Source organism: Corynebacterium sp. BD556, assembly GCF_038452275.1.
Classification (GTDB): Bacteria; Actinomycetota; Actinomycetes; order Mycobacteriales; family Mycobacteriaceae; genus Corynebacterium; species Corynebacterium mayonis.
Genome location: NZ_CP141643.1, coordinates 1,549,990 through 1,607,660, shown reverse-complemented (window position 1 = coordinate 1,607,660; position 57,671 = coordinate 1,549,990). Strand labels below are relative to the sequence as shown.

Genomic DNA, 57,671 nt, shown 5'->3' with positions numbered 1-57,671 from the left:
GTCTCCAGACGCTACGAACACGGCTCCATGAGGGTGTCAGGAAGTTTGTGTGTGAGGCTCTGATACAGAAGGAGTTTCACCGATAATGACAACGGTGACAACGAAGAAAAACCATGACCAGGACAAGATCAACGAGATCAGCGAGAAGCTGATGGAAAATCCTGAGCTCGCCAAGCTGATTGGCGAGTTGTCGACGTCCACCGGTGACGCCAGTGACCTGGTCAAAGGTCTGTTGCAGGCGTCGATTAACGCTGGTCTGCAGGCGGAAATGGATGCCCATTTGGGCTACCGTCATTCCGACCGGAAGATGAAGGCCCAGGTTGAACCAACACAGGGTGGTAACCACCGCAACGGGTCGTACACCAAGACGGTTAACTCTGGTTACGGCACGTTGGAAGTGACTGTACCCAGGGATCGTTGCGGCACGTTTACGCCCCAGATGGTGCCCAAGGGCGCACGCCGGCTGACAGAGCTCGATGACATGATCATCTCGCTGTACGCCGGTGGGATGACAGTGCGTGATATTCAGCACCATCTTGGGTCCACCCTGGGGGTGGATATGAGCCCGGATACGATCAGCACCATTACCGATGCAGTCTTAGACGAGGTCATGATCTGGCAGAACCGTCAGCTCGACGAGTTTTACCCAGTAATCTTCCTTGATGCGCTACGCGTGAAGATCCGCGATGGCCACCGTGTAGTCAACAAGGCGTGCTACATGGCGGTGGGCATCGACATCGACGGTATCAAGCGCATCCTGGGTTTGTGGATTGCTGATAATGAAGGCGCCGCCTTGTGGGCATCGGTGTGCGCAGATCTGGCCAACCGTGGCGTCCAGGATGTCTTCATCGTCTGCTGTGATGGGCTTAAAGGCTTAGCGGAAGCCGTGGAGGCGACCTGGCCGAATTCGATGGTGCAGACCTGCATCGTGCACCTGATCCGGGCGGCGAACCGGTGGGTGTCCTATCAGGACCGAAAAGCTGTCTCCAGCGCGTTACGTGCGATCTACACGGCCGCAAACGAAGATACCGCCCGTGCCAGCTTAGATGCGTTCGAAACCTCTGAGCTTGGCCAGAAATACCCGCAGTCGGTGAAGGTGTGGCGTGATGCGTGGGAACGGTTCGTGCCGTTTTTGCAGTTCCCGCCAGCAGCGCGCAAGGTGTTGTACACCACGAATTCGATCGAGTCACTTAACGCTGAGCTGCGCAAAGCTACCCGGAATCGGGGCCAGTTCCCGAACGATACAGCGGCTGTGAAGACGCTTTGGCTGATGATTTGCAACATCGAAGACAAACGCGCTGCCAAACGCGCGAAGCAAGCCAAGCGCGCCGTTGAGTGCAACGGGTATGTTGAAGGAGCAAAGGCCAATGGCTGGAAGCAAGCCATCAACCAACTAGCTGTGGCATACCCCAACCGATTCGCGGAGTACTTGTAAACCAAACCCCCGCACACAAACTATCGGACACTCTCGGCTCCATCATCGTGACCTCAAACCTAGCGTTTTCCCAATGGGCGCAATGCTTCGGCGACATCACAGTAGCCACCGCCATGGTCGACCGCATCGTCCACCACGCCAAAATCTTTCAACACCGAGGAGTAAGCCACCGCATCAAAGGACGCGAAATACCCGCACCAACAACCCCCTCACCAACCCCACATCAGGCACAATAACAACGACCACACTGGGCTACATTTCAAAGAGCGCCAGTGGGCTACATTTCGAAGAGCGCTCACACCTTTGGGGGTGGCAGCACGGCTTTCTTCTGCGCAGGGTTATGTTGCCCATCCTGTGCTTTGGTGTGATCCTTTCGGGTTAAAACAATATAGTCAAGTCGCTAATCCGGCGTTGCAGGCGCGTATCGACGCATTGACTTCGAATCAAAAAGGACAAGTTGGGGAGGATATCGCCCAGGAGATGTTCGAAGGGCGATACCTCCGGGATCATCCTCGTGGTGATAAATACGAAGTTAACGGGAGGACATACATCCCCGATTTGACACTGACCTCAAATCAGATCGTGGAAGTGAAGTTTGTCAAGAAATTGGATCTAAGAAGGCAGATCCGGGATGGTCTGGCACACGCAGGGCCCGGAAACTATATCCTGGTTACAGCGCCAAATACGCACCTCTCGCGGGGCGTGCGTAAGCTGATTGAATCCGGTCAGATAATCCACAAAACAATGCCGGAATCCCTAATTGAGCGTATGGTGCCTTAAAACCTAAAAGTCTGGTTGTCGAGGGATATGGAAGTGAGTAAGTGATATGCCGGTACCGAATCCTTTTGAGCCGATTTTCGACTCTGAGCAGTTTTTGACTGAGCGGTTTATTGAGTTGATTCCGGGGTTTAGGGAGGAGCAGGACAAGGACAATTATGTTGACTATGCTGTGGCGGCAGTGGAGATGACGGATCGGAAGATGAGAAGGGACATCATTGCTGCGTTGCGTCCCTATGCGGAGCAGTTGCATTGGGGTCCGATTAGCAGGGGGGCCTTTGGGATGTTGAATCAGCTCGGGGCGAAGGATCTGGATGTCACGGCGGTGGTCGACGAGTTTGAAAAGTATAAGGAGTACCCAGCCAACAAAACAAAAACTTTGTTTAGCGGAAGAACTGGTTCCTTGCAGCGGAATGTGCATCCGCGTAATTTTGAGCAGTTCAATCGTTTTTTGAAGATGCAGTCCTCGAGGCGGCCGGATCCTTTATTGAAATCTCAGCAGGGCCTGATTTGGGATGGGGTGGGCACAAGTAAGAAGTTTCGGGAGCATCCTGGGTTTGCGTGGCTGGTGCACAGTAGATTTGCTGGTACAGCACCGGAGGTGGATAAGGCCTTGGAGCGCATCGCTAAAGCTCAAGGCTTGGAGTAGTGTGTCCTTTTTTGGTTATGGAGGACCGGATCTGCCTTCGGCAAACTGTGGGTACCAAGCTGCATAGCTCCAGTTCTAAGGATTAGCCTCTATTGTTTTCCGTGTTTTTGAACTTGTTTTCTTGCATGGAAGTAGGGTTATGTTTTGGGTGTAAGGCTTCGGTGATGTCACGGTAGTCATTGCTATGGTCGGCTGCGTGGTGTACCTCGTGAGGATCTTTTAGCGTCTTGTGAGTTTCTTTTAGCGTTGCGGTGTTGGCTACTGCTTTGAAGGGCGAGAAAGTGTTCGTGGCAACACTTGTCGGACCAACCCACATATGAGGCGCAATATCTATGACATTGGGGAACTTGTTGGCCAAGTTGCGTTTTCCCCCAGCAGCTCTAGTGCTTCTGTGGAAGATGATCCCGCCCAGTGGTCGCAGCAGCGCGTTGACGCTGAGTTTTATGCCCTTATGGCAGATTTGGCGGGTGCGCCGCAGGAGATCATCGACCCGTGTACAGGTGAAGTGCTTGGGTGTGCTGTCCACACGTTGTATGGTCAACGTCGCTGGAGAGGTACGCACAGTACGCCGCTTTTATTTGCTGGACAGTATGTTGACCAGGAATCGGGGTGGGCGTATAACAGGTTCCGGTTTTATGATCCGAAAGCCGGTATTTACAATGCGCAGGATCCTTTTGTCAGCGCTCTTTGAAAAGTAGCCCAAAACGCTCCTCGAAAAGTAGCCCACCCGGAAAAGATTGGATGGGTGATTTCATTGGAGGAATGGGCGCAGATCCGATACCTGCGTGGGCAGGGTCTGTCATTGAGGAAGATCGCGGCCGAAGTGGGCTGTGCGAAGAAGACGGTGGAGAAGGCTTTGGCTTCAGATTCGCCGCCTTGTTACAAGCCACGGGATGCCAAAGGCACGAGTTTCGATCCGTTTGAACCGCAGGTCAGGGAACTTCTCACGGAAACACCGCAGCTTAATGCCAAGGTGTTGGCTCAGCGAGTGGGCTGGACAGGCTCGGATTCATGGTTTCGCAAACACGTTGCCAGGATCCGGACTGAGTATATGCCCGCCGACCCAGTCGATACCCTTACTCACGCCCCGGGGCGTGAGATCCAATGTGATCTCACTTTTGCACCGGGTGGACTACCTGATGCTGATGGGGTCTACCGCGCGTTGCCGGTGTTGGTGATGGCAGCCTCGCATTCTCGTTTCGCTGCGGCGTGTGTGCTTCCCTCGCGCACGACTGATGACTTGATCGCCGGGATGTGGCAGTGGGTCTGAACCCCGGAAAGTGGACACGGAGTTTTAATCAGATGCGGTTTTGAGTATAGCTGTTTCGGAAGATTCAAAGGCGTTCGGCGAACGATAGCCGCACCTCGAGTGCAGGCGTTTGGTGTTGTAGCGACTGCACCATTGGAACACGTCCCGGCGACACACCAGCTGACTGGCGAAAACAGGTGCATCTTGAAGGACTTCCCGTTTCAACGTGGCGTTGAACGACTCCGCCAGAGAATTATCCGCGCTGGTACCAATTGCTCCCATCGATTGGGTAACACCGAGACGTTCACATAGTCTTCGGTACCGATCAGAGGTGTATACACTGCCATGATCGGAGTGGAAAATCGCTCCGTCAAGCCCGCCACGGATCCCGTAAGCCATCATCAAAGCCTCTTCAACTAACTCCGTACGCATGTGGACGGCGATCGCGAAACCGGTCAACTGCCGCGAGTAGCAGTCGATGACCGTCGCCAGGTACATATTCGACCCATCTGCAATCGGGAGGTAGGTGATATCGCCGACGTAGACCGTGTTTGGTTTCTCCGCGGTGAAACGGCGTGCGAGCAGATCCGGAAACGTCGGAGCGCGTTTCGCAGACACCGTGGTCTTTACGCGGCGTTTCTTGGTGTAGCCGAACAATTCCATCTGGCGCATCAGCCTGGCGGTGCGCTTGTGATTGAGGCGATCATCGCTGGTCGGATCCGAGTTGATGGCCGCTGTGATGCGTTTCGCCCCGTAACAGCCGTTCTCAGCTGTGAACACGGCCTTGATCCTCGCTCCCAGCGCCGCGTCAGCGACGAGGCGTCGCCGGCGGGCAGGAGCAGCAGATTTCCACTTGTAGTAGGAGGACCGGTTGATCTTCAGGACCTCACATAACCGCTTGACCTCGTAGAAGTCTCGGTGGTCATCAACGAACTGAAAGCGGTTCACCAGTTCGTCTCTTCCGCGAAATATTTGGCCGCCTTGCGCAGGATCTCTCGTTCTTCCCGTAGCGTGGCGTTTTCGCGTTCCAGCATGCGGATGCGTTCGGCATCGGAGAGTCCTTGAGCAGGAGTACGTTCGCTGTTGGCTGCGGCGATCGGGCTGGCGACTTTTTCACCGTTGGCGTTGGTTTTGGTGCCGGTGCCGAAGGCGTCGAGCCAGGTGCGCAGGGAGTTGCGGTTGACCCCGAGATCGGAGGCGATCGCGTTGATCGTGGCTCCAGGGGTCGACTCGTACAACGTCACTGCGTCACGCTTGAACTGCTCGGTGTAGGTCTTGCGTGGCATGGTGGAAAGGTACCTCACTTCCCCAGCGAAATGCTGGTTTCAGCGTGTCCACCACCAAGGGGTCAGGTCCAGTTGATAACACGTGATTTCCAAGCGGTACCAGATCGGCTCGTGTGGGATCACGAGTCCGGGATTGGCAAGGCGAAGCTGTGCGAGCCTGTTGCCGCATTCGGCGGGGCGCTGTGCTGCAGAATCGTTCAGACCCCACCGCGGGACCCGGAATCTAAAGGCATCGTCGAGCGCACCAACGGGTACATGAAGCGTTCCTTCTTCCCCGGGCGCCGGTTCAGCGACCCGGTGGATGTGCAAGCCCAACTTGATGAGTGGTTCACCACAATCGCCAACGCACGCGTTCACACCACGTTGAAGGCCACACCGGCGGACTTGTTTGCAGCTGATCAGCGGGCGATGCGCCCCTTGCCACCGTATCCGCCGGTGTTCGGTGTCAGGCCCGCGGTGCGCCTGCCGCGAAACTACTACGTCACCGTTGACACCAACCAGTACAGCGTGGATCCGACATTCATTGACCGACTAGTCACTGTGCGCAGCACGCTTGATGAAATCGCCGTGACCGGGCCACACGGTGAACCCGCCGCGGTGCACCCACGCCACTGGGGCCAGCACAAGGTCATCACCGACCCCGCCCACGCCCAAACTGCCCGCGCCATGCGCCGCGACCTAGCTACGGCGGGCGAGAGATTCCAGCCAGATACCGCTGTTGACATCGCTGACCTATCCATCTACGACCACATCGCCTAACACGGCCTCAACGCCCCACAAACTTCAAGGAGAGCTCTTTCCTATGACCCGCACCAGCGCCCACGACACCGCGGCGGCAATTAGTCACCTCGCACGGGAGTTGAAAGCCCCACGCATCGACAACGTCTACTCAACCATCGCCAATCAAGCACGTAGCCAATCCTGGACATTCGAGGAGTACCTCGCCGCCGTGCTATCCGTCGAAGCGACCGCCCGCGCAGAATCCGGAGCATCATTACGCGTCAAACGCGCCGGCTTTCCGGCCGTGAAAACCATCGCCGACTTCGACTTCACCGCACAACCCAGTATTGACCGCACTGAAATCGCACGCCTTGAAACCGGGGCCTGGGTCGCCACAGCTGAAAACGTCGTCCTGCTCGGCCCACCCGGAACCGGCAAAACCCACCTCGCCACCGCACTTGGCATCACAGCAGCGCAGCAAGGCTATCGCGTCCTCTTCGACACCGCCGCCGGGTGGGTAAACACCCTCACCGAAGCCCACAACACCGGCAAACTCGAAACGCTGCTGAAACGATTAAACCGCTACCACCTGCTCATCATCGACGAACTCGGCTACATTCCCGTCGAAGCTGACGCGGCGAACCTGTTTTTTCAACTCGTCTCCAGACGCTACGAACACGGCTCCATCATCGTGACCTCAAACCTAGCGTTTTCCCAATGGGCGCAATGCTTCGGCGACATCACAGTAGCCACCGCCATGGTCGACCGCATCGTCCACCACGCCAAAATCTTTCAACACCGAGGAGTAAGCCACCGCATCAAAGGACGCGAAATACCCGCACCAACAACCCCCTCACCAACCCCACATCAGGCACAATAACAACGACCACACTGGGCTACATTTCAAAGAGCGCCAGTGGGCTACATTTCGAAGAGCGCTCACACCTTTGGGGGTGGCAGCACGGCTTTCTTCTGCGCAGGGTTATGTTGCCCATCCTGTGCTTTGGTGTGATCCTTTCGGGTTAAAACAATATAGTCAAGTCGCTAATCCGGCGTTGCAGGCGCGTATCGACGCATTGACTTCGAATCAAAAAGGACAAGTTGGGGAGGATATCGCCCAGGAGATGTTCGAAGGGCGATACCTCCGGGATCATCCTCGTGGTGATAAATACGAAGTTAACGGGAGGACATACATCCCCGATTTGACACTGACCTCAAATCAGATCGTGGAAGTGAAGTTTGTCAAGAAATTGGATCTAAGAAGGCAGATCCGGGATGGTCTGGCACACGCAGGGCCCGGAAACTATATCCTGGTTACAGCGCCAAATACGCACCTCTCGCGGAGCGTGCGTAAGCTGATTGAATCCGGTCAGATAATCCACAAAACAATGCCGGAATCCCTAATTGAGCGTATGGTGCCTTAAAACTTAAAAGTCTGGTTGTCGAGGGATATGGAAGTGAGTAAGTGGTATGCCGGTACCGAAGGGTCTGAACCCCGGAAAGTGGACACGGAGTTTTAATCAGATGCGGTTTTGAGTATAGCTGTTTCGGAAGATTCAAAGGCGTTCGGCGAACGATAGCCGCACCTCGAGTGCAGGCGTTTGGTGTTGTAGCGACTGCACCATTGGAACACGTCCCGGCGACACACCAGCTGACTGGCGAAAACAGGTGTATCTTGAAGGACTTCCCGTTTCAACGTGGCGTTGAACGACTCCGCCAGAGAATTATCCGCGCTGGTACCAATTGCTCCCATCGATTGGGTAACACCGAGACGTTCACATAGTCTTCGGTACCGATCAGAGGTGTATACACTGCCATGATCGGAGTGGAAAATCGCTCCGTCAAGCCCGCCACGGATCCCGTAAGCCATCATCAAAGCCTCTTCAACTAACTCCGTACGCATGTGGACGGCGATCGCGAAACCGGTCAACTGCCGCGAGTAGCAGTCGATGACCGTCGCCAGGTACATATTCGACCCATCTGCAATCGGGAGGTAGGTGATATCGCCGACGTAGACCGTGTTTGGTTTCTCCGCGGTGAAACGGCGTGCGAGCAGATCCGGAAACGTCGGAGCGCGTTTCGCAGACACCGTGGTCTTTACGCGGCGTTTCTTGGTGTAGCCGAACAATTCCATCTGGCGCATCAGCCTGGCGGTGCGCTTGTGATTGAGGCGATCATCGCTGGTCGGATCCGAGTTGATGGCCGCTGTGATGCGTTTCGCCCCGTAACAGCCGTTCTCAGCTGTGAACACGGCCTTGATCCTCGCTCCCAGCGCCGCGTCAGCGACGAGGCGTCGCCGGCGGGCAGGAGCAGCAGATTTCCACTTGTAGTAGGAGGACCGGTTGATCTTCAGGACCTCACATAACCGCTTGACCTCGTAGAAGTCTCGGTGGTCATCAACGAACTGAAAGCGGTTCACCAGTTCGTCTCTTCCGCGAAATATTTGGCCGCCTTGCGCAGGATCTCTCGTTCTTCCCGTAGCGTGGCGTTTTCGCGTTCCAGCATGCGGATGCGTTCGGCATCGGAGAGTCCTTGAGCAGGAGTACGTTCGCTGTTGGCTGCGGCGATCGGGCTGGCGACTTTTTCACCGTTGGCGTTGGTTTTGGTGCCGGTGCCGAAGGCGTCGAGCCAGGTGCGCAGGGAGTTGCGGTTGACCCCGAGATCGGAGGCGATCGCGTTGATCGTGGCTCCAGGGGTCGACTCGTACAACGTCACTGCGTCACGCTTGAACTGCTCGGTGTAGGTCTTGCGTGGCATGGTGGAAAGGTACCTCACTTCCCCAGCGAAATGCTGGTTTCAGCGTGTCCACCACCAAGGGGTCAGGTCCGAATCCTTTTGAGTCGGTTTTAGAGTCTGGGCAGTTTTTGACTGAGCGGTTTATTGAGTTGATTCCGGGGTTTAGGGAGGAGCAGGACAAGGACAATTATGTCAACTTTGCTGTGGCGGCAGTGAGGATGACGGATCGGAAGATGAGAAGGGACATCATTGCTGCGTTGCGTCCCTACGCGGAGCAGTTGCATTGGGGTCCGATTAGCAGGGGGGTCTTTGGGATGTTGCTTCAGCTCGGGGCGAAGGATCTGGATGTCACGGCGGTGGTCGACGATTTTGAAAAGTATAAGGAGTACCCAGCCAACAAAACACTAAATTTGTTTAGCGGAAGAACTGCTTACTTGCAGCAGAGTGTGCATCCGCGTAATTTTGAGCAGTTCAATCGTTTTTTGAAGATGCAGTCCTCGAGGCGGCCGGATCCTTTATTGAAATCTCAGCAGGGCCTGATTTGGGATGGGGTGGGCACAAGTAAGAAGTTTCGGGAGCATCCTGGGTTTGCGTGGTTGGTGCACAGTAGATTTGCTGGTACATCACCGGCGGTGGATAAGGCCTTGGAGCGCATCGCTAAAGCTCAAGGCTTGGAGTAGTGTGTCCTTTTTTGGTTATGGAGGACCGGATCTGCCTTCGGCAAACTGTGGGTACCAAGCTGCATAGCTCCAGTTCTAAGGATTAGCCCCTAGTATTTTCCGTGTTTTTGAACTGTTTTCTTGCATGGAAGTAGGGTCATGTTTTGGGTGTAAGGCTTCGGCGATGTCACGGTAGTCATTGCTCTGGTCGGCTGCGTGGTTTACCTCGTGAGGATCTTTTAGCGTCTTGTGAGTTTCTTTTAGCGTTGCGGTGTTGGCTACTGCTTTGAAGGGCGAGAAAGTGCTCGCGGCAACACTTGTCGGACCAACCCACATATGAGGCGCAATATCTATGACATTGGGGAACTTGTTGGCCTAGTTGCGTTTTTCCCAGCAGTGCATTGATGCTGAGCTTTAGGCCCTTTATGCCCTTATGGCAGATTTGGCGGGTGCGCCGCAGGAGATCATCGACCCGCGAACAGGTGAAGTGCTTGGGTGTGCTGTTTATGCGTTGTATGGTCAACGTCGCTGGTGAGGTAGGTGAAGTGCCCCGGGTTTTGTTCCTAGGCATGTGCCTTGATTTCCATTATGTCCTGAGCTGAGCTTTTGGAGAGTGTCCGATAGTTTGTGTGCGGGGGTTTGGTTTACAAGTACTCCGCGAATCGGTTGGGGTATGCCACAGCTAGTTGGTTGATGGCTTGCTTCCAGCCATTGGCCTTTGCTCCTTCAACATACCCGTTGCACTCAACGGCGCGCTTGGCTTGCTTCGCGCGTTTGGCAGCGCGTTTGTCTTCGATGTTGCAAATCATCAGCCAAAGCGTCTTCACAGCCGCTGTATCGTTCGGGAACTGGCCCCGATTCCGGGTAGCTTTGCGCAGCTCAGCGTTAAGTGACTCGATCGAATTTGTGGTGTATAACACCTTGCGCGCTGCTGGCGGGAACTGCAAAAACGGCACGAACCGTTCCCACGCATCACGCCACACCTTCACCGACTGCGGGTATTTCTGGCCAAGCTCAGAGGTTTCGAACGCATCTAAGCTGGCACGGGCGGTATCTTCGTTTGCGGCCGTGTAGATCGCACGTAACGCGCTGGAGACAGCTTTTCGGTCCTGATAGGACACCCACCGGTTCGCCGCCCGGATCAGGTGCACGATGCAGGTCTGCACCATCGAATTCGGCCAGGTCGCCTCCACGGCTTCCGCTAAGCCTTTAAGCCCATCACAGCAGACGATGAAGACATCCTGGACGCCACGGTTGGCCAGATCTGCGCACACCGATGCCCACAAGGCGGCGCCTTCATTATCAGCAATCCACAAGCCCAGGATGCGCTTGATACCGTCGATGTCGATGCCCACCGCCATGTAGCACGCCTTGTTGACTACACGGTGGCCATCGCGGATCTTCACGCGTAGCGCATCAAGGAAGATTACTGGGTAAAACTCGTCGAGCTGACGGTTCTGCCAGATCATGACCTCGTCTAAGACTGCATCGGTAATGGTGCTGATCGTATCCGGGCTCATATCCACCCCCAGGGTGGACCCAAGATGGTGCTGAATATCACGCACTGTCATCCCACCGGCGTACAGCGAGATGATTATGTCATCGAGCTCTGTCAGCCGGCGTGCGCCCTTGGGCACCATCTGGGGAGTAAACGTGCCGCAACGATCCCTGGACCTGACCCCTTGGTGGTGGACACGCTGAAACCAGCATTTCGCTGGGGAAGTGAGGTACCTTTCCACCATGCCACGCAAGACCTACACCGAGCAGTTCAAGCGTGACGCAGTGACGTTGTACGAGTCGACCCCTGGAGCCACGATCAACGCGATCGCCTCCGATCTCGGGGTCAACCGCAACTCCCTGCGCACCTGGCTCGACGCCTTCGGCACCGGCACCAAAACCAACGCCAACGGTGAAAAAGTCGCCAGCCCGATCGCCGCAGCCAACAGCGAACGTACTCCTGCTCAAGGACTCTCCGATGCCGAACGCATCCGCATGCTGGAACGCGAAAACGCCACGCTACGGGAAGAACGAGAGATCCTGCGCAAGGCGGCCAAATATTTCGCGGAAGAGACGAACTGGTGAACCGCTTTCAGTTCGTTGATGACCACCGAGACTTCTACGAGGTCAAGCGGTTATGTGAGGTCCTGAAGATCAACCGGTCCTCCTACTACAAGTGGAAATCTGCTGCTCCTGCCCGCCGGCGACGCCTCGTCGCTGACGCGGCGCTGGGAGCGAGGATCAAGGCCGTGTTCACAGCTGAGAACGGCTGTTACGGGGCGAAACGCATCACAGCGGCCATCAACTCGGATCCGACCAGCGATGATCGCCTCAATCACAAGCGCACCGCCAGGCTGATGCGCCAGATGGAATTGTTCGGCTACACCAAGAAACGCCGCGTAAAGACCACGGTGTCTGCGAAACGCGCTCCGACGTTTCCGGATCTGCTCGCACGCCGTTTCACCGCGGAGAAACCAAACATGGTCTACGTCGGCGATATCACCTACCTCCCGATTGCAGATGGGTCGAATATGTACCTGGCGACGGTCATCGACTGCTACTCGCGGCAGTTGACCGGTTTCGCGATCGCCGTCCACATGCGTACGGAGTTAGTTGAAGAGGCTTTGATGATGGCTTACGGGATCCGTGGCGGGCTTGACGGAGCGATTTTCCACTCCGATCATGGCAGTGTATACACCTCTGATCGGTACCGAAGACTATGTGAACGTCTCGGTGTTACCCAATCGATGGGAGCAATTGGTACCAGCGCGGATAATTCTCTGGCGGAGTCGTTCAACGCCACGTTGAAACGGGAAGTCCTTCAAGATGCACCTGTTTTCGCCAGTCAGCTGGTGTGTCGCCGGGACGTGTTCCAATGGTGCAGTCGCTACAACACCAAACGCCTGCACTCGAGGTGCGGCTATCGTTCGCCGAACGCCTTTGAATCTTCCGAAACAGCTATACTCAAAACCGCATCTGATTAAAACTCCGTGTCCACTTTCCGGGGTTCAGACCCCCTGGGTACAGTCACTTCCAACGTGCCGTAACCAGAGTTAACCGTCTTGGTGTACGACCCGTTGCGGTGGTTACCACCCTGTGTTGGTTCAACCTGGGCCTTCATCTTCCGGTCGGAATGACGGTAGCCCAAATGGGCATCCATTTCCGCCTGCAGACCAGCGTTAATCGACGCCTGCAACAGACCTTTGACCAGGTCACTGGCGTCACCGGTGGACGTCGACAACTCGCCAATCAGCTTGGCGAGCTCAGGATTTTCCATCAGCTTCTCGCTGATCTCGTTGACTGAAGTGCCCCAGGTTTTGTTCCGTTTGAGTAGATGGGAAAATCTGGAACATGCCGAGGAAATTTGACCAGGATGCGAAGGACCGCGTTGTCCGTCTCGTTGAAGACCGTATCGTGGCGGAAAATCTTTCGATGCAAGACGCATGTCAGGCTGTCGCACCCAAACTGGGTGTCTCGTGGCACACAGCCCGACAGTGGACGCAGGCTGCTCGCCGCGACGGACGAGTCCCTGATCATTTGCCTGAAGACTTGGCTGCTGAAAACGCCAGGCTACGGCGCGAAGTTCAGGAGCTACGTGACACCAACGAGCTGTTGAAAGCTGCCTCGGCTTTTTTCGCATCGGAACTCGGCCCAACACGTCGGAAATGATCCGGTTCGTCGACGACTATCGGGATCGTTTCACGGTCGAGTTCATCTGTGCGACGTTGAAGAATAATCGTGAAGGTGGCTTCATTACCTCGCGTGGTTACAGGCAGTCGAAAGCCCGGGGCTTAAGTGCCCGCGCACTTCGTGACGCAGCTGTCATGGAGCATGTTCGCCAGGTTCACGCAAACAATTACGGCGTTTACGGCGTGCGGAAAATGTGGCGTGCCCTTCGACGTGAAGGCATTCATATCGGCCGCGAGCAGACCGCCCGCCTGATGCGCCTGGCCGGTCTGTCCGGCAAAGGCAAAGGAGGTGCACCTCGCACGACCCGCAAGCCGAAGGGGCCGGATGTGCGACCTGATCTGGTCAATCGTGAATTCAGAGCGCCAAGCCCCAACCGACTGTGGGTGGCTGACATCACCTATGTGCGCACGCGGAAAGGCTTCGTCTACACCGCATTTGTCACTGATGTGTATTCCCGCAGGATTGTCGGGTGGGCGTTGTCAGACTCGATGCGTACCGAGGCGTTGCCTCTGCAGGCGCTGAACCAAGCGATTGTGTGTGCGAAGAAAACCGAAGGTCTAGTTCACCATTCGGACCACGGCTCGCAATACGTCAGCATCATCTACAACGAGCGTCTGACTGAGCACGGGATCGCTGCGTCTACTGGGACGGTCGGTGACTCCTACGACAATGCTCTGGCTGAAAACGTTAACGGTTCCTACAAGAATGAACTCATTCAAACTCGGAGGTGGGCGGACGTTGTCGAGGTGGAAATCGCGACGTTTGAATGGGTGAATTGGTGGAACGAATCACGGCTCCACCAGTCCCTAGACTACCGCACGCCGGCGGAGGTTGAATCAGAATTTTGGAGCAAAAGCTCAGCTCAGGACATAATGGAAATCAAGGCACATGCCTAGGAACAAAACCCGGGGCACTTCAATCATCGACCCGTGTACAGGTGAAGTGCTTGGGTGTGCTGTCCACACGTTGTATGGTCAACGTCGCTGGAAAGGTACGCTCAGTACACCGCTTTTATTTGCTGGACAGTGAGGCGGCCTGGGTTGGTTGGAGACTAGGTTTTACCCTAGGAGGACGATCAGCATCATGGCATGGCCCAGCAAGTACGACACCGCCACCCAAGAACGCGCGGTACGTATGTACTTCGAACGTCTCGAAGACGGCGACATCTCCAAGGCAGCCGCCCGCCGAGAGATCGGCGAACTGCTCGGCGTAAAGGAATCCACTCTGCGCAACTGGATCCGAAAACAGGAAAAGCAGGATCAAGCACCCCAGCCCGGCTCCCTGTCCTACGAGCAGCTCCAGGCTGTCTATGAGGAGCAGGCCAAGGAAGTCGCCAAACTGCGACGAGCCAATGAGATCCTCAAGACGGCGTCAGCTTTTTTCGCCCAAGCGGAGCTCGACCGCAAACTTCGGTAGTCGTGGATTTCATCTGCACCTACCGGAACCGTTTCGGGGTCGAGCCAATCTGCGAAACCTTGACTGCCCACGGCATTGCGATTGCCCCGAGCACCTTCTACGCCCACCAGTCCCGCGGTTTCGGCCTCACCGGAGCCGAACTCGACGAAGCGTACGCCGCCTACCGCATCTACCGACTGTGGGAGGAAAACCGCAAGGTCTATGGCCGGCGCAAGCTCTGGAAAGCAGCCATCCGTGACTGCATGTTTATTGGTCGTGACCAGGTGGAACGGCTGATGAAGATCACCGGCATCCGCGGTGTGTCCCGCGGAATGCACCGCAAGAAGACGACCGTGGCCAATCCTGCGCACCGCCGGCACCCGGACCGAATAGGCCGTCGGTGGAGGTATCCGTCGCATCCGGATCAGTGGTGGATCGCGGACTTCACCTACGCCTGGACGCGGGAGGGATTCTGCTACGTCGCCTTCATCGTCGACGCCTACTCGCGGCAGGTCCTCGGCTGGGTCGTCACCACGGTGATGGACACCAGGATGGTGCTCATGGCCCTGGAACACGCGTTGTTCAGCCGCAGACGCACCCGCATGGATTTCACCGCCACCGGCATCGTCCATCACTCGGACGCCGGGGCGCAATACACCTCGCTGGCGTTCACCGACGCGCTGGCAGACGCCGGACTCCAGGGCTCGATCGGCTCGGTCGGTGATGCTCTGGACAACGCGATGATGGAGTCGACGATCGGGCTGTACAAGACTGAGCTCATCGACGTCGATCCCGCACGCACATAAAGGGATGCCCGGGAGGTCGAAACGGAAACGGCCTCGTGGGTCTACTGGTACAATCACCAGCGTCTGCACTCGTCGATCGGTGACGTTCCCCCGATCGAATACGAGCAGGACTACGAGGAATTCAACACCACCCGAAAAGCCCAGTAAGGCTTTTACCCGTAGTCTCCGAAAAACTCAGGCCGAGTCAGTGTGGAAGGATGATTGTTTGTGGCTGCTGTGCGGTTGTTTTCTGGGGTTGATGATTGGTTTGCTGAGCGGGGTTTTGTTCGTCACGGGTCGAGGAGTCCGGTGTGGGTGAAGGATTTGCCGCACGGTTTGCAGATGATGTTTGTCGCTGATGCAAACAAGCGTTCCAAAGATGTGTACGAGTCGGCGTTCAATTATTATGCGCGTTTTCCGGCTTTGAAAGGGCTTGAGAGGAAGCTCTTTGCTGACAGTCCTATTCACGGCATGCCGACGGGGTTGTTTACGGCTATTGGGCTGAAGGCTATGTCTCACCATGGTTTGTATCCCTCTGGTTACAATCCGTTTGAGGCGTCGGGCAGTGGCCCGTTGTGGGATGAGTATTTGGCGTTGCTGGATCCAGCGTTGGTGAAGCTTGAGGAGGAGATTACTCGCCAGCGTGATTTCCGTCGCGATATCGCCGAAAGTGATGTGTGGGACTTTCGTCCATATAATTTTGCGGATATTTTTGTTGATTTTCATGTGGGGGATTTTGAGCACGCGCGGTATTTGCTGGAGACGACGGATTGGTACAAGAGGTTAAACCCGCAGAACTTCTCGGATAAGCCCGGTGAGCTCCCCATTGGTGAGTTTGTTGACAGGGCTGTTCGCATGTTGGGTGAGTACATTGATACTCATGATCGCCGTAGTTAAGGAGTGGTTCGAATGAGTTTCGATGTGATGATTATTGATCCGGCAACAGTGCCGACGGGTTCGCATGGTGAGTTCATGGAGTGGTATAGAGCGGCGACGTCGTGGTCGGAGGATCGCGATTATGGTGCTCCGGTGGGGTCTGCGGCGTCGATTGTGGCGTGTTATGAGGAGTTGAAGGTCGAGTTTCCTTCGATAGATGATCTTGATTGGGATGAGGATGAGGATGAGCAGGAGGAGGCCAACACGGAGTATGTCCTTGGTGATGATTTTGTCTACATCGCGTTTGATTGGTCGGAGGCAGAAGAAGCCGCGAGTGCTTGTGTGAGGGTGGCGCACAAACATGGGCTTGCGTTTGTGGATATTAGCGGCACAACGTCGATTCTGTTTCCTGATGGGCGTGTTGTTGGCCCCTAACGCGCAAGGAACAAGTAACAGTCGCCTACCAGCGGTGCACAGGGGGCACCCCGAGGCATCCGCAAGGATTTTCCGTGGGTGGAGTTCGATGCGGGCAGCGTGATCGACCGAGCAGTGCTGGACGGTGTGTCCTTCCTCGGTGGGGAGGAGACACCATGCAGCCTTGCGCACAGTAGATCGGCGCAACATCCGCCACGGAACGGCTCGGGGAGCTTGGTCGCGGGGCAAAGGCAGAGGGGTTCGACTTCGAGGTGTGAAAGTCGTCGAAAAGCGAAGGTTAGCTGCCTTAATCCTCGAGGCCTGACCCTCCTTCGCCCTCCGGGGCTAGCGCGATCTGAATCATCTCGACCCGTCCGCTGCGCTGCACCCACTGTGCTCGGCCCGGTGGTAGTGGCTTGAGGTACACCTTCGGGTAGATTTGGCCCTCTTGGCGCTCGCCGGACATGAGGATCCCAGCGGCCCCGGCCTCCCGGATAGCTTGCACAACCGGGTCGTAGGAGGCGCGAGCCATGCCGGTGGAGCGGCGGGTGACAATCAAGTGGAGGCCGATGTCAGCAGCCTGAGGCAAAAAACGTACCAATGGTTTCAGGGGGTTAGAGGACCCTTCGACCATATCTATGTCGTCCACAACGACATAGATCTCTGGTCCCTCCCACCACGAACGGTTGCGTAGTTGCTCGACGGTCACGCCGGGGCCAGGCAAACGTCGTTCAAGCTCGGCCACGATGCCCTCGGTGAGCGTGTCGCATCCTGGGCGGGTACCGGCGTAGCCGCCAAGAAAATGGTCAGGGATGAAGCCCAGCAGATTGCGCCGTAAATCCCACACTCCGAACATGACGTCGCCGGGGTTTTTGTCCCGCACTATCTCAGAGACTAAAGTTCGCAGGGTTGATGTCTTTCCTGCTTTAGCATCGCCAACAATGAAGACGTGACGTTCGTCGCCCTCGAAGTTGAAATGTGCAGGCTCCAGTGTGGTTTCCGCTAAACCGATAAGTGCCGGGGCGTCGCTAGGGTGCTTTGCCCGAAGATCGTCCAGCGTCACTGAATCGGGCAACATTCGCACGGCAGGTGCGCTGTGGCCGAGCCACCCTTGGGCAATTGCAGCGACCGTTGATTGCGGTGTTGCATCTTTGGCCACGTCAGGTTGAGCGAGATAGGGCAAACAAACCTGGCTATACAATCCGTCCGAAGTCAATGCGCGACCTACCGGTTGGCCCTTGAGTCCCTCTGAGGCACGTTTGCCGATGGACGAATCAATCGGGTCGTTGAGCTCGAACTCAATGCGTGTCCCGATCACCGCCTGGAGGGGCAAGCGGAAGTCCGCCCATCGACCTGTGGCAAACACGACGTGGATGCCGAATCCGAGTCCCCGCTGTGCCAGGTCGGTGATAGCGTCAGCCACGTCCTCAAAGTCCTTTCGCAGTGTCGCCCACCCGTCCACGACGAGAAATATGTCCGCCGCGGGCAACTCAGGAAGCTGGCTGTCGGCGTGGAGGCGACGCATCTCTTCAACGCTGGAGATGTGGTAAGCGCTGAAAAGTTTTTCACGCTGGTGGAGAAACATCACAAGCTCGGCAACAGTACGGCGCAGAAGATTCTCATCGAAACGTGGTGCCACGGCACCTACGTGGGGTAAACCCTCCAGGTAGCCAAGTTGGGAACCGGCCATGTCAATAATGTAGAAGTTGACCTCGGTTGGCCTATGCGTAAGCGCTGCGGAAGTAACGAGGGTGCGCACGGCTGTCGTCTTGCCTGACTGCGGGCTACCCAGGATGGCTACGTTGCCTCCCGAGCCCGATAAATCCACGGACAGCGGCCCCTGCCACTGCATCAAAGGTTTGTCTTTCACGCCCAGCGGGAAGACCAGCGGGCCCTGTGACGTGGCCGTCAGCCCCGCCTTCGACTCCATCTCAGCTTTGCCCAGCGCGGCTGTGAGGTCAAGCGACTTAGGCAGAGGAGGCAACCAGATTTGGCGTGTTTTATCGGCAGCCGGACGAAGACGCGAGACCACAAGGTCGAGGGTTGTAACCGCTGGTTTCGCTACTCCGGAATTTTCCAGCTCGGCTTCGTGGGCTAGTTGGCGCCCGCGCATCCATTGCTCGGTGGTATTTGCAAGCTCAAGAGGCATCGGCACCGGCGGCAGCTCGCGCTTGATGGATTGCTCGGAAGATACATAAGGGCCGGACACATAGGCTGCTTTGAAGCGTTCGAAAATGTCCGGGTCCACCTTCAGGTAACCAGAACCTGGAATGGGAGGTAGTTCGTGTGCATCGGTCACACCGATGGCGGCGCGCGATTCCGCCGCTGAGAACGTGCGCAACCCGATCCGGTACGAAAGATACGATTCCAATCCGCGCAAGCGGCCCTCCTCAAGACGCTGCGAGGCCAAAAGCAGATGCACACCAATCGAGCGACCGATGCGGCCGATTTGCACGAACAACTCAATAAACTCGGGCTTAGCCGCGAGGAGCTCACCGAACTCGTCGATGATCACGAATAGCACTGGCAGAGGGTCTTCGACGAGGCCTTCGTCGCGTAGCGCGTTGTATTCCCCGACATTGGCCAAATTGCCGGCCTCCTGCAGGACCCGCTGCCTGCGTTGAATCTCGCCCAGGATGGCGTCGTGCAAGCGGTCCACCAAACCCGCGGCGTCCTCGAGATTGTCAACTATCGCGGCAGTATGAGGCAATGCCTCCAAGCCTGCGAACGTGGCACCGCCTTTGAAGTCGACAAGAACCAAAGAAAGCTGATCAGGCGGGTGACAAACAACCTGCGCGAGAACCAGAGTACGCAAGACCTCAGACTTGCCTGAGCCCGTCGCACCTACGCACAAACCGTGCGGTCCCATGCCGGATTTAGCCGACTCCTTGATGTCCAAGTAGATCGGCTCCCCGTCTGCAGCCAAGCCAAAAGGCACGTTGAGGAAGGCGTTATTTGGGCGGGGCTGCCAAGCCTCATCAATGTCGTAGCTGGCGAAATCTTCAACCCCAAGCATCATATCGAGACCGATCGTCTGCTCAAGTGGCGCGTCCGGGGTGGCATCGGCAATGAGCCGCAAGGGGGAGACTGCACGCGCAACGGCTTCGGCGACGGCGGGGGAGACGTCGTCAAGCATGCCACTGCTCCCGCCGTAAAGAACACGCTCGGTATAACCCGCAGCTCCCTCCTTCGGCTCGCGCACCTCGCCACGATCGAGCAACTGCACCTCGAACGAACGATCTTGTTGAAAAATCACCCGCACATCGACATGGGAAGGCTCGGCGTGCTGCACGCTCGATGCAGCCAACAACGTAATACGCGCCGCCTCGAGGGAACCGATCGACGTCACTTCACCCGCGATCGTGCGACCGTGCTCCGAATCCATATTGACCACCACCAGCAGGTGCGGCTTTTCCAACGGAGTTAACTGGTGTTTCGAACGCTCCCTCAGCTCCGCCGCGCGAGCCGCAACCTCTGATAACAGTGCTGAAGCTGACTCCTCATTATGGGACACCCCACGCTTACCGATAGGCCCATCAAACTCATCTGCACTAAGGATATGAGGAAACCACAAGGCCCAACCGGTATCGTCCTCAGCGTCAGATAAAGGAAGGCAGATATGGAAGCGGACGTCGTTAGGAGCATGAAACACTGCAACCTGAGACAAAAGGGCACGCACCGCTTCCGACGTCACCTCGGCAGCGCCGACGAGAGAGACCGACCCGCGCAGCGGCACCGCAATAGGAAGATGCTCAATGGTACACGTGCGCCGCATCATTCGGTCGAGATGCGCCTGCGCCAAAGGCTCCGCCACGTGCATGGGATTACCCCCAGGAAGAATCTTCACCCCCCGTGCCATTTTGCCCACTCCAGTGCCCAAACGGGCCACCAAAAAGTCTTCGTCGCCGCGGCGGCGCTCCCACAAACGGTAGGGATCTCGCACAACATCCGTCAGCGCCCGTGGTTGCGGATTGCGTGACAATGACTCGGTGCGCTGATCTACGGCGAGATCATGGACAGTCGACTCGACCTCATCCAAGTGCTCCAAAAACCTGCGACGTTCCTCCTCCGCAGCCTTGCGCGAACCAGTGCTTAGGCGAATATACATTGCAATCGCAGTGATGATTACCGCGACAAACATCACCGCGCCCACCGCCATGCGGATCGGGTTGCCCGAAGAAATCATCATGAGCACCATGCCGGTTCCCGCCACAATGGGCAGAAAAACCATCATAATGTTGCCCCGCTGACCACCTTGGCGAATAGTGGGGACCTGGGCAATGCTCACGGGGTCCTGTTCCGCGATGGTGCGGTGCAGCCGTGCCGGGCGGTGTACGATGCGCGTGCTCATGGATCCTCACTTCTAATTACAACGTGCCCTGGAACTGCAACTGGATATTAACGTGGCTCACTTTGGGGTGAAGCCCGGCACAACGCCGGAACCGTGAGGCACTTTTGGGGTGTCTTTGTGCAAATATAGTCGTTATGACTGCCCTGTTTGTACGAGTCAGTGTGTTCTTTGGAGGCCGGCAACTCGATGTCAGCCTCCCCGCACAGCGCCCCACCGTTGACATTATCGACGACGTTGTTACGCTATTTTTGCGAAATCCCGAGCAAGACGACACCGTAGGCAGCGAAAATCCCGGCATGGTCGTCCCGGAAGCGCACACCTGGATCCTGTCCTCCCCAACATTGGGGATCATTGAGCCGCACCACAGCCTGGAAGATCGCGGTGTGGCCGACGGAGAAAGGCTCTACCTGAGTAGCCGACACGAGGCTGCTCACTCCCCCTTCGTCGACGACGCAATCGCTGAGGTACGCACCACCATCGGCGACAGCCAATGGCGCTGGTCAGAACAAACACGCTCGTCCGGCATTCTCGCGGTCGTAGCAGTGATACTTGCCTTGCTGCTGCTCATGATTGGTGTGGCATTGCGTTCGGGCGAATCCTCGTCGCCTGCCCTGCTCATAGCACTTCAAGTGGCACTGGCCGTCGCTTTGGCAGGGCTGGCCCTCTGGAAACCCCACGACTGGATGCGTTGGCTCGGGGTGAGCCTGCCCGTGGCCGCACTGTTTGTCGGTGGGCACCTCACGGCTGGAGTTCCCATTGCAAACGGGGGGCCAACGCTGCTCGCTGGCAGTGCGTTCGCCGGGGCGCTTGCCGCATACATCTCAGGGCGAGGCAAGCCGGTCGGCGCCATCGCAGGAACAACCGCTCACCTCATCCTTGCCGTGGCAGGAGGTGCCGCGGCTGCGGCGACCGCGTTAGGTGCTAATCTTTACGCGCTCAGTGCATGGGGAGCGTGGCTTCCCGTCCTTGTTTTGATCGCTGCGCCTGCTTTAGCTATCAATTCCACGGGGTTGGCTACGTTGCTTCGTATCAATGACACCGGTGAGCAAGTTCAACGCAGCGTCATCCGCGCGAAGGCTCGCCGCAGTGAAGCGGTCAGCCGCGGGATCGTTTGGGGCGCTACCGCGGTCAGCGGGGCGATCATTTTCACCCTTTCCACGAGCCCCTATTGGCAGCATGGCGTAATTGTCGCACTGTTATGTCCGCTCGTTCTTCTGCGGGCAAACGGTTTTGCTGACGCCCGCATTATTGCTCCCCTGCTCACCACCGGCATTTTCGGGGTTGCGCTGCTTGCGGGATCTCTCGTCGTGTGGTCCGCTAACGGATGGGAACCACATTCAACAGCGGCTTGGTTCGCGCCGGGCAGCGGCGCACCCGGCGGCGCGTGGATTGCAGCGCTTGCGGTGGTTGCGTTAGCAGCGGTGATCCTCTCCCTCCTTCACCGGTGGGAACCTGACGAGTTGCAAGAAGCTCGCCTTGCCCGCGTTTTATCTGCCGCCGACGTCGTCGCCTGCTTGGCTATTATCCCACTGATTCTCGCTGCTCAAGGAGTCTTTTCCTACTATTGGGCGACTACGTAGATACAACCGCAGGATTTCGTGTCTACGGGTAGATGCGTGAAAGAAGCCGCTGGTACAAAGTTAGCGACTCCGGGTCCAGAGGGAGTCGGATTCTCTCACGTGCAGTTGAACTGACGTCAAGCCACGGAAGCGCGCAAGCATCTGCTGGCAGTTGCTCGTTTGCCCGTGCCCCGTACATGGCAACCGTCACCCGCCCCTGGCTGGCAAGGTCGTAGAGGTGGTGGCCAGGCCGGTAGAGCCAACGGTGATCTTGGTGGTGTCTATCCGTGACCAAAACCACGTGTTTGGCCAGCGCAGTGCCCGCTGTAATTGTCTCCGCAGGACAGGTGAAAGGTAGATCCACAACTACCGACGGCCACCTGTGCGATACGCGGTTGACCGCTGTGTCTAGGACTTCAGGTGTGATCGTGCCTGGCCCATCTGTCCATGTGCTAAGCACAGGCACCAGTCCGTTCTGGTCGACGTAGTGCTCTACTTGCCGACGACTCATGTGTTCCGCAGGCGACTGCACAAGCCCGACCATATCTCCGTCGGGCCCAGCTCCAAGTAGGCTGCGCATCGGCTGGTTAACGCCGTCGGCATCGACGACTGCTACTGGCTGCTGTGCCACGGCATTCATGACGACGCCGATGATTGCCGAAACTGGTGAGGACAGGATTTGGTCATCGAACGCCGCTACGGCCACGACAGTGGCCCGGTCGGTTTCCCGGGGAGGGTTGCGTTGAGCCTGCGCAACCACGTCGGCCCACTTCAGTCGCTGCACAGCGCGCGCCGGGAAGGAAAAATCCACGTGAGTCCTGCCTTGAGTAATAGGTGCGACAAGGTCGCGGACAATTATAGGATAAGATGCGTCCACAATAGCCGAGCAAGAATTGACGGGAATCCACGCCACCATGCACGACAAGAAAGCTTCTCAGAACGTCCCGGCGTGGTTGCGGGTAGACACCGATAGGGTATCGCCCGCGCAACCAGCGCCGTCCCCGGATGAGACGCAGCCGACCGAGCGCGCTTCCTTGGCACCTAAGGCAACGTCTGATCCGGGGTTTCCTAAGGCCCCCCAGAGCCCCAAGGCCCCCGAGAGCCCCAAGGCCCCCCAGAGCGCTAAGGCCCCCGAGAGTCCTAAGGCCCCCCAGAGCCCCAAGGCCCCCCAGCGCGCCAAGGCCCCCGAGAGCGCTAAGGCCCCCGAGAGTGAAAGGCCGCTTCGGCGCACCGTCTGGAAAGAGTGGAAGCCGGCAGCGTCTGCACCCGAAACGCGCAGGGATGAGCAAACCTTTGGGGGTAGGTCACATTCTGGGGCGCCGACGTCAATGGTGCCGGAGGATTTGCGGGGCGGAGGGGGTGTTCACCGTCGCAGGGACGGTGGAAGCAGTCAGCCAGTTGGGCCGATTGTGGTTTCTCGTGCCGCGCCCGTTGAGTCCCGCCCTTTTGATTTGACTCCCCCGGTTGCGCTCGACCAGTCCAACATTGTGAGTCCGGCGAAGCGCGCGCCTCGCGGTGGGTGGCGAAAAATGCTCTACACTTTGTCCTTCGGCCTCATCGACCTGGGAGATTCTGAAAAGGAGCTGCGGCGAGAGGCGATGCTTGAGCGGATCCGTACGCCGTTGAAAGGGGACTACCGCATTGCGGTGATGTCTTTGAAGGGTGGGGTGGGGAAGACCACCACCACTGTTGTGTTGGGAGGAGTATTAGCTGAGGCGCGGGGTGACAGGGTGGTGGCTATCGACGCTAACCCTGACCTGGGAACTCTTGCCCAGCGGGTTGCTGCACCCGGTTCCGCGACGATTCGTGATCTGCTCGCGGCTGAGGATACCTCCAGTTATTCTCAAGTGAAGTCCTATACGACTCAGGCGAAGTCGCGGTTGGAGGTCGTCGGCTCTGAGCGTGATCCTGCGGTGTCTGAGGAATTTAGCGAAAGTGATTACCGCGAAGCGATCTCTATTCTGCGGCGCCACTATAGCGTCATCTTGACCGATTGCGGTACGGGTCTAATGCACTCGGCTATGGGCGGGGTTTTGGATCTTGCAGATACCCTCGTATTGGTTACCTCTGCTGCACTGGACGGTGCTCAGTCCGCTGCCGCGACTTTGGATTGGTTAAACCTTCACGGCTATGAACAGTTGGCTGCTAATTCGGTCGTGGTTGTATCGTCCCCACCGCAGCAGCGTTCAGCGATTGACTTAGAGCGGCTGGTTGGACACTTCCGGGCTAGGACGCGTGCGGTGCATGTCATTCCTTTCGATGCGCACCTCGCGGAGGGGGGCAGTGTTGATCTTGACCTGCTGGCCCGCTCGACGAGAGAGGCGTACGATCAGCTCGCGGCTACGATTGCGCATGATTTCAGCAAGGTCGATAGGTAGGTCGTATGCGAAGCCGAGTGTGGCTGTGTGCTGTCGGTGTTCCAGGTTGTTTTCTTCTCGCCTCTTGCGCCGCGCGGGTAGAGGTCCCGGAACCGGAATCGGTGGAGCAGGTCGAGCAGTTTTCGGTTTGGGCGGCAGAGCGTTCTGAACCGTACGGGGTGCCTGAGCGTGCGCTTCGCTCCTATGCTTTTGCGGCGTGGACGGTCCAGCAGGAATCGGGGTGCCAGGTGGGCTGGCCTACGATGGCTGCTTTGGGCAAGGTGTTGTCTGATCATGGTGAGGCGCAAGGGTCGCAGGTGGCTGAGGACGGTGTTACTACCGTTGCGCTTCGTGGTTTGGGTACCGCGTTGGGGCCGGAAGCGATAGTAGCGGATACTGACGGCGGCGAAACTGATGGTGACAGTACCCGCGATGTTCCGGTTGGTCCGATGCAGATTATGCCGTCGCGGTGGGAGCAGTTCCGTTTGAGTACCGAGCCGGGCAAAGAACCTAACCCCGATGACATAGATGATGCCGCATTGACTATGGCATCGATAGTTTGTAAGGGGGGCGATTTGTCTACCCCAGAGGGTTGGGACCGTGGCATGATTTCCGTGGTGGATGACATGGAAAAGGTAAAGGAGATTCACCGGGTGTCAAAGGAGTTTTCGAGATGAAAAAGCTTCTCGTGGTGGGCTCTGTGATGGCGCTTTTTTGGAGCGCAACGGCTTGCGGCAGTCCGGGTTCAGCTAAACCGCAGGAGCTGGTGCAACAGGTTCCGCCACTTGGGCAGTTGCCGGAATTGCCATCCCACTATTTTCCGCCGCCGGAGCCGGATGAGGAGCCGGATGAGGAGCCGGAAAACGAGCCGGTGATCGCTGACGCTCCACAGGGACAGTCTGCGCAGCCGGAAAGGGTAACGGTAGTTGAGGTGGCGCCACCGCCGCCACCGCCACCTCCACCGCCACCTCCGCCACCACCTCCGCCGCCTCCCCCGGGGCCGAACCGCATCAGTGTGCCGATCGGTCCGGGGCATCTGCACATCAATTTGCCCTAAGTGGAGGTTGAGCACATGAATAGCACTAAGGATTCGCGTTTGGCGCCGCGTTTTGGGTCTTCGGCTCAACGGGGGCGAAGACCTCGCAGGGATCATCGCGCTGCGGTGCAATCGCACACGCTAAGGATGGGCCTGTTGGATAAGGCTATTCGCTTTGGGGCAGAGGAGCCGGCGTTGAAAACGCGCTCCCCTCGGATCCTCCTTGGTTCCGTCATCCTCGGGGCGATAGGTATTGCTGGCACGATCGGCGCTTCTGCTTTGCTGCAGTTTTTCATCCGCTAAACCGTGCGCGTTGGGTCGGGGAGTTTGGGGTTGTTACCGGAGGAGGTCGTGGAGTGTCGCGTCGGCGTGGGCGGCGGTTTCCTGGGTGGCTGTTGAGATATTTCTGCCGATCGTTTGCACGGTGGTGATCGCCGCTAGGGAGGCTGCTTGCGCTGAAGCGATGAGGTAGTCGCCTTGTGCTTTGGCGCGTTGCGGGGCTGATTGTACCCACCACCGGAAGGTGACGAGGCTGGTGAGCGCGCCGTTGATGCTGTCTTTGGCTGCGTTTAGTGGGCTTGAGGGGTGAGAGCTGGTGGAGTAGCCGTCGGGTAGGTCGTAGCGGATGTTGCCGGCGTGGAGGGTCTCCGCAGAGGCGTGCTGTGTGACAGTGTGGGTCAGGATGAGCGCGGCGAGTAACCCTATGGTGGTGGAACGGCGAAGCTTCATGGTTGGTCCTTCTTTGATGGTGAAGTGTTCGAAGCTAAGGGTACCGTCTTAGCCCCCGCTACTCTTGAGGGCATGGCAAAGCAGAGAATGGGAACTCGCGAACGACTGCGCCAAATTGATAGCTCAATTCAGGCGCGTGTGATCCGCGTTCGTGACCGGCTGTTGCCGATAGCGCAGATCGCGGTGGCGGCGGGCGTTGCTTTTTGGATTGCCCATGCTGTTTTTGGGCATGAGCACCCATTCTTTGCGCCGGTTTCGGTGACGATCATCATTGGTTTGTCGGGTGGGGAACGCTTCAAGCGGGCGGTTGATATGTCTTTGGGGTGCATTCTTGGGGTGTTGCTTGGAGATCTCCTTTTTGCTCCGCTGGGCCAGGGTGCGTGGCAGATTTCGGTGATCGTGGGTGGCTCGCTTTTGGTGGCGTCGTTTTTTTCCAAGTCGCAGTTGGTGAACAATCAGGTTGCGATTGGTTCCATTTTGATTGCCACGATTATGCCTCCTGGTGGGGAGGTTTCAGGTATTGACCGCACGATTGATGCGCTTGTCGGTGTCGTGGTGGCGTTGGCTACGCTTGCGGTTTTGCCGCAGTTGCCTTTGTCGCGGGCGCGTCGGGAGATTGCGCATGTGCTGGGTTTGATGTCTTCGGTGCTTGACGACGTCACCCACGGTCTGCGCACCTCGGACGAGGAAACCATCCAGGAAGCTCTTGAGGCCATTCGGTCCAGCCAGGACGATATTGATGTGATGACTAGTGCGGTGCGTTCCGGCCGGGAATCAGCGACGATCTCGCCTTTGCTGTGGGGTGCGCGCCGCTACGTTGCTTCCCTTGATCGCGTGCTTCCTCCCACAGACCAGGCAGTTCGCACGATGCGGGTGTTGGCTCGCCGGGCTCAGGTGTTGTGCGAGGACAACGACACGGTGTCTGATGCCCAGTTAGAGATATTGGATGGGTTGTCGAAGGTTTGCTTGGATCTTTCGGAGGTTTATGAGGTAAAAACGGATAGATTGCAGTCTTCTGTGATCCCCAAAGCTGTTCGTGAGTTGCGCAGCCTCGGCGCTCGCACAGGCATCGAGGTTGTGGGTGAAGACCCTGTGCTATCTGCCTACGTCATTCTTGCCCAGTCGCGTTCCCTTATTGTCGACTTGCTTCAGGTCTGCGGGATGTCCCGTGAGTCCGCGGTGGCGGTGTTGGTACCAACGTCTACCACCCCAAAGTTTCCTCCCGAACTGTACATGGAGGATAAAGAGTAAGAAGGTGCCGGGTCATTTAGGTCACATGGAAAAGGGCGGAGCTGGCCTGTTTGGAGCGGTGTAATGCCCGCGTCATTAAAGGGGTGTGCCGTCATTGTCGCGGTTGGTTTCGGGGGTCATGTCGTTTTGTGTGTTCTCGAGGCCGTAGTGGCGGTAGAAAGCTTTTTGGTCGGCAGTGGTGAGGTGGCCGTTATCGCTGAGTTCTGGTGCTGTCTCAATGCGTGACTTCGAAAAAGCGAGGTGTAGGTCGTTGTCGCGTAGGGTGTGGCCGTGGAGAGGGACGATGCGGGCCCCGATGCCGAGGATTCCGTGGCTGATGGTTACGAAGTCTGGTTGGCCGGTGGTGTCGTCGAGGTAGACATCTTTGACGGAACCGATTTTGTTTCCGTCGACGTCGTAAGCGGTTGCGCGCGTTAGGTTTTGAATGTGGGCGTAGTCGGCCATTGGGGTGGGTTCTTTCTTGGCGGGTGTGCTCGCTGGCGACGCCCACTTGTTTCACGTGCGGACGAAAAGTGATCACTGCCCAACCTAGAGTAGGTTCAATGGTTGCGCATTGGGAGGCGTTGACTGTTTGTCGTCGTGAGCATTTAGGTGGTGTGGGGTGCTTGTGGCGCGTCGCTTTCCGGTGGTGTCTCGGTAAGCGTGACGCTTTGGATGTCTCTCAAGTGGCGGTAAAAAGTCACGCGCTCGACGGGGCGGGGTCGGGTGACGGAGTCGATGGTAACGCGGATGTTTATTCCGCCGGATTGAACAGCTCGGCCGGTCATGACGGTGGTGTCGGTAAGTCCTGGGGCGACTGAGGCTCTCCGGGTGAAGAAGCGACCGAGGGGGAGGTCGGCGAGGCGTTGGAGTTCGGCGGGGGAGCGTCGAGAAGCGCCGCGCGCGTTGAGCGCAGTGACCACGCGCGTGGCGGCGATGCCTGGCGCGGTGCGGGTGGGCACAAGCTTCGCACCGAACTGGCCGTAGAAGCTCGCCGAGGCTACATCACCTGTCCGGTAGATGAGCACATTGCTATCGACGACCACCTCGCCAACGTACTCGGAGGAAGCGTCGAAGTTTGACAGCACGGCGGAGCCGGCGACAACCTCCGAACGATCGGTGCGGATGCACGGTGACGGGTTCACAGGCCCCTCCACGGCGACCGCTTCTAGGTCGGCAGGCGACAGGCCGGACAAGCCCCACACGTGGGCGGCGGGGGAGGAAGTGTCAATAGGAATGTAAGCCACCTCCGCCCACAGGTAGTCGGCGCGCATCATGCGGGCCAACACCGCGCTCAAGGCGGCATCCGAACCGGAAACGATCACGCGCAGGCGCTTTTCGGGCTGCTGCGGGGCGAACGTCGGATCACCCAAGTGGGCCACAGATGGGGAGGCAGCAATTTCATCGAGGGAGGGGGTGGGATCAAACGGAAGCGCCTCGCGGGCTGCTTCGTCTAAGAAACGCAGGTCGTCCCGGGATGGAATGGCGGGGAGGTTCAGGTTCGCGGCGGCGTCGATAAGCAATGGCGTAGCGCACGCGCAATGAATCAGGCGCATGGCGTCCACGCTACAATAGCCCCGCGATACTGCCTATACAAGGAGAAGACATGTCCGCCATCGTTATCGTCGGCGCCCAATGGGGCGATGAAGGTAAGGGCAAAGCCACGGATATCCTCGGCGGAAAAGTCGACTACGTAGTCAAACCCAACGGTGGCAACAATGCAGGCCACACAGTCGTCGTGGGCGGTGAGAAATACGAACTCAAACTGCTGCCAGCCGGAGTGCTCAGCGAAAACGCTACCCCAATTTTAGGCAATGGAGTGGTAATCAACCTCCAGGCCCTTTTCGAGGAGATCGACGGGCTGGAGGCACGCGGCGCCAATGCTTCACGCCTACGCGTCTCCAGCAACGCGCACCTTGTCGCGCCCTACCACCAGACTCTTGACCGGGTCCAGGAACGCTTCCTGGGCAAACGGGCCATAGGCACTACCGGCCGCGGCATCGGCCCGACCTACGCCGACAAAGTTGCTCGCGTCGGCCTGCGCGTTCAGGACATTTTCGACGAGTCCATCCTGCGGCAGAAGATCGAATCCGCACTCGATGTGAAAAACCAAATGCTGGTCAAAATGTACAACCGTAAGGCCATCACCGTTGAAGAAACGATGGATTACTTTATGGGATACGCCGACCGCCTAAAACCCATGGTCATCGACGCGGAATGGGAACTCAACACCGCCCTTGACCAAGGCAAGCACGTCCTTATGGAGGGTGGCCAGGCCACCATGCTCGATGTCGATCATGGCACTTACCCCTTTGTCACCTCATCAAATCCGACCGCGGGCGGGGCGTGCGTCGGCGCCGGTATCGGACCTACTCGGATTACGGCGAGCTTGGGAATAATCAAGGCATACACAACACGCGTTGGCGCCGGCCCGTTCCCAACGGAACTTTTTGACAAATGGGGAGATTACCTCCAAGAAGTAGGCGGTGAGGTGGGCGTGAACACTGGACGCAAACGCCGCTGCGGCTGGTACGACTCCGTTATCGCCCGCTACGCCACCCGCGTCAACGGTTTCACCGATTACTTCTTGACCAAACTCGACGTGCTCACCGGCATCGGCGAAATCCCTATCTGCGTGGCCTATGACGTCGACGGGCAGCGCTTCGACGAGATGCCGCTAACCCAATCCGAGTTCCATCACGCCAAGCCAATCTACGAGACGATGCCTGCTTGGGACGAAGACATCACTGGGATCACCGAGTTTGAAAAGTTGCCGCACAAAGCGAAGGACTACGTGCTGCGCTTGGAGGAGCTTTCCGGCGCTCCGATCAGCTACATTGGTGTCGGGCCGGGCCGCGACCAGACGATAGTGCGAAACGACGTTATGCATCGTTAGGTGCTTAGGCCGAACCCGGCGCCTGCGCTAGGGTGTGGGGTATCTCTAAGCGCGAGAGGTGGAAATCAACTGATGACGTGGCCATCTGATGCGGTGCATCGCCCGCAAGTAAACCAGGTTCTTATCCTTGGTTCCGGAACGATCGCAGATGAACTGTCGCTGTCATTTCGCCGCCTCGGGCTCCAGACACGCACGGGAACGCTTGAGACTGCCTATGCGCTGCGAGATATTCCTATGTTGACTGTGGTCTGTGACTTTGCCACGCCCACCGAGCTCAACGATTTTGTGAAAGCCACCGGTACTGAGTTGGTTCCTAGTGTCGATGCTTGCTGTATGACTCGTAACCGTGAGGGAATTCGCCGGACTGCGGCGGAGGAATTGGGGCTTCCCACGATGGAGTATGAGTTCGCGGGAAGTCTTGATGAACTGCGTGAATCCGCTATTCGTGTGGGTTTCCCCTGTGTGGTGAAGCCGGGGCGTTCCACAGGGGGTGAGGGGCAGAGTTTCGTGCAGGGAGCCGAGGAGCTGGAAAATGCCTGGGCCAAGGCTCACGTGCCGGAATCGGATGGTCGCGTGACAGTGGAACGCTACGTCAACTTCGACATGGAATGTACGATCATTACGGCTCGTTCTATTGATCCAGCTACAGGGCAACTCTCGACGTGGTTTTGCGAGCCAATTGGCACGCGCCACGAAAACGGTCGCCTGGTCGAAGCGTGGCAGCCAGCGCCGCTGAGCGAGTCTGCAATGGACAACGCTCGTTCTATTGCGGCGCGCATTTCAGGGGCTATCGGCGGGCAAGGGACTTACGCAATCGACTTGTTTGTCGAAGGGGACGAGGTGTATTTTTCGCAGGTCAGTCCGCATCCCACGCTGGAGGCAATGATTACCGGCGCGACGCAGCGCGTCAGCGCTTTCGACCTTCATGCCCGTGCGGTACTTGGTTTGCCCATCGACGCAACGCTGACCTCTCCGGGCGCGGCACGCTTCCTTCCGGCATCGAAGTTCAGCCCGAGCACGCTTGTCGACGTTCTCTCGATCCCCGAATCCGGAGTCACCGTAGCTGATGACATCGGTGTAATACGTGTCACCGCGGATACTGTCGACGAAGCACGCCAGCGCGCAGAAGAAGCTCTGCGTTACTGCCGCGTTACATAGTTTGTTTCAGGCGGGAGATTTACTCGGTGAAGCTATAGCCTGCCGAGGGGCTGCGCGTTCGCTGCCATTATCGCCATAGAAGGTCGCTGGTTTATATAAGAAAATTACATTTTAGTTGCTATTTGCTGGGTTCTAACTTAAGTTCAGGTTCGGAAGTTATCAATCCGGTATGCAATTTTCCTGCTGTATGTAGGTTGTTGTGTGACTTGCGGGCGGATGTTTTTGATTCCGTGGGCAATTCTGCGGACTTGTGTACTTCGTTCTTGAAATATTCGTCTCTTAAATGAGGAGATCCTCGATGCATTCTCGAAAGAATGGAGTTCGGCGGGGTACGACAATCGCCGCAGCGGCGTTGTCGCTTGCTCTTGTGGCCCCTGCCGTGGCCACTGTCTCGCCGGTCAAGGCTGGGTTTGTTGGTGCTGCGCAAGCGCAGACATCGGCTCAAGATGCTATTGATGCTGATGCAATCGCTAGCGGTTACGTTGCTAGCGAAAGTCACATGCAGGTCAAGCAGCATGTGCTGTCCGGTCGCGCGTATGTTCTTGATTCCACCGACATGAACACGTCGAATACCACGTGGACTGATCCGGTTCCGGAAGGAACGACGGTTTACTTGCGGTGGATTGACTCTGATGGTGCTGTGTCTCCGCTGTATAAGGCGAAGACTTCCAACGCTTTGTCGAGTGTTGCCACTAGCCAGGCTGGTCCTGGTGCGTACGCGTTTGATCTGCGGGCGCCGTGGACGGATAACTTCGGCAGGCAGCACATCTACGAGGCGAAGTCTGATCAGAATTTCCGTATCTGGGTTGATCCTTATGATGATCCTGTCAACGGTGTGCGTCTTGAGCCTTTCCGTCAGGCGCCGGGTTTCTTCCCTGGTTCTTATGCTGAGTCTAGGTCTTTGCTCGGTGCGACCAAGGGTGGTTCCGGTATTAAGAATATGCAGCGGACTGCTGTTTTCATGACGCCGGCTAATGTTTCTAGCTACATGCACAAGCCGGAATCGGAGTGGAAGTATGATACTGAGACTCGGAATTTGTCTAATGTTGCGGTGAACCTGAATGCGAAGGGGACGACTTCAGGTTTTGTGTGGTTGGATACCCGCGATATTCGCATTGATGGGCCTAGCAAGACCGGAAGGGATGCTGCAGCTCCGAACTACGAGGTTGTTCTTTCGTATCTGACGCCGCAGGGTATTGCGGAGTATGCGGCAAGGGTGGAATCCTTGCCCATTCCGAACCAGCAAGCGGCTGCTCGCGAACTGTTGACTGATCATCCGGAGTATATCGCTGAGACAGTTTCGACTAAGACCACGGGGGATGGCTACTACGCTGTTCGCTTCAATGAGGCAACCTTCACGAATGAGACCAAGAGCTACATGTTCGGTTTCGTGCGCGATCCTGAAGGAAGGATTGTCAAGACGTACTCGCCGTTTATTGAGCAGTTGTATGTCCGGCCGAACGATAAGTTGGGGGTTACGCCGCAGACTGTTCCGGCGGCAAACCTTGTTGCCAACCCGATGTGGTACAACCTGAACTTCGCTATCATTCCGTACGCGGATGTTGATTTGCGGATTACGAACTTCAATACCACTGATCGTCCGGCTCGCCCTGGGCAGACCGCGCTTATTGATGTCACGGGTACTTTGCCGCCGTCTGCAGGTGAGGCTACTAACCGTATTGTGTGGACGAACTCTGCGGGTGCTGAGCTGAAGGTGTGTGAAAACATCACCACTCTCGCCCGGGCGAATGAATGCACCTTGACGATTCCGAATAGTGCTCAGCCTGGTGAGATTATTCGCGCCACGTTGTACTACGGGGATGCCCCCTTGGCGGCGGATTCGCTTATCGTGGCGAGCGGGCGGATGAACGAGGCTTTCGACCCGAAGTATGATTTGACGCGCGTTGTTCCGGGTAGGCCTGCAACCTCGGCGCCGAATTACGGCAGGGATGCTGTTGGCAATGACATCGTTCCGCCTGCGGGGACGAAGTACGCCATCAAGCAAGGCTATGTCAAGCCGGCGGGTTATTCCGTTGAGATTGATGAGAACACCGGTGTGATCACGGTGATGGCTCCGCGGTCTTTGGATAAGGACACCATTGAGCAGTTCGATGTTCCGGTTGTGGTGACGTATTCGGATAATTCGGTGGATAACACTGATGCGCCGTTCCAGTTGGATACTGATGGTGATGGTGACCCTGATGTCACGGATCCGGATGATGACAATGATGGCTACCCGGACGGCGAAGAAATCGATGCGGGTTCGAACCCGAAGGATCCGGATAGTGTTCCTGGCAAGCCGAATTGGAATGACACTTCCACTACTCCGGATCGGCCGGTGACGCTTCCGAACGTGGGCGCTAAGGTTCCGGAAGGCTCGACTGTTGCGACCACTGGTCCGGGCAGTGCACGCCTAGAGGGAGATGGCAGCTTGGTTGTCACTCCGTCGAGGGCTGCTAGGCCGGGCGACAAGATTGTCATTGTGGTTAACAACAAGAACGGCAGGGAGCTCGACACGGTTACCGTGACGATCGTTGCACCTGCGCAGGCTCCGGATTGGAATGACACTTCCACTACTCCGGATCGGCCGGTGACGATTCCGAACGTGGGCGGTAAGGTTCCGGAAGGAACGACTACTGTGACCACTGGTCCGGGTACGGCTGTGCTTGACGGCAATGGCAGCTTGGTTGTCACTCCGTCACAGGACGCTCAGCCGGGCGACAAGATTGTCATTGTGGTCAGGGACAATGACGATAAGGTCATTGACACGGTTACCGTGACGATCGTTGAGCCGACTAAGGGCTCTAGCTTGGATGAGGATCAGCTTGGACGTTGTATCGCTACGAGCCTTGGTTTTGGTCTTCCGTTGCTGGGCTTGATTCCGCTTGCGATTGCTTCGGAGATGCAGATTCCGGGTCTGGCCCCGATCACGGATCAGATCAACTCGCAGCTTGCGGATTTCAACGCGATGATTCAGCAGCGTTTGGGTCTGTTTGATCCGGCTCTTGCTGCGCAGGCTGAGCAGATCGACAACGAGTTGCGTAAGTTTGGTCTGAACCTTTCGCAGGCGATTGGTAGCCTCGCGGCGATCAGTGCCGTGGTGCTTGCAGGCCTCGTTATCGCGGATGCGTGTACTCCGGGTGGTCTTGGCTCTTCGGATAATAATCAGCAGGCTGGATCGTCCTTGGATGTGATTGGTGGTTCTTCGCAGGAGGGGATTGATGAGATTTCCTCTGAGAACAACTTGGGGTCTGGTGAGGGTAATACCAACGGTGGTTCTTCTTCGTTGGGATCTTCCTAGGGACTGATTCCGGTTGGAATGAGGAGCCAGTGTTGAAAGGCAGTAGCTTTTCAACCTAAAGCGCTTAGACCTCGCCTTCGATAGGAAGGTGGGGTCTAAGCGTTTTTTGCGTGCTGAGCGCGGTTGTGGGGAATCGTTGTAACAGTGTTCGTGTGATGTGTTGGGGTTAGACGGGTTCAACTTGGGGCAAATTGGGTGGATTTTGTAGCCAGATGTGACACGACTAACGTTCTTCTGCCAAAAACGCAGCGTGTTCACAACTAGAATGTTGGCAGGTACATGCCCTTTATTCGGGCGCTCCCGAAAGGTGGAAATATGGCAGCTTCCCAGTCTGTGCTTCTAACTCTTGCAAATCGCAATTTTGCTGGGGTGGATGTTGATGAGTTGGCGCGGCGTTCGGATAAAGGCGTTGTGATACTTGAGGGCACTGCCCAGGATTTCGGTATTGCGCTTGACGCAGCAACTCTTGTTGTGGGAACGGGGGATCTTTCTTACGATGCTGACGTGGCGAGCGCTTTGGGTGTTGGCTTGCTTGTTTTGGCGGATTCCGAGCAGCGTGAGACTTATGTGGCGCGCAGGGCTGGTGAGTTGGGGGCGACGCTCGTAGGTGTTGTCACTGAAGATGGTCTTGAGGCTGCCTGAGCAACTTCTCCATTGCCTTAACAAGTCGGGGCCTCGGCCGGCTTTAAAGCCAAAAAGACTTGATTCTTCGTGGTCAAAAGCTGCATAGAGGGAATGGGATTACGCCTGAAACTTCAAATAATGGCACCATTCTGTGAAATTGATCAAAAAATGCATCCACAACTAACGTGTCGCGATGACTTATGAAAAATACCTGCCTGGTAACTGTGCGCTGCGTGGAATTATTGAAGAATCAGCCGACCCGCCTATCAAAAAAATGACACTTTGCTTGCCAATCACTGGGTTCTAATTTAAGTTTGTTTACGGAAGTAATCAATCCAGTATGCAATTTTCCTGCTGAATGTAGGTTGTTGTGTGACTTGCGGGCGGATGTTTTTGATTCCGTAGGCAAATCTGAGGACTTGTGTACTTCGTTCTTAATATCGTCCATCCTAATGAGGAGAACCTCAATGCATTCTCGAAAGAGTGGAGTTCGGCGGGGTACGACAATCGCCGCAGCGGCGTTGTCGCTTGCTCTTGTGGCCCCTGCCGTGGCCACTGTCTCGCCGGTCAAGGCTGGGTTTGTTGGTGCTGCGCAAGCGCAGACATCGGCACAAAATACTATCGATGCTGATGCAATCGCTAGCGGTTACGTTGCTAGCGAAAGTCACATGCAGGTCAAGCAGCATGTGCTGTCCGGTCGCGCGTATGTTCTTGATTCCACCGACATGAACACGTCGAATACCACGTGGACTGATCCGGTTCCGGAAGGAACGACGGTCTACTTGCGGTGGATTGACTCGGATGGTGCTGTGTCTCCGCTGTATACGGCGAAGACTTCCAACGCTTTGTCGAGTGTTGCCACTAGCCAGGCTGGTCCTGGTGCGTACGCGTTTGATCTGCGGGCGCCGTGGACGGATAACTTCGGCAGGGAGCACATCTACGAGGCGAAGTCTGATCAGCATTTCCGTATCTGGGTTGATCCTTATGATGATCCTGTCAACGGTGTGCGTCTTGAGCCTTTCCGTCAGGCGCCGGGTTTCTTCCCTGGTTCTTATGCTGAGTCTAGGTCTTTGCTCGGTGCGACCAAGGGTGGTTCCGGTATTAAGAATATGCAGCGGACTGCTGTTTTCATGACGCCGGCTAATGTTTCTAGCTACATGCACAAGCCGGAATCGGAGTGGAAGTATGATACTGAGACTCGGAATTTGTCTAATGTTGCGGTGAACCTGAATGCGAAGGGGACGACTTCAGGTTTTGTGTGGTTGGATACCCGCGATATTCGCATTGATGGGCCTAGCAAGACCGGAAGGGACGCTGCAGCTCCGAACTACGAGGTTGTTCTTTCGTATCTGACGCCGCAGGGTATTGCGGAGTATGCGGCAAAGGTGGAAACCTTGCCCATTCCGAACCAGCAAGCGGCTGCTCGCGAACTGCTGACTGATCATCCAGAGTATATCGCTGAGACAGTTTCAACCGAGACTAATGGGGATGGCTACTACGCTGTCCGCTTCGATGAGACAACTTTCACGGATGAGACCAAGAACTACATGTTCGGTTTCGTGCGCGATCCTGAAGGAAAGATTGTCAAGACGTACTCGCCGTTTATTGAGCAGTTGTATGTCCGGCCGAACGATAAGTTGGGGGTTACGCCGCAGACTGTTCCGGCGGCAAACCTTGTTGCCGACCCGATGTGGTACAACCTGAACTTCGCTATCATTCCGTACGCGGATGTTGATTTGCGGATTACGAACTTCAATACCACTGATCGTCCGGCTCACCCTGGGCAGACCGCGCTTATTGATGTCACGGGTATTTTGCCGCCGTCTGCAGGTGAGGCTACTAACCGTATTGTGTGGACGAACTCTGCGGGTGCTGAGCTGAAGGTGTGTGAAAACATCACCACTCTCGCCCAGGCGAATGAATGCACCTTGACGATTCCGAATAATGCTCAGCCTGGTGAGATTATTCGCGCCACGTTGTACTACGGGGATGCCCCCTTGGCGGCGGATTCGCTTATCGTGGCGAATGAGCCGATGAACAAAACTTTCGACCCGAAGTATGATTTGACGCGCGTTGTTCCGGGTACGCCTGCAACCTCGGCGCCGAATTACGGCAGGGATGCTGTTGGCAATGACATCGTTCCGCCTGCGGGGACGAAGTACGCCATCAAGCAAGACTATGTCAAGCCGGCGGGTTATTCCGTTGAGATTGATGAGAACACCGGTGTGATCACGGTGACGGCTCCGGAGTCTTTGGATAAGGACACCATTGAGCAGTTCGATGTTCCGGTTGTGGTGACGTATCCGGATAATTCGGTGGATAACACTGATGCGCCGTTCCAGTTGGATACTGATGGTGATGATGACCCGGATGTCACGGATCCGGATGATGACAATGATGGTGTTCCGGATGGGGACGAGATTGATGCGGGTACGAACCCGAAGGATCCGGACCAGTCTGCGTACTACGACCCGACGTATGATTTGACGCTTGTTGTTCCGGGTACGCCTGCAACCTCGGCGCCGAAGTTTAAGAACAAGGCCGGTAAAGATGTTGCAGCGCCTCAAGGTGCGAAGTACGCCATCAAGCAAGACTATGTCAAGCCGGCGGGTTATTCCGTTGAGATTGATGAGAACACCGGTGTGATCACGGTGACGGCTCCGGAGTCTTTGGATAAGGACACCATTGAGCAGTTCGATGTTCCGGTTGTGGTGACGTATTCGGATAATTCGGTGGATAACACTGATGCGCCGTTCCAGTTGGATACTGATGGTGATGGTGACCCTGATGTCACGGATCCGGATGATGACAATGATGGTGTTCCGGATGGGGACGAGATTGATGCGGGTACGAACCCGAAGGATCCGGACCAGTCTGCGTACTACGACCCGACGTATGATTTGACGCTTGTTGTTCCGGGTACGCCTGCAACCTCGGCGCCGAAGTTTAAGAACAAGGCCGGTAAAGATGTTGCAGCGCCTCAAGGTGCGAAGTACGCCATCAAGCAAGACTATGTCAAGCCGGCGGGTTATTCCGTTGAGATTGATGAGAACACCGGTGTGATCACGGTGATGGCTCCGCAGTCTTTGGATAAGGACACCATTGAGCAGTTCGATGTTCCGGTTGTGGTGACGTATTCGGATAATTCGGTGGATAACACTGATGCGCCGTTCCAGTTGGATACTGATGGTGATGGTGACCCTGATGTCACGGATCCGGACGATGACAATGATGGCTACCCGGACGGCGAAGAAATCGATGCGGGTTCGAACCCGAAGGATCCGGATAGTGTTCCTGGCAAGCCGAATTGGGAGGACACTTCCACTACCCCGGATCGGCCGGTGACGCTTCCGAACGTGGGCGCTAAGGTTCCGGAAGGCTCGACTGTTGCGACCACTGGTCCGGGCAGTGCACGCCTAGAGGGAGATGGCAGCTTGGTTGTCACTCCGTCTGGGGAGGCTAAGCCGGGCGACAAGATTGTCATTGTGGTTAACAACAAGAACGGCAGGGAGCTCGACACGGTTACCGTGACGATCGTTGCACCTGCGCAGGATCCGGAGCAGTCTGCGTACTACGACCCGACGTATGATTTGACGCTTGTTGTTCCGGGTAAGCCTGCAACCTCGGCGCCGAAGTTTAAGGACAATGCCGGTAATGATGTTGCAGCGCCTCAAGGTGCGAAGTACGCCATCAAGGAAGGCTATGTCAAGCCGGCGGGTTATTCCGTTGAGATTGATGAGAACACCGGTGTGATCACGGTGATGGCTCCGGAGTCTTTGGATAAGGACACCATTGAGCAGTTCGATGTTCCGGTTGTGGTGACGTATTCGGATAATTCGGTGGATAACACTGATGCGCCGTTCCAGTTGGATACTGATGGTGATGGTGACCCTGATGTCACGGATCCGGATGATGACAATGATGGTGTTCCGGATGGGGACGAGATTGATGCGGGTACGAACCCGAAGGATCCGGACCAGTCTGCGTACTACGACCCGACGTATGATTTGACGCTTGTTGTTCCGGGTAAGCCTGCAACCTCGGCGCCGAAGTTTAAGAACAAGGCCGGTAAAGATGTTGCAGCGCCTCAAGGTGCGAAGTACGCCATCAAGCAAGACTATGTCAAGCCAGCGGGTTATTCCGTTGAGATTGATGAGAACACCGGTGTGATCACGGTGATGGCTCCGCAGTCTTTGGATAAGGACACCATTGAGCAGTTCGATGTTCCGGTTGTGGTGACGTATTCGGATAATTCGGTGGATAATACTGAGGCGCCGTTCCAGTTGGATACTGATGGTGATGGTGACCCGGATGTCACGGATCCGGATGATGACAATGATGGCTACCCGGACGGCGAAGAAATCGATGCGGGTTCGAACCCGAAGGATCCGGATAGTGTTCCTGGCAAGCCGAATTGGAATGACACTTCCACTACTCCGGATCAGCCGGTGACGCTTCCGAACGTGGGCGCTAAGGTTCCGGAAGGCTCGACTGTTGCGACCACTGGTCCGGGCAGTGCACGCCTAGAGGGAGATGGCAGCTTGGTTGTCACTCCGTCGGGGGAGGCTAAGCCGGGCGACAAGATTGTCGTTGTGGTTAACAACAAGAACGGCAGGGAGCTCGACACGGTTACCGTGACGATCGTTGCACCTGCGCAGGCTCCGGATTGGAATGACACTTCCACTACTCCGGATCGGCCGGTGACGATTCCGAACGTGGGCGGTAAGGTTCCGGAAGGAACGACTGTTGTGACCACTGGTCCGGGTACGGCTGTGCTTGACGGCAATGGCAGCTTGGTTGTCACTCCGTCACAGGGTGCTAAGCCGGGCGACAAGATTGTCATTGTGGTTAGGGACAATGACGATAAGGTCATTGACACGGTTACCGTGACGATCGTTGAGCCTGTGCAGGCTCCGGATTGGAATGACACTTCCACTACTCCGGATCGGCCGGTGACGATTCCGAACGTGGGCGGTAAGGTTCCGGAAGGAACGACTGTTGTGACCACTGGTCCGGGTACGGCTGTGCTTGACGGCAATGGCAGCTTGGTTGTCACTCCGTCACAGGACGCTCGGCCGGGCGACAAGATTGTCATTGTGGTTAGGGACAATGACGATAAGGTCATTGACACGGTTACCGTGACGATCGTTGAGCCGACTAAGGGCTCTAGCTTGAATGAGGATCAGCTTGGCCGTTGTATCGCTACGAGCCTTGGTTTTGGTCTTCCGTTGCTGGGCTTGATTCCGCTTGCGATTGCTTCGGAGATGCAGATTCCGGGTCTGGCCCCGATCGTGGATCAGGTCAACTCGCAGCTTGCGGATTTCAACGCGATGATTCAGCAGCGTTTGGGTCTGTTTGATCCGGCTCTTGCTGCGCAGGCTGAGCAGATCGACATGGAGTTGCGTAAGTTTGGTCTGAACCTTTCGCAGGTGGCTGGTAGCCTCGCGGCGATCAGTGCCGTGGTGCTTGTTGGCCTCGTTATCGCGGATGCGTGTACTCCGGGTGGTCTTGGTTCTTCGGATAATAATCAGCAGGCTGGATCGTCCTTGGAGGGGATTGATAAGATTTCCTCTGAGAACAACTTGGGGTCTGGTGAGGGTAATACCAACGGTGGTTCTTCCTCGTTGGGATCTTCCTAGGGACTGATTCCGGTTGGAATACTGATTCCGGTTGGCATGAGGAGTCAGTGTTGAAAGGCAGTAGCTTTTCAACCTAAAGCGCTTAGACCCCGCCTTCGACAGGAAGGCGGGGTCTAAGCGCTTTTAACGCGCAAGTTGGGGTTGAGCTGCATAATTTTTGTCCGTTGTAGGTGTGCCACTAAAAAGGTTCAGGCTACCACTTGTTTTCGCTAGTTCTATCGGCCCATTCATCCGACTAATGGTGACCTTGGAGATAGATAGTTGGCACGCCCCTCGTCTTTTTGCAATGCTTAAACAAACACATGGGGAAGTAGCTGCTTGGATGCAACTTCAGTATGACGACGTCAATGAGATACATCGAACAATAGGTGGGCACTGCAAGTGTGAGCGCTCTTCGAAATGTAGCCCACTGGCGCTCTTTGAAATGTAGCCCAGTGTGGTCGGGACCTGACCCCTTGGTGGTGGACACGCTGAAACCAGCATTTCGCTGGGGAAGTGAGGTACCTTTCCACCATGCCACGCAAGACCTACACCGAGCAGTTCAAGCGTGACGCAGTGACGTTGTACGAGTCGACCCCTGGAGCCACGATCAACGCGATCGCCTCCGATCTCGGGGTCAACCGCAACTCCCTGCGCACCTGGCTCGACGCCTTCGGCACCGGCACCAAAACCAACGCCAACGGTGAAAAAGTCGCCAGCCCGATCGCCGCAGCCAACAGCGAACGTACTCCTGCTCAAGGACTCTCCGATGCCGAACGCATCCGCATGCTGGAACGCGAAAACGCCACGCTACGGGAAGAACGAGAGATCCTGCGCAAGGCGGCCAAATATTTCGCGGAAGAGACGAACTGGTGAACCGCTTTCAGTTCGTTGATGACCACCGAGACTTCTACGAGGTCAAGCGGTTATGTGAGGTCCTGAAGATCAACCGGTCCTCCTACTACAAGTGGAAATCTGCTGCTCCTGCCCGCCGGCGACGCCTCGTCGCTGACGCGGGTCTGAACCCCGGAAAGTGGACACGGAGTTTTAATCAGATGCGGTTTTGAGTATAGCTGTTTCGGAAGATTCAAAGGCGTTCGGCGAACGATAGCCGCACCTCGAGTGCAGGCGTTTGGTGTTGTAGCGACTGCACCATTGGAACACGTCCCGGCGACACACCAGCTGACTGGCGAAAACAGGTGCATCTTGAAGGACTTCCCGTTTCAACGTGGCGTTGAACGACTCCGCCAGAGAATTATCCGCGCTGGTACCAATTGCTCCCATCGATTGGGTAACACCGAGACGTTCACATAGTCTTCGGTACCGATCAGAGGTGTATACACTGCCATGATCGGAGTGGAAAATCGCTCCGTCAAGCCCGCCACGGATCCCGTAAGCCATCATCAAAGCCTCTTCAACTAACTCCGTACGCATGTGGACGGCGATCGCGAAACCGGTCAACTGCCGCGAGTAGCAGTCGATGACCGTCGCCAGGTACATATTCGACCCATCTGCAATCGGGAGGTAGGTGATATCGCCGACGTAGACCGTGTTTGGTTTCTCCGCGGTGAAACGGCGTGCGAGCAGATCCGGAAACGTCGGAGCGCGTTTCGCAGACACCGTGGTCTTTACGCGGCGTTTCTTGGTGTAGCCGAACAATTCCATCTGGCGCATCAGCCTGGCGGTGCGCTTGTGATTGAGGCGATCATCGCTGGTCGGATCCGAGTTGATGGCCGCTGTGATGCGTTTCGCCCCGTAACAGCCGTTCTCAGCTGTGAACACGGCCTTGATCCTCGCTCCCAGCGCCGCGTCAGCGACGAGGCGTCGCCGGCGGGCAGGAGCAGCAGATTTCCACTTGTAGTAGGAGGACCGGTTGATCTTCAGGACCTCACATAACCGCTTGACCTCGTAGAAGTCTCGGTAGTCATCAACGAACTGAAAGCGGTTCACCAGTTCGTCTCTTCCGCGAAATATTTGGCCGCCTTGCGCAGGATCTCTCGTTCTTCCCGTAGCGTGGCGTTTTCGCGTTCCAGCATGCGGATGCGTTCGGCATCGGAGAGTCCTTGAGCAGGAGTACGTTCGCTGTTGGCTGCGGCGATCGGGCTGGCGACTTTTTCACCGTTGGCGTTGGTTTTGGTGCCGGTGCCGAAGGCGTCGAGCCAGGTGCGCAGGGAGTTGCGGTTGACCCCGAGATCGGAGGCGATCGCGTTGATCGTGGCTCCAGGGGTCGACTCGTACAACGTCACTGCGTCACGCTTGAACTGCTCGGTGTAGGTCTTGCGTGGCATGGTGGAAAGGTACCTCACTTCCCCAGCGAAATGCTGGTTTCAGCGTGTCCACCACCAAGGGGTCAGGTCCCGCGGCGCTGGGAGCGAGGATCAAGGCCGTGTTCACAGCTGAGAACGGCTGTTACGGGGCGAAACGCATCACAGCGGCCATCAACTCGGATCCGACCAGCGATGATCGCCTCAATCACAAGCGCACCGCCAGGCTGATGCGCCAGATGGAATTGTTCGGCTACACCAAGAAACGCCGCGTAAAGACCACGGTGTCTGCGAAACGCGCTCCGACGTTTCCGGATCTGCTCGCACGCCGTTTCACCGCGGAGAAACCAAACACGGTCTACGTCGGCGATATCACCTACCTCCCGATTGCAGATGGGTCGAATATGTACCTGGCGACGGTCATCGACTGCTACTCGCGGCAGTTGACCGGTTTCGCGATCGCCGTCCACATGCGTACGGAGTTAGTTGAAGAGGCTTTGATGATGGCTTACGGGATCCGTGGTGGGCTTGACGGAGCGATTTTCCACTCCGATCATGGCAGTGTATACACCTCTGATCGGTACCGAAGACTATGTGAACGTCTCGGTGTTACCCAATCGATGGGAGCAATTGGTACCAGCGCGGATAATTCTCTGGCGGAGTCGTTCAACGCCACGTTGAAACGGGAAGTCCTTCAAGATGCACCTGTTTTCGCCAGTCAGCTGGTGTGTCGCCGGGACGTGTTCCAATGGTGCAGTCGCTACAACACCAAACGCCTGCACTCGAGGTGCGGCTATCGTTCGCCGAACGCCTTTGAATCTTCCGAAACAGCTATACTCAAAACCGCATCTGATTAAAACTCCGTGTCCACTTTCCGGGGTTCAGACCCTCGTTGTTATTGTGCCTGATGTGGGGTTGGTGAGGGGGTTGTTGGTGCGGGTATTTCGCGTCCTTTGATGCGGTGGCTTACTCCTCGGTGTTGAAAGATTTTGGCGTGGTGGACGATGCGGTCTGAAGTGCCCCGGGTTTTGTTCCTAGGCATGTGCCTTGATTTCCATTATGTCCTGAGCTGAGCTTTTGCTCCAAAATTCTGATTCAACCTCCGCCGGCGTGCGGTAGTCTAGGGACTGGTGGAGCCGTGATTCGTTCCACCAATTCACCCATTCAAACGTCGCGATTTCCACCTCGACAACGTCCGCCCACCTCCGAGTTTGAATGAGTTCATTCTTGTAGGAACCGTTAACGTTTTCAGCCAGAGCATTGTCGTAGGAGTCACCGACCGTCCCAGTAGACGCAGCGATCCCGTGCTCAGTCAGACGCTCGTTGTAGATGATGCTGACGTATTGCGAGCCGTGGTCCGAATGGTGAACTAGACCTTCGGTTTTCTTCGCACACACAATCGCTTGGTTCAGCGCCTGCAGAGGCAACGCCTCGGTACGCATCGAGTCTGACAACGCCCACCCGACAATCCTGCGGGAATACACATCAGTGACAAATGCGGTGTAGACGAAGCCTTTCCGCGTGCGCACATAGGTGATGTCAGCCACCCACAGTCGGTTGGGGCTTGGCGCTCTGAATTCACGATTGACCAGATCAGGTCGCACATCCGGCCCCTTCGGCTTGCGGGTCGTGCGAGGTGCACCTCCTTTGCCTTTGCCGGACAGACCGGCCAGGCGCATCAGGCGGGCGGTCTGCTCGCGGCCGATATGAATGCCTTCACGTCGAAGGGCACGCCACATTTTCCGCACGCCGTAAACGCCGTAATTGTTTGCGTGAACCTGGCGAACATGCTCCATGACAGCTGCGTCACGAAGTGCGCGGGCACTTAAGCCCCGGGCTTTCGACTGCCTGTAACCACGCGAGGTAATGAAGCCACCTTCACGATTATTCTTCAACGTCGCACAGATGAACTCGACCGTGAAACGATCCCGATAGTCGTCGACGAACCGGATCATTTCCGACGTGTTGGGCCGAGTTCCGATGCGAAAAAAGCCGAGGCAGCTTTCAACAGCTCGTTGGTGTCACGTAGCTCCTGAACTTCGCGCCGTAGCCTGGCGTTTTCAGCAGCCAAGTCTTCAGGCAAATGATCAGGGACTCGTCCGTCGCGGCGAGCAGCCTGCGTCCACTGTCGGGCTGTGTGCCACGAGACACCCAGTTTGGGTGCGACAGCCTGACATGCGTCTTGCATCGAAAGATTTTCCGCCACGATACGGTCTTCAACGAGACGGACAACGCGGTCCTTCGCATCCTGGTCAAATTTCCTCGGCATGTTCCAGATTTTCCCATCTACTCAAACGGAACAAAACCTGGGGCACTTCAGTCGACCATGGCGGTGGCTACTGTGATGTCGCCGAAGCATTGCGCCCATTGGGAAAACGCTAGGTTTGAGGTCACGATGATGGAGCCGTGTTCGTAGCGTCTGGAGACGAGTTGAAAAAACAGGTTCGCCGCGTCAGCTTCGACGGGAATGTAGCCGAGTTCGTCGATGATGAGCAGGTGGTAGCGGTTTAATCGTTTCAGCAGCGTTTCGAGTTTGCCGGTGTTGTGGGCTTCGGTGAGGGTGTTTACCCACCCGGCGGCGGTGTCGAAGAGGACGCGATAGCCTTGCTGCGCTGCTGTGATGCCAAGTGCGGTGGCGAGGTGGGTTTTGCCGGTTCCGGGTGGGCCGAGCAGGACGACGTTTTCAGCTGTGGCGACCCAGGCCCCGGTTTCAAGGCGTGCGATTTCAGTGCGGTCAATACTGGGTTGTGCGGTGAAGTCGAAGTCGGCGATGGTTTTCACGGCCGGAAAGCCGGCGCGTTTGACGCGTAATGATGCTCCGGATTCCGCGCGGGCGGTCGCTTCGACAGATAGCACGGCGGCGAGGTACTCCTCGAATGTCCAGGATTGGCTACGTGCTTGATTGGCGATGGTTGAGTAGACGTTGTCGATGCGTGGGGCTTTCAACTCCCGTGCGAGGTGACTAATTGCCGCCGCGGTGTCGTGGGCGCTGGTGCGGGTCATAGGAAAGAGCTCTCCTTGAAGTTTGTGGGGCGTTGAGGCCGTGTTAGGCGATGTGGTCGTAGATGGATAGGTCAGCGATGTCAACAGCGGTATCTGGCTGGAATCTCTCGCCCGCCGTAGCTAGGTCGCGGCGCATGGCGCGGGCAGTTTGGGCGTGGGCGGGGTCGGTGATGACCTTGTGCTGGCCCCAGTGGCGCGGGTGCACCGCGGCGGGTTCACCGTGTGGCCCGGTCACGGCGATTTCATCAAGCGTGCTGCGCACAGTGACTAGTCGGTCAATGAATGTCGGATCCACGCTGTACTGGTTGGTGTCAACGGTGACGTAGTAGTTTCGCGGCAGGCGCACCGCGGGCCTGACACCGAACACCGGCGGATACGGTGGCAAGGGGCGCATCGCCCGCTGATCAGCTGCAAACAAGTCCGCCGGTGTGGCCTTCAACGTGGTGTGAACGCGTGCGTTGGCGATTGTGGTGAACCACTCATCAAGTTGGGCTTGCACATCCACCGGGTCGCTGAACCGGCGCCCGGGGAAGAAGGAACGCTTCATGTACCCGTTGGTGCGCTCGACGATGCCTTTAGATTCCGGGTCCCGCGGTGGGGTCTGAACGATTCTGCAGCACAGCGCCCCGCCGAATGCGGCAACAGGCTCGCACAGCTTCGCCTTGCCAATCCCGGACTCGTGATCCCACACGAGCCGATCTGGTACCGCTTGGAAATCACGTGTTATCAACTGCCACATCCCGGCGATCAAGTCATCAGTCGTGCGCGAGGGAAGCACACACGCCGCAGCGAAACGAGAATGCGAGGCTGCCATCACCAACACCGGCAACGCGCGGTAGACCCCATCAGCATCAGGTAGTCCACCCGGTGCAAAAGTGAGATCACATTGGATCTCACGCCCCGGGGCGTGAGTAAGGGTATCGACTGGGTCGGCGGGCATATACTCAGTCCGGATCCTGGCAACGTGTTTGCGAAACCATGAATCCGAGCCTGTCCAGCCCACTCGCTGAGCCAACACCTTGGCATTAAGCTGCGGTGTTTCCGTGAGAAGTTCCCTGACCTGCGGTTCAAACGGATCGAAACTCGTGCCTTTGGCATCCCGTGGCTTGTAACAAGGCGGCGAATCTGAAGCCAAAGCCTTCTCCACCGTCTTCTTCGCACAGCCCACTTCGGCCGCGATCTTCCTCAATGACAGACCCTGCCCACGCAGGTACCGGATCTGCGCCCATTCCTCCAATGAAATCACCCATCCAATCTTTTCCGGGTGGGCTACTTTTCGAGGAGCGTTTTGGGCTACTTTTCAAAGAGCGCTGACAGCAAGTAGTGATTTCGATAGCTGCTGTGCTCCGTCGTGTAAGAGCTCCGGTCTCAATCGTGCTTTGCCGAAGCAAATGCAAAGGTTTGATTGAAATTCGCCGTACCTTGCGCGTTAGATCCGATAGCAGCTCAGCGAATGCTGGCCTGAGAAGGGGTTTTGAGTCGGAAATATAGGAAATATCAAAGATAAATCATGTCGAAGATTCGCTGGATGAGCGAATCTGAAGATGAGGCGGTGACCATTTTACGATGGTAGAGAACTTGAGAGAGGGTGTCAGGAAGTTTGTGTGTGAGGCTCTGATACAGAAGGAGTTTCACCGATAATGACAACGGTGACAACGAAGAAAAACCATGACCAGGACAAGATCAACGAGATCAGCGAGAAGCTGATGGAAAATCCTGAGCTCGCCAAGCTGATTGGCGAGTTGTCGACGTCCACCGGTGACGCCAGTGACCTGGTCAAAGGTCTGTTGCAGGCGTCGATTAACGCTGGTCTGCAGGCGGAAATGGATGCCCATTTGGGCTACCGTCATTCCGACCGGAAGATGAAGGCCCAGGTTGAACCAACACAGGGTGGTAACCACCGCAACGGGTCGTACACCAAGACGGTTAACTCTGGTTACGGCACGTTGGAAGTGACTGTACCCAGGGATCGTTGCGGCACGTTTACGCCCCAGATGGTGCCCAAGGGCGCACGCCGGCTGACAGAGCTCGATGACATGATCATCTCGCTGTACGCCGGTGGGATGACAGTGCGTGATATTCAGCACCATCTTGGGTCCACCCTGGGGGTGGATATGAGCCCGGATACGATCAGCACCATTACCGATGCAGTCTTAGACGAGGTCATGATCTGGCAGAACCGTCAGCTCGACGAGTTTTACCCAGTAATCTTCCTTGATGCGCTACGCGTGAAGATCCGCGATGGCCACCGTGTAGTCAACAAGGCGTGCTACATGGCGGTGGGCATCGACATCGACGGTATCAAGCGCATCCTGGGTTTGTGGATTGCTGATAATGAAGGCGCCGCCTTGTGGGCATCGGTGTGCGCAGATCTGGCCAACCGTGGCGTCCAGGATGTCTTCATCGTCTGCTGTGATGGGCTTAAAGGCTTAGCGGAAGCCGTGGAGGCGACCTGGCCGAATTCGATGGTGCAGACCTGCATCGTGCACCTGATCCGGGCGGCGAACCGGTGGGTGTCCTATCAGGACCGAAAAGCTGTCTCCAGCGCGTTACGTGCGATCTACACGGCCGCAAACGAAGATACCGCCCGTGCCAGCTTAGATGCGTTCGAAACCTCTGAGCTTGGCCAGAAATACCCGCAGTCGGTGAAGGTGTGGCGTGATGCGTGGGAACGGTTCGTGCCGTTTTTGCAGTTCCCGCCAGCAGCGCGCAAGGTGTTGTACACCACGAATTCGATCGAGTCACTTAACGCTGAGCTGCGCAAAGCTACCCGGAATCGGGGCCAGTTCCCGAACGATACAGCGGCTGTGAAGACGCTTTGGCTGATGATTTGCAACATCGAAGACAAACGCGCTGCCAAACGCGCGAAGCAAGCCAAGCGCGCCGTTGAGTGCAACGGGTATGTTGAAGGAGCAAAGGCCAATGGCTGGAAGCAAGCCATCAACCAACTAGCTGTGGCATACCCCAACCGATTCGCGGAGTACTTGTAAACCAAACCCCCGCACACAAACTATCGGACACTCTCGAACTACGAGGTTGTTCTTTCGTATCTGACGCCGCAGGGTATTGCGGAGTATGCGGCAAGGGTGGAATCCTTGCCCATTCCGAACCAGCAAGCGGCTGCTCGCGAACTGTTGACTGATCATCCGGAGTATATCGCTGAGACAGTTTCGACTAAGACCACGGGGGATGGCTACTACGCTGTTCGCTTCAATGAGGCAACCTTCACGAATGAGACCAAGAGCTACATGTTCGGTTTCGTGCGCGATCCTGAAGGAAGGATTGTCAAGACGTACTCGCCGTTTATTGAGCAGTTGTATGTCCGGCCGAACGATAAGTTGGGGGTTACGCCGCAGACTGTTCCGGCGGCAAACCTTGTTGCCAACCCGATGTGGTACAACCTGAACTTCGCTATCATTCCGTACGCGGATGTTGATTTGCGGATTACGAACTTCAATACCACTGATCGTCCGGCTCACCCTGGGCAGACCGCGCTTATTGATGTCACGGGTATTTTGCCGCCGTCTGCAGGTGAGGCTACTAACCGTATTGTGTGGACGAACTCTGCGGGTGCTGAGCTGAAGGTGTGTGAAAACATCACCACTCTCGCCCAGGCGAATGAATGCACCTTGACGATTCCGAATAATGCTCAGCCTGGTGAGATTATTCGCGCCACGTTGTACTACGGGGATGCCCCCTTGGCGGCGGATTCGCTTATCGTGGCGAATGAGCCGATGAACAAAACTTTCGACCCGAAGTATGATTTGACGCGCGTTGTTCCGGGTAGGCCTGCAACCTCGGCGCCGAATTACGGCAAGGATGCTGTTGGCAATGACATCGTTCCGCCTGCGGGGACGAAGTACGCCATCAAGCAAGACTATGTCAAGCCGGCGGGTTATTCCGTTGAGATTGATGAGAACACCGGTGTGATCACGGTGATGGCTCCGCAGTCTTTGGATAAGGACACCATTGAGCAGTTCGATGTTCCGGTTGTGGTGACGTATTCGGATAATTCGGTGGATAACACTGATGCGCCGTTCCAGTTGGATACTGATGGTGATGATGACCCAGATGTCACGGATCCGGATGATGACAATGATGGTGTTCCGGATGGGGACGAGATTGATGCGGGTACGAACCCGAAGGATCCGGACCAGTCTGCGTACTACGACCCGACGTATGATTTGACGCTTGTTGTTCCGGGTACGCCTGCAACCTCGGCGCCGAAGTTTAAGAACAAGGCCGGTAATGATGTTGCAGCGCCTGAAGGTGCGAAGTACGCCATCAAGGAAGGCTATGTCAAGCCGGCGGGTTATTCCGTTGAGATTGATGAGAACACCGGTGTGATCACGGTGATGGCTCCGCAGTCTTTGGATAAGGACACCATTGAGCAGTTCGATGTTCCGGTTGTGGTGACGTATTCGGATAATTCGGTGGATAACACTGATGCGCCGTTCCAGTTGGATACTGATGGTGATGGTGACCCTGATGTCACGGATCCGGATGATGACAATGATGGTGTTCCGGATGGGGACGAGATTGATGCGGGTACGAACCCGAAGGATCCGGACCAGTCTGCGTACTACGACCCGACGTATGATTTGACGCTTGTTGTTCCGGGTACGCCTGCAACCTCGGCGCCGAAGTTTAAGAACAAGGCCGGTAATGATGTTGCAGCGCCTCAAGGTGCGAAGTACGCCATCAAGCAAGGCTATGTCAAGCCGGCGGGTTATTCCGTTGAGATTGATGAGAACACCGGTGTGATCACGGTGATGGCTCCGCAGTCTTTGGATAAGGACACCATTGAGCAGTTCGATGTTCCGGTTGTGGTGACGTATTCGGATAATTCGGTGGATAACACTGATGCGCCGTTCCAGTTGGATACTGATGGTGATGGTGACCCTGATGTCACGGATCCGGACGATGACAATGATGGCTACCCGGACGGCGAAGAAATCGATGCGGGTTCGAACCCGAAGGATCCGGATAGTGTTCCTGGCAAGCCGAATTGGGAGGACACTTCCACTACCCCGGATCGGCCGGTGACGCTTCCGAACGTGGGCGCTAAGGTTCCGGAAGGCTCGACTGTTGCGACCACTGGTCCGGGCAGTGCACGCCTAGAGGGAGATGGCAGCTTGGTTGTCACTCCGTCGGGGGAGGCTAAGCCGGGCGACAAGATTGTCATTGTGGTTAACAACAAGAACGGCAGGGAGCTCGACACGGTTACCGTGACGATCGTTGCACCTGCGCAGGCTCCGGATTGGAATGACACTTCCACTACTCCGGATCGGCCGGTGACGATTCCGAACGTGGGCGGTAAGGTTCCGGAAGGAACGACTACTGTGACCACTGGTCCGGGTACGGCTGTGCTTGACGGCAATGGCAGCTTGGTTGTCACTCCGTCACAGGGTGCTAAGCCGGGCGACAAGATTGTCATTGTGGTTAGGGACAATGACGATAAGGTCATTGACACGGTTACCGTGACGATCGTTGAGCCTGCGCAGGCTCCGGATTGGAATGACACTTCCACTACTCCGGATCGGCCGGTGACGATTCCGAACGTGGGCGGTAAGGTTCCGGAAGGAACGACTGTTGTGGCCACTGGTCCGGGTACGGCTGTGCTTGACGGCAATGGCAGCTTGGTTGTCACTCCGTCGGGGGCTGCTAAGCCGGGCGACAAGATTGTCATTGTGGTTAGGGGCAATGACGATAAGATCATCGACACGGTTACGGTGACGATCGTTGCACCTGCGCAGGACCCGAATTGGAATGACACTTCCACTACTCCGGATCAGCCGGTGACGATTCCGAACGTGGGCGGTAAGGTTCCGGAAGGAACGACTGTTGTGACCACTGGTCCGGGTACGGCTGTGCTTGACGGCAATGGCAGCTTGGTTGTCACTCCGTCACAGGGTGCTAAGCCGGGCGACAAGATTGTCATTGTGGTCAGGGACAAAGACGATAAGGTCATTGACACGGTTACCGTGACGATCGTTGAGCCGACTAAGGGCTCTAGCTTGGATGAGGATCAGCTTGGCCGTTGTATCGCTACGAGCCTTGGTTTTGGTCTTCCGTTGCTGGGCTTGATTCCGCTTGCGATTGCTTCGGAGATGCAGATTCCGGGTCTGGCCCCGATCACGGATCAGATCAACTCGCAGCTTGCGGATTTCAACGCGATGATTCAGCAGCGTTTGGGTCTGTTTGATCCGGCTCTTGCTGCGCAGGCTGAGCAGATCGACAACGAGTTGCGTAAGTTTGGTCTGAACCTTTCGCAGGCGATTGGTAGCCTCGCGGCGATCAGTGCTGTGGTGCTTGTTGGCCTCGTTATCGCGGATGCGTGTACTCCGGGTGGTCTTGGTTCTTCGGATAATAATCAGCAGGCTGGATCGTCCTTGGATGTGATTGGTGGTTCTTCGCAGGAGGGGATTGATAAGATTTCCTCTGAGAACAACTTGGGGTCTGGTGAGGGTAATACCAACGGTGGTTCTTCCTCGTTGGGATCTTCCTAGGGACTGATTCCGGTTGGAATGAGGAGCCAGTGTTGAAAGGCAGTAGCTTTTCAACCTAAAGCGCTTAGACCCCGCCTTCGACAGGAAGGCGGGGTCTAAGCGCTTTTAACGCGCAAAAAGCTGTGTTAACTGCTTCAAGTATTGTTTTCGCCGATTGACGCGGTTTTCATGGTCTTGTGGTCAGGGCTACCGGCCAAAGGGTTTTCTCGGCTTCAGTCGGTTTACGGTAGTCCGGACTATGGTGAAGCGATGAATCGTTGTACCACGTGGCCTATTCAAACGTCGCTTTATGGGAGCGGACATTGGTAATGTCAGGCGTCCATTATCGACTCGGCTGAGATCCTCGAAATTCACAGCTTATGAAATCTGGGTGAGTATTCGGCCCCTTTTGGCCTGTAAGTTGTCACAGGTGACCGGCTTTTTGCTGCTTTTCCAGCAAAGTGCATCGGGGCGTGTGGTGTGCTTACAACTGATGTTGATTCCCTTGCGGCCCAGAGTGAGCCACTTTCTGCAGATTTCGTAGGTACCGAAGATTGCTTCGTGGCCTTCGGTGATGCGCGCCACTGAAGCAGCGTTGCGACGGCTGCGTGCTTCTAAGCCGCGGGCGTTTCAGGGACGGATTCAACGGGAAGTGATGAAACTGCCAATGCGGTGGGTGTTTGATGCCTTGCAGTTGAACTTGACAGTGAAACGACTCCAATACTTATCGGTGAACTAGATTGTATCCGGCGTTGGGCGTTAAGCTTTGGTGCAGAAACGCCGGCGCAGCCTTCGCCAACTTGGAGTGGTCTGGTTTTTAGGGCCAGGTGACTTAAGCGGCTTGTAACCATTGTTTCTTGTATTCCTCTGGGGCGATGAATCCTAGCGCCGAGTGAGGATGGTACGTATTGTACCGGTCCGACCATAGGCCCACACAGTGACGCGCGTGGGCAACGTCGAGGAAGCATTCCTGTTCGAAAAGTTCATCGCGCATCCGATTGTGAAGGGATTCCACAAACCCGTTATGCCACGGCTGTCCAGGCGGAATGAACGACCGAATCGTGTCTTCTTCCTTCGCCCACTTTTCCAACGCGGCACTGATGAATTCAGGCCCGTTATCCATCCGCAGCACCCGAGGCCGCCTACCACGGGTCAGGGTGATGACATCGAGCAATTCAGTGACCGTTGAGGCATCGATGCGGCAGTCAACGATAAACCCAATATGTTCACGGGTGAACTCATCAATAACGTTGCAGACCTTGAAGGCGTGTCCGTAGTAGTCGGAGTCAAACTGGAAATCCAGAGCCCACACATCATCCGGGCATGTCGCTGGCTCGACTCGCGGGGTCGGATCGTTGAGGTTCTTCGGTTTTGCCTTCTTTCGTGGCATTACCCTTAGTCCTTCTTGGCGCCATAAGCGGCGAACAGCATCACGGCCGACGTCAAAGCCTTCGTCACGGGCTTTAACCCAGGCCCTCCGATAGCCCCACCGGGGAAAGCTAGCCGACCAGGCGTTAAGCCAGAGCCGCAGGTCGGCGTATTTATCAGTCGTCGCCGGATTCTTAGCTAACTGCTGGGACCGTTGAAATGAGCTTCGAGAAACCCCCACAATCAGGCACGCCCGACGCTGGGATAGACCCATCGCCTCGATGAGGTGACCGACAGCGTCATAGCGCCTCGTGGGGTTTAGAAGTTTCCCTCAGCCAACTCCTTGAGCGCAGCCTTCTCCAACTCGGCTTCGCCCAACAACTTCTTGAGCTTGGCGTTTTCATCACGCAGCGCTTTAAGCTCCCTGGCTTGAGTTCGGTCCATCTGCCCGTACGTCTTCGACCACCGAGCAAGAGTTGCCTCACTGATCTGTAGCTGACGAGCCACATCGGCGTTGGTCTTACCTTCCGCCTTGAGCTTGGTAGCTTTCTCGAGCTTGACCACAATCTGTTCCGGGGTGTGTTTCTTAAACTTCTTCATCATTGACCATCTTCCTACCCCACAGCGGGGCAATCCTGAAAGACACTCAAGTCAAGTGGCCCGAAAAACGCAGCCCAGTCCAAACTCATTGATGTTCACGACGCAGCTTGGTATTTTTCCGTTGCTCAGTTTCGTAATATCCGTTCAATGTAGCGTTCTTCCTGTCGAGCTGCCGGCCCCATTGCCGGGCAGTGTGTTGCAAAGCTCCAAGTTTCGACACCGCAATCTTGCACACTTGCTGTGTGGAAATGACCTTCCGCCAAGTCGCGGACCTTATCAAGTCGGACCACCTATTCCTTCGCATTCTTCGCAAATTGCTAAGGTGCGTTCCAGACTCTCTCATTTCCTCAACCGCAACAAACCCGGGTCATCTCGGTGCCCGTGTGGGGGATGCGTGTTTGCTGTGTATATCACGGGATTGGGTTGTTGGCTTATATAAGAAAATTACATTTTAGTTGCTATTTGCTGGGTTCTAACTTAAGTTCAGGTTCGGAAGTTATCAATCCGGTATGCAATTTTCCTGCTGTATGTAGGTTGTTGTGTGACTTGCGGGCGGATGTTTTTGATTCCGTGGGCAATTCTGCGGACTTGTGTACTTCGTTCTTGAAATATTCGTCTCTTAAATGAGGAGATCCTCGATGCATTCTCGAAAGAATGGAGTTCGGCGGGGTACGACAATCGCCGCAGCGGCGTTGTCGCTTGCTCTTGTGGCCCCTGCCGTGGCCACTGTCTCGCCGGTCAAGGCTGGGTTTGTTGGTGCTGCGCAAGCGCAGACATCGGCTCAAGATGCTATTGATGCTGATGCAATCGCTAACGGTTACGTTTCTAGCGCGAGCAACATGCAGATCAAGCAGCATGTGCTGTCCGGTCGCGCGTATGTTCTTGATTCCACCGACATGAACACGTCGAATACCACGTGGACTGATCCGGTTCCGGAAGGAACGACGGTTTACTTGCGGTGGATTGACTCTGATGGTGCTGTGTCTCCGCTGTATAAGGCGAAGACTTCCAACGCTTTGTCGAGTGTTGCCACTAGCCAGGCTGGTCCTGGTGCGTACGCGTTTGATCTGCGGGCGCCGTGGACGGATAACTTCGGCAGGCAGCACATCTACGAGGCGAAGTCTGATCAGAATTTCCGTATCTGGATTGATCCTTATGATGATCCTGTCAACGGTGTGCGTCTTGAGCCTTTCCGTCAGGCGCCGGGTTTCTTCCCTGGTTCTTATGCTGAGTCTAGGTCTTTGCTCGGTGCGACCAAGGGTGGTCCTGCTATTAAGAATATGCAGCGGACTGCTGTTTTCATGACGCCGGCTAATGTTTCTAGCTACATGCACAAGCCGGAATCGGAGTGGAAGTATGATACTGACACTCGGAATCTGTCTAATATTGCGGTGAACCTGAATGCGAAGGGGACGACTTCAGGTTTTGTGTGGTTGGATACCCGCGATATTCGCATTGATGGGCCTAGCAAGACCGGAAGGGATGCTGCAGCTCCGAACTACGAGGTTGTTCTTTCGTATCTGACGCCGCAGGGTATTGCGGAGTATGCGGCAAGGGTGGAATCCTTGCCCATTCCGAACCAGCAAGCGGCTGCTCGCGAACTGTTGACTGATCATCCGGAGTATATCGCTGAGACAGTTTCGACTAAGACCACGGGGGATGGCTACTACGCTGTTCGCTTCAATGAGGCAACCTTCACGAATGAGACCAAGAGCTACATGTTCGGTTTCGTGCGCGATCCTGAAGGAAAGATTGTCAAGACGTACTCGCCGTTTATTGAGCAGTTGTATGTCCGGCCGAACGATAAGTTGGGGGTTACGCCGCAGACTGTTCCGGCGGCAAACCTTGTTGCCAACCCGATGTGGTACAACCTGAACTTCGCTATCATTCCGTACGCGGATGTTGATTTGCGGATTACGAACTTCAATACCACTGATCGTCCGGCTCACCCTGGGCAGACCGCGCTTATTGATGTCACGGGTATTTTGCCGACGTCTGCAGGTGAGGCTACTAACCGTATTGTGTGGACGAACTCTGCGGGTGCTGAGCTGAAGGTGTGTGAAAACATCACCACTCTCGCCCAGGCGAATGAATGCACCTTGACGATTCCGAATAATGCTCAGCCTGGTGAGATTATTCGCGCCACGTTGTACTACGGGGATGCCCCCTTGGCGGCGGATTCGCTTATCGTGGCGAATGAGCCGATGAACAAAACTTTCGACCCGAAGTATGATTTGACGCGCGTTGTTCCGGGTAGGCCTGCAACCTCGGCGCCGAATTACGGCAAGGATGCTGTTGGCAATGACATCGTTCCGCCTGCGGGGACGAAGTACGCCATCAAGCAAGACTATGTCAAGCCGGCGGGTTATTCCGTTGAGATTGATGAGGACACCGGTGTGATCACGGTGATGGCTCCGGAGT

The 57,671-nt window shown here is 56.4% G+C and carries 41 protein-coding genes, 6 pseudogenes and 1 other annotated feature (2 of these 48 only partly in view); of the genes and pseudogenes, 32 read left to right on the top strand and 15 right to left on the bottom strand.

All coding sequences use genetic code 11. The annotated features are described in order from the left end of the window. The 7 genes from istB (VLL26_RS07530) to VLL26_RS07500 form a co-directional block, all read left to right on the top strand. On the top strand, positions 1-63 hold the 3' portion of the coding sequence (istB, locus tag VLL26_RS07530; protein ID WP_342318495.1) for an IS21-like element helper ATPase IstB. The gene continues 576 nt to the left of window position 1, outside the view; 63 of the gene's 639 nt are visible here — the last part of the coding sequence; the start codon falls outside the window, past its left edge; its stop codon occupies positions 61-63. 22 nt (positions 64-85) lie between these two features. Further along, a complete protein-coding gene (locus VLL26_RS07525; RefSeq protein ID WP_342318462.1) occupies positions 86-1,435 on the top strand; it encodes an IS256 family transposase in 1,350 nt (449 codons plus the stop codon). A gap of 47 nt (positions 1,436-1,482) precedes the next feature. Beyond that, positions 1,483-1,671: an ATP-binding protein gene (locus VLL26_RS07520; protein ID WP_342318494.1), complete on the top strand. Its 189-nt coding sequence runs from the start codon at positions 1,483-1,485 to the stop codon at positions 1,669-1,671. A 73-nt stretch (positions 1,672-1,744) separates the two neighbouring features. Then, positions 1,745-2,215, top strand: coding sequence for a putative toxin (locus VLL26_RS07515; RefSeq protein WP_342318493.1), 471 nt, complete (start codon positions 1,745-1,747; stop codon positions 2,213-2,215). A gap of 46 nt (positions 2,216-2,261) precedes the next feature. Next, entirely contained in the window at positions 2,262-2,861 is a 600-nt protein-coding gene (locus tag VLL26_RS07510) for a hypothetical protein (RefSeq protein ID WP_342318492.1), read from the top strand. Positions 2,862-3,177: 316 nt separating this feature from the next. Then, positions 3,178-3,552 (top strand): RHS repeat domain-containing protein, encoded by a 375-nt coding sequence (locus VLL26_RS07505; protein WP_342318491.1) that lies wholly within the window; start codon positions 3,178-3,180, stop codon positions 3,550-3,552. A gap of 54 nt (positions 3,553-3,606) precedes the next feature. Continuing rightward, on the top strand, positions 3,607-4,131 hold the full coding sequence (locus VLL26_RS07500) for a hypothetical protein (protein ID WP_342318490.1): 525 nt from the start codon (positions 3,607-3,609) through the stop codon (positions 4,129-4,131). Positions 4,132-4,155: 24 nt separating this feature from the next. Here the strand turns inward: VLL26_RS07500 and VLL26_RS07495 are convergent. Next, positions 4,156-5,396, bottom strand: a protein-coding gene (locus VLL26_RS07495) for an IS3 family transposase (RefSeq protein ID WP_342318167.1) whose coding sequence is annotated in 2 segments (ribosomal slippage) — positions 4,156-5,069 and positions 5,069-5,396 — 1,242 coding nt in all. Because the reading frame shifts where the segments join, the coding sequence is not laid out codon by codon here. 72 nt (positions 5,397-5,468) lie between these two features. Between VLL26_RS07495 and VLL26_RS07490 the strand changes: the two genes are divergently transcribed. The 3 genes from VLL26_RS07490 to VLL26_RS07480 all read left to right on the top strand — a co-directional run bounded on the left by VLL26_RS07490 (position 5,469) and on the right by VLL26_RS07480 (position 7,540). Beyond that, positions 5,469-6,155: a Mu transposase domain-containing protein gene (locus tag VLL26_RS07490; protein WP_342318489.1), complete on the top strand. Its 687-nt coding sequence runs from the start codon at positions 5,469-5,471 to the stop codon at positions 6,153-6,155. Positions 6,156-6,198: 43 nt separating this feature from the next. Continuing rightward, the gene (istB, locus tag VLL26_RS07485) at positions 6,199-6,996 is read left to right on the top strand and encodes an IS21-like element helper ATPase IstB (RefSeq protein ID WP_342318488.1); all 798 of its coding nucleotides are present in this window, start codon (positions 6,199-6,201) and stop codon (positions 6,994-6,996) included. A 73-nt stretch (positions 6,997-7,069) separates the two neighbouring features. Beyond that, the gene (locus VLL26_RS07480) at positions 7,070-7,540 is read left to right on the top strand and encodes a putative toxin (RefSeq protein WP_342318487.1); all 471 of its coding nucleotides are present in this window, start codon (positions 7,070-7,072) and stop codon (positions 7,538-7,540) included. 92 nt (positions 7,541-7,632) lie between these two features. Here VLL26_RS07480 and VLL26_RS07475 read toward each other — a convergent pair. Continuing rightward, positions 7,633-8,873, bottom strand: a protein-coding gene (locus tag VLL26_RS07475; protein ID WP_342318486.1) for an IS3 family transposase whose coding sequence is annotated in 2 segments (ribosomal slippage) — positions 7,633-8,546 and positions 8,546-8,873 — 1,242 coding nt in all. Because the reading frame shifts where the segments join, the coding sequence is not laid out codon by codon here. Positions 8,874-8,917: 44 nt separating this feature from the next. On the opposite strand from VLL26_RS07475, the gene VLL26_RS07470 reads away from it, so the two are divergent. Continuing rightward, positions 8,918-9,532 (top strand): hypothetical protein, encoded by a 615-nt coding sequence (locus VLL26_RS07470; protein WP_342318485.1) that lies wholly within the window; start codon positions 8,918-8,920, stop codon positions 9,530-9,532. A 623-nt stretch (positions 9,533-10,155) separates the two neighbouring features. Here VLL26_RS07470 and VLL26_RS07465 read toward each other — a convergent pair. Beyond that, a pseudogene (locus VLL26_RS07465) lies at positions 10,156-11,181 on the bottom strand (IS256 family transposase); the annotation flags it as partial. Positions 11,182-11,251: 70 nt separating this feature from the next. Here VLL26_RS07465 and VLL26_RS07460 point away from each other — a divergent pair. Next, positions 11,252-12,492 (top strand): IS3 family transposase gene (locus VLL26_RS07460; RefSeq protein ID WP_342318484.1). Its coding sequence is split into 2 segments (ribosomal slippage): positions 11,252-11,579 and positions 11,579-12,492, totalling 1,242 coding nucleotides; the frame shifts between segments, so codons are not numbered across the junction. Positions 12,493-12,524: 32 nt separating this feature from the next. Here VLL26_RS07460 and VLL26_RS07455 read toward each other — a convergent pair. Beyond that, a pseudogene (locus VLL26_RS07455) lies at positions 12,525-12,800 on the bottom strand (transposase); the annotation flags it as partial. Between the two features lie 59 nt (positions 12,801-12,859). Between VLL26_RS07455 and VLL26_RS07450 the strand changes: the two are divergent. The 4 genes and pseudogenes from VLL26_RS07450 to VLL26_RS07435 all read left to right on the top strand — a co-directional run bounded on the left by VLL26_RS07450 (position 12,860) and on the right by VLL26_RS07435 (position 16,689). Next, positions 12,860-14,094, top strand: a protein-coding gene (locus VLL26_RS07450) for an IS3 family transposase (RefSeq protein WP_342318465.1) whose coding sequence is annotated in 2 segments (ribosomal slippage) — positions 12,860-13,148 and positions 13,148-14,094 — 1,236 coding nt in all. Because the reading frame shifts where the segments join, the coding sequence is not laid out codon by codon here. 187 nt (positions 14,095-14,281) lie between these two features. Next, positions 14,282-15,546, top strand: a pseudogene (locus VLL26_RS07445) (IS3 family transposase). After that, positions 14,572-14,703 (top strand) — a sequence feature (AL1L pseudoknot). It overlaps the preceding pseudogene by 132 nt. Before the next feature lie 60 nt (positions 15,547-15,606). Beyond that, positions 15,607-16,275, top strand: coding sequence for a hypothetical protein (locus tag VLL26_RS07440; protein WP_342318483.1), 669 nt, complete (start codon positions 15,607-15,609; stop codon positions 16,273-16,275). 12 nt (positions 16,276-16,287) lie between these two features. Then, complete coding sequence (locus tag VLL26_RS07435) at positions 16,288-16,689, top strand: hypothetical protein (RefSeq protein ID WP_342318482.1); 402 nt, start codon at positions 16,288-16,290, stop codon at positions 16,687-16,689. Between the two features lie 286 nt (positions 16,690-16,975). Here VLL26_RS07435 and eccCa read toward each other — a convergent pair whose 3' ends face one another. Beyond that, positions 16,976-21,019: a type VII secretion protein EccCa gene (eccCa, locus tag VLL26_RS07430; RefSeq protein WP_342318481.1), complete on the bottom strand. Its 4,044-nt coding sequence runs from the start codon at positions 21,017-21,019 to the stop codon at positions 16,976-16,978. 134 nt (positions 21,020-21,153) lie between these two features. Between eccCa and eccD the strand changes: the two genes are divergently transcribed. Then, positions 21,154-22,599 (top strand): type VII secretion integral membrane protein EccD, encoded by a 1,446-nt coding sequence (gene eccD / locus VLL26_RS07425; RefSeq protein WP_342318480.1) that lies wholly within the window; start codon positions 21,154-21,156, stop codon positions 22,597-22,599. Positions 22,600-22,621: 22 nt separating this feature from the next. Here the strand turns inward: eccD and VLL26_RS07420 are convergent, their stop codons facing one another. Next, positions 22,622-23,389 carry a hypothetical protein gene (locus tag VLL26_RS07420; RefSeq protein WP_342318479.1) on the bottom strand — a complete coding sequence of 256 codons (768 nt, stop codon included), beginning with the start codon at positions 23,387-23,389 and terminating at the stop codon, positions 22,622-22,624. Between the two features lie 718 nt (positions 23,390-24,107). Between VLL26_RS07420 and VLL26_RS07415 the strand changes: the two genes are divergently transcribed. From VLL26_RS07415 to VLL26_RS07400, 4 genes are all read left to right on the top strand, one after another. After that, a complete protein-coding gene (locus VLL26_RS07415; RefSeq protein WP_342318478.1) occupies positions 24,108-24,956 on the top strand; it encodes a MinD/ParA family ATP-binding protein in 849 nt (282 codons plus the stop codon). 5 nt (positions 24,957-24,961) lie between these two features. Then, entirely contained in the window at positions 24,962-25,612 is a 651-nt protein-coding gene (locus tag VLL26_RS07410) for a hypothetical protein (RefSeq protein ID WP_342318477.1), read from the top strand. Further along, entirely contained in the window at positions 25,609-25,992 is a 384-nt protein-coding gene (locus tag VLL26_RS07405) for a hypothetical protein (RefSeq protein WP_342318476.1), read from the top strand. Before VLL26_RS07410 ends, VLL26_RS07405 begins: the two co-directional genes overlap by 4 nt. 135 nt (positions 25,993-26,127) lie before the next feature. Then, on the top strand, positions 26,128-26,274 hold the full coding sequence (locus VLL26_RS07400) for a hypothetical protein (protein ID WP_342318475.1): 147 nt from the start codon (positions 26,128-26,130) through the stop codon (positions 26,272-26,274). Positions 26,275-26,307: 33 nt separating this feature from the next. On the opposite strand, the gene VLL26_RS07395 is transcribed toward VLL26_RS07400, so the two are convergent. Continuing rightward, a complete protein-coding gene (locus VLL26_RS07395; RefSeq protein ID WP_342318474.1) occupies positions 26,308-26,700 on the bottom strand; it encodes a hypothetical protein in 393 nt (130 codons plus the stop codon). A 72-nt stretch (positions 26,701-26,772) separates the two neighbouring features. Between VLL26_RS07395 and VLL26_RS07390 the strand changes: the two genes are divergently transcribed. Further along, on the top strand, positions 26,773-27,951 hold the full coding sequence (locus VLL26_RS07390) for an FUSC family protein (protein WP_342318473.1): 1,179 nt from the start codon (positions 26,773-26,775) through the stop codon (positions 27,949-27,951). A 75-nt stretch (positions 27,952-28,026) separates the two neighbouring features. Here VLL26_RS07390 and VLL26_RS07385 read toward each other — a convergent pair whose 3' ends face one another. Next, a complete protein-coding gene (locus VLL26_RS07385; RefSeq protein WP_342318472.1) occupies positions 28,027-28,395 on the bottom strand; it encodes a PRC-barrel domain-containing protein in 369 nt (122 codons plus the stop codon). Between the two features lie 143 nt (positions 28,396-28,538). Beyond that, positions 28,539-29,486: a hypothetical protein gene (locus VLL26_RS07380; RefSeq protein ID WP_342318471.1), complete on the bottom strand. Its 948-nt coding sequence runs from the start codon at positions 29,484-29,486 to the stop codon at positions 28,539-28,541. A 50-nt stretch (positions 29,487-29,536) separates the two neighbouring features. Between VLL26_RS07380 and VLL26_RS07375 the strand changes: the two genes are divergently transcribed. The 6 genes and pseudogenes from VLL26_RS07375 to VLL26_RS07350 form a co-directional block, all read left to right on the top strand. Continuing rightward, entirely contained in the window at positions 29,537-30,826 is a 1,290-nt protein-coding gene (locus tag VLL26_RS07375) for an adenylosuccinate synthase (protein ID WP_342318470.1), read from the top strand. 72 nt (positions 30,827-30,898) lie between these two features. Then, positions 30,899-31,984: an ATP-grasp domain-containing protein gene (locus tag VLL26_RS07370; RefSeq protein ID WP_342318469.1), complete on the top strand. Its 1,086-nt coding sequence runs from the start codon at positions 30,899-30,901 to the stop codon at positions 31,982-31,984. Between the two features lie 298 nt (positions 31,985-32,282). Further along, entirely contained in the window at positions 32,283-35,285 is a 3,003-nt protein-coding gene (locus tag VLL26_RS07365; protein WP_342318468.1) for a YPDG domain-containing protein, read from the top strand. A 315-nt stretch (positions 35,286-35,600) separates the two neighbouring features. Next, positions 35,601-35,927 (top strand): hypothetical protein, encoded by a 327-nt coding sequence (locus tag VLL26_RS07360; protein ID WP_342318467.1) that lies wholly within the window; start codon positions 35,601-35,603, stop codon positions 35,925-35,927. Positions 35,928-36,376: 449 nt separating this feature from the next. Beyond that, the gene (locus tag VLL26_RS07355; protein WP_342318466.1) at positions 36,377-41,548 is read left to right on the top strand and encodes a YPDG domain-containing protein; all 5,172 of its coding nucleotides are present in this window, start codon (positions 36,377-36,379) and stop codon (positions 41,546-41,548) included. A 513-nt stretch (positions 41,549-42,061) separates the two neighbouring features. After that, positions 42,062-42,543: pseudogene (locus VLL26_RS07350) on the top strand (transposase); the annotation flags it as partial. Positions 42,544-42,574: 31 nt separating this feature from the next. Here the strand turns inward: VLL26_RS07350 and VLL26_RS07345 are convergent. Next, positions 42,575-43,815, bottom strand: a protein-coding gene (locus VLL26_RS07345; RefSeq protein WP_342318286.1) for an IS3 family transposase whose coding sequence is annotated in 2 segments (ribosomal slippage) — positions 42,575-43,488 and positions 43,488-43,815 — 1,242 coding nt in all. Because the reading frame shifts where the segments join, the coding sequence is not laid out codon by codon here. A 71-nt stretch (positions 43,816-43,886) separates the two neighbouring features. On the opposite strand from VLL26_RS07345, the pseudogene VLL26_RS07340 reads away from it, so the two are divergent. Beyond that, positions 43,887-44,648 (top strand): annotated as a pseudogene (locus VLL26_RS07340) (IS3 family transposase); the annotation flags it as partial. 177 nt (positions 44,649-44,825) lie between these two features. Here the strand turns inward: VLL26_RS07340 and VLL26_RS07335 are convergent. The 3 genes from VLL26_RS07335 to istA form a co-directional block, all read right to left on the bottom strand. Next, a protein-coding gene (locus VLL26_RS07335; RefSeq protein ID WP_342318465.1) for an IS3 family transposase occupies positions 44,826-46,060 on the bottom strand; the annotation gives its coding sequence in 2 pieces (ribosomal slippage) (positions 44,826-45,772 and positions 45,772-46,060; 1,236 coding nt in all). A 47-nt stretch (positions 46,061-46,107) separates the two neighbouring features. Further along, positions 46,108-46,794 carry an IS21-like element helper ATPase IstB gene (gene istB, locus VLL26_RS07330; protein ID WP_342318464.1) on the bottom strand — a complete coding sequence of 229 codons (687 nt, stop codon included), beginning with the start codon at positions 46,792-46,794 and terminating at the stop codon, positions 46,108-46,110. A 43-nt stretch (positions 46,795-46,837) separates the two neighbouring features. Continuing rightward, positions 46,838-48,040, bottom strand: coding sequence for an IS21 family transposase (istA, locus tag VLL26_RS07325; protein WP_342318463.1), 1,203 nt, complete (start codon positions 48,038-48,040; stop codon positions 46,838-46,840). Positions 48,041-48,434: 394 nt separating this feature from the next. Here istA and VLL26_RS07320 point away from each other — a divergent pair, with 394 nt between their 5' ends. Next, positions 48,435-49,784, top strand: a complete 1,350-nt coding sequence (locus VLL26_RS07320) for an IS256 family transposase (RefSeq protein ID WP_342318462.1) — start codon at positions 48,435-48,437, stop codon at positions 49,782-49,784. 105 nt (positions 49,785-49,889) lie between these two features. Beyond that, positions 49,890-53,303, top strand: a complete 3,414-nt coding sequence (locus tag VLL26_RS07315) for a YPDG domain-containing protein (RefSeq protein ID WP_342318461.1) — start codon at positions 49,890-49,892, stop codon at positions 53,301-53,303. An 811-nt stretch (positions 53,304-54,114) separates the two neighbouring features. Here the strand turns inward: VLL26_RS07315 and VLL26_RS07310 are convergent. Then, positions 54,115-54,957 (bottom strand): annotated as a pseudogene (locus VLL26_RS07310) (IS3 family transposase); the annotation flags it as partial. Between the two features lie 11 nt (positions 54,958-54,968). Continuing rightward, entirely contained in the window at positions 54,969-55,253 is a 285-nt protein-coding gene (locus VLL26_RS07305; RefSeq protein ID WP_342318170.1) for a transposase, read from the bottom strand. A gap of 635 nt (positions 55,254-55,888) precedes the next feature. Here VLL26_RS07305 and VLL26_RS07300 point away from each other — a divergent pair. Beyond that, positions 55,889-57,671, top strand: the 5' end (the start) of a protein-coding gene (locus tag VLL26_RS07300) for a YPDG domain-containing protein (RefSeq protein WP_342318460.1). The gene runs 2,558 nt beyond the window's last position; 1,783 of the gene's 4,341 nt are visible here — the first part of the coding sequence; it begins with the start codon at positions 55,889-55,891; its stop codon lies beyond the right edge, outside the window.

Coding starts and splice junctions, on each gene's coding strand:
- VLL26_RS07525 (WP_342318462.1), top strand. CDS start 86: ATGACAACGGTGACAACGAAGAAAAACCATGACCAGGACAAGATCAAC.
- VLL26_RS07510 (WP_342318492.1), top strand. CDS start 2,262: ATGCCGGTACCGAATCCTTTTGAGCCGATTTTCGACTCTGAGCAGTTT.
- VLL26_RS07505 (WP_342318491.1), top strand. CDS start 3,178: ATGAGGCGCAATATCTATGACATTGGGGAACTTGTTGGCCAAGTTGCG.
- istB (WP_342318488.1), top strand. CDS start 6,199: ATGACCCGCACCAGCGCCCACGACACCGCGGCGGCAATTAGTCACCTC.
- VLL26_RS07435 (WP_342318482.1), top strand. CDS start 16,288: ATGAGTTTCGATGTGATGATTATTGATCCGGCAACAGTGCCGACGGGT.
- eccCa (WP_342318481.1), bottom strand. CDS start 21,019: ATGAGCACGCGCATCGTACACCGCCCGGCACGGCTGCACCGCACCATC.
- eccD (WP_342318480.1), top strand. CDS start 21,154: ATGACTGCCCTGTTTGTACGAGTCAGTGTGTTCTTTGGAGGCCGGCAA.
- VLL26_RS07415 (WP_342318478.1), top strand. CDS start 24,108: ATGCTCTACACTTTGTCCTTCGGCCTCATCGACCTGGGAGATTCTGAA.
- VLL26_RS07410 (WP_342318477.1), top strand. CDS start 24,962: ATGCGAAGCCGAGTGTGGCTGTGTGCTGTCGGTGTTCCAGGTTGTTTT.
- VLL26_RS07405 (WP_342318476.1), top strand. CDS start 25,609: ATGAAAAAGCTTCTCGTGGTGGGCTCTGTGATGGCGCTTTTTTGGAGC.
- VLL26_RS07395 (WP_342318474.1), bottom strand. CDS start 26,700: ATGAAGCTTCGCCGTTCCACCACCATAGGGTTACTCGCCGCGCTCATC.
- VLL26_RS07390 (WP_342318473.1), top strand. CDS start 26,773: ATGGCAAAGCAGAGAATGGGAACTCGCGAACGACTGCGCCAAATTGAT.
- VLL26_RS07385 (WP_342318472.1), bottom strand. CDS start 28,395: ATGGCCGACTACGCCCACATTCAAAACCTAACGCGCGCAACCGCTTAC.
- VLL26_RS07380 (WP_342318471.1), bottom strand. CDS start 29,486: ATGCGCCTGATTCATTGCGCGTGCGCTACGCCATTGCTTATCGACGCC.
- VLL26_RS07375 (WP_342318470.1), top strand. CDS start 29,537: ATGTCCGCCATCGTTATCGTCGGCGCCCAATGGGGCGATGAAGGTAAG.
- VLL26_RS07370 (WP_342318469.1), top strand. CDS start 30,899: ATGACGTGGCCATCTGATGCGGTGCATCGCCCGCAAGTAAACCAGGTT.
- VLL26_RS07365 (WP_342318468.1), top strand. CDS start 32,283: ATGCATTCTCGAAAGAATGGAGTTCGGCGGGGTACGACAATCGCCGCA.
- VLL26_RS07360 (WP_342318467.1), top strand. CDS start 35,601: ATGGCAGCTTCCCAGTCTGTGCTTCTAACTCTTGCAAATCGCAATTTT.
- VLL26_RS07355 (WP_342318466.1), top strand. CDS start 36,377: ATGCATTCTCGAAAGAGTGGAGTTCGGCGGGGTACGACAATCGCCGCA.
- istB (WP_342318464.1), bottom strand. CDS start 46,794: ATGACCCGCACCAGCGCCCACGACACCGCGGCGGCAATTAGTCACCTC.
- VLL26_RS07320 (WP_342318462.1), top strand. CDS start 48,435: ATGACAACGGTGACAACGAAGAAAAACCATGACCAGGACAAGATCAAC.
- VLL26_RS07305 (WP_342318170.1), bottom strand. CDS start 55,253: ATGATGAAGAAGTTTAAGAAACACACCCCGGAACAGATTGTGGTCAAG.